The organism is Citrobacter sp. wls619 (genome assembly GCF_005281345.1).
Classification (GTDB): Bacteria; Pseudomonadota; Gammaproteobacteria; order Enterobacterales; family Enterobacteriaceae; genus Citrobacter.
Map to the genome: position 1 here is coordinate 69045 of NZ_SZXJ01000027.1, position 57202 is coordinate 126246.

Here is a 57202-nt window from a genome sequence, read left to right on the forward strand (position 1 = left end):
AGCATTTGATGGTGCTCAGGTGAAGCAGGATCTTCCGGCAGATCGCGCCGAAGTGAAAGTGGGTATCCAGGCGAATCTGAATAGCCAGTGGAGTATCACTGGACAAGTGGCGGGTCAAAAAGGACGTAATGACTATGGCGATCTCAGCGGTAGTTTGCTCGTACGCTACAGCTGGTAATTGATGTAAATTATCATCCAGCTGTTGTTGAAATACCCCAGTCTATGGCTGGGGTAATCTTTGTTGATGTGCGCTCTTGTTTACTTAGCTCGCTCTTGTCTTAAAAAAGTTAAGCCTTAATTTGCTCTGTGACGTTTTCTGAAGACTCGCTTTCTTCCAGTAAACCTTCATCCTGTGCCAGCATCGCCGTTGCAATCCCGTTACCCAATACGTTTATCGCCGAGCGCCCCATATCAAGGAAATGGTCGATACCCATCAGTAACAAAATTCCTGCAACCGGAATATTAAAGCTTGGGATGGTTGCCGCCAGTACCACCAGCGCAGAACGCGGCACACCGGCAATCCCTTTGGACGCCAGCATCAGGGTCAACATCAGCACGGTAATTTCCGCGAAGGAGAGGTGAATATTATAGGCCTGTGCGATAAACATAGAGGCGAACGAGCAGTAGACCATGGAACCCACCAGGTTAAATGAATAACCGATAGGCAGTACAAATGACACAATATTGGGCGAGCAACCAAATTTGGTTAATTGCTCCAGCGTTTTCGGATAAGCGGCTTCGGAGCTACTGGTGGTGAAGGCGACCAGAACCGGGTCTTTCAGCATGCTGACCAGGCGGAACACCTCTTTTTTCAGCATCACATAACCCACGGCCAGCAGGACCAGACAGGTCAGCAAAATGGCCACATAATAACCACCAATGAACGACGCGTAGTTGAGCAGGATCCCCAGACCCTGGGTAGAGATAACGGAAGAGATGGCGGCAAAAATAGCCAGCGGCGCAACATACATCACGTAGCCGGTCACTTTCAGCATAATGTGGGAGACTACATCCAGCGCGGCAACCAGCGGGGCGTTAAATTTTTCGCCGAGCGAAGCACCACCGATTCCAAAGAACATAGAGAACACGACGATTTGCAGGATCTCATTATTCGCCATCGCTTCGGCGATGCTGGTAGGAATGGTATGCGTCAGAAAACCTTTCAGGCTCATACCACCGACGGCAAGGCCGGTATCAGTGGCTTCCAGCGGGATCGCCAGGTTCAGGCCGCTGCCGGGTTGTTCGAGAGAGACCACAAACAGACCGACCAGAATAGACAGAATAGAAGAGCTGATAAACCAGATCATCGCTTTGCCGCCCACGCGCCCGATAGTTGAGGTTTCGCCCAGGCGCATAATACCCACGGTCAGGGTACTGAATACTAAAGGCGCAATCACCATCTTAATCAGGCGCAAAAAGATGTCGGTGAGCAGCGTAATATTATCGGCCCAGGCGGTAACGACGCCGGGGGAGGCATAAGAGTGGATCACCGCACCCGACAGGATACCCGCCAGCATGAAGATCACGATAAAGAGCGTGAGTTTGTTTGCATTTGCCACTAAAAAGCCCTCAGTAAGGATTTAACATTTATTGTTCGGTTACTCATTTTTTGTACTTATTAAGTGGTAACGAAGTATTCATCATATAAATTGGATTAAAGCGTAAGCGGATACAACTTTTTTTAATTTTTTATCCATTTTGTTGTGGTATTTGGTGGGCGATTATGTGATCGGTATCACGCGAAAGAGGGGCAGGGGATACAAATAGCGGCAAAATCAGGCGAGTTGAAAATGTTATTTTCATGATAATTATGATGTTTTTATGTAAATACGGTGTGGTTTCTGTGCCCCCTGGTTTTCCCTCCGCCCACCGGCCTTGCTTTCCTGCTGGATTTCCTTTTTGCAAACGTAAAGTTATCTCAGTGCATGCCGATAATGTTGATAACTCGTTTTCAGGAAGGTGCCTTATGTTTAACCGTATCCGCGTTGTCACAATGCTGATGATGGTGCTGGGGGTTTTCGCACTGCTACAGCTTGTTTCCGGTGGTCTGTTGTTCTCTTCATTGCAGCAGAATCAGCAAAGTTTTGTTATTTCTAACGATCTTCGACAGCAGCAAAGCGAACTCACCTCAACATGGGATCTAATGCTGCAAACACGCATCAATTTGAGTCGTTCCTCTGCGCGCATGATGATGGATGCGTCCAACCAGCAAAGCAGCGCGAAAAATGATCTGCTGAAGAATGCGAAAGCGTCGTTGGCGCAAGCCGAAGCGCATTACGCTAATTTCAAAAAAATCACGCCGTTGCCTGATATGACGGATGCCAGCGGTAACGTCGATGAAAAATATCAGCAGTACCATGCGGCCCTGGTGGAGCTCGTCCAGTTCCTTGAAAACGGCAACATGGATGCATATTTCGCACAGCCAACTCAGGGTATGCAAAATGCCCTCGGCGCAGCGTTAGGTAAATATGCCGATGTTAGCGAGAAACTCTACCGCCAGGCCTTTGATCAAAGCGCAAGCGATTACCATTTTGCTCAATGGCAACTTGGCATTCTGGCTGTCGTGCTGGTACTGATTCTGGTGGTGGTGTGGTATGGCATTCGTCATGCCTTGCTAAACCCTTTGTCTCGCGTCATTGCGCATATCCGTGAAATTGCCAGCGGTAACTTAACCGCAACTCTGGCGGTCAGCGGTCGTAATGAAATTGGCGAGCTGGCCAGCACGGTCGATCATATGCAGCGTTCGCTAACCGAAACGGTAACCCTGGTGCGCGAAGGTTCGGATGCGATTTATTCCGGTACCAGTGAAATTGCCAGCGGTAACACCGATCTTTCATCCCGTACTGAACAACAGGCTTCCGCACTGGAAGAAACAGCAGCCAGCATGGAACAGCTGACGGCTACCGTGAAGCAAAATGCGGACAATGCGCGTCAGGCTTCTCAACTGGCGAAAAGCGCCTCCGATACCGCGCAACATGGCGGCAAAGTGGTCGATAGCGTGGTGAATACCATGCACGAAATCGCCGATAGTTCGAAGAAAATTGCCGACATTATTAGCGTTATTGATGGCATTGCATTCCAGACAAACATTCTTGCGCTGAATGCGGCGGTAGAAGCTGCGCGTGCCGGTGAACAAGGCCGTGGTTTTGCCGTCGTTGCCGGTGAAGTGCGTAACCTGGCGAGCCGCAGTGCGCAGGCAGCAAAAGAGATTAAAGCGCTAATTGAAGATTCTGTATCGCGGGTTGATACCGGTTCTGTATTGGTAGAAAGCGCCGGGGAAACCATGCATGACATCGTTAATGCGGTCACGCGTGTGACCGACATCATGGGGGAAATCGCCTCGGCATCCGATGAACAAAGTCGAGGGATAGATCAGGTTGCGCTCGCTGTGTCTGAAATGGACCGGGTTACGCAACAGAACGCCTCGCTGGTGCAGGAGTCGGCCGCTGCCGCTGCCGCACTCGAGGAGCAGGCCAGTCGCCTGACCCAGTCGGTATCGACATTCCGCCTCGCGTCACGTCCTTCATCACCAAAGACGCGAGATACACGACTCCCTGCAACAGCGACTCCGGCGTCACAACCGCGCCAGCTAGCCACCGAACAAGATACGCATTGGGAAACATTTTGACTGACAGCTAAACCGCGGCCTGCGCCGCCTGATGGGAGCGTTGATGTTTAATCGTATTCGAATTTCGACCACGCTGTTTTTGATTTTAATCCTCTGCGGTGTTTTGCAGATTGGCAGTAATGGCTTGTCCTTCTGGGCATTTCGGGATGGTTTTCAGAACCTGAACCAGGTCGAACAGAGTAATCAGCAACGCGCTGCGCTGGCGCAAACCCGCGCTGTGTTATTACAGGCCAGTACTGCACTTAATAAAGCAGGCACGCTGACAGCTCTGAGCTATCCGCCAGAGGATATCAAAGCGCTGATGACGATTGCACAGGACAGCCTGACCCAGTCCGAATCGATATTTAAACGCTTTATGGCGACGACGCAGACGGCAGAAGAGGGGAAGGCGCTGCAAAGCGCAACCGAGAAAAGTTTCAGTCAATGGCATAGCGACCTGGTTCACCAGGCAACCTGGCTGGAAAATAATCAGCTGTCAGATTTTTTGACTGCCCCGGTGCAGGCTTCACAGGATGCCTTTGATGCAAACTTTACGGCGTGGCAGAACAACATCAACCAGGTATTGCAAAAAGCAGAGGACCACAGCCAGCGTAGCTACCATATGTCTGGGGTGATTTTCGCCACCATGCTGGTACTGGCGGCGTTATTAACGACCGCAGCGCTGTACTGGTCGCGCAAAATGATTGTGCAGCCGCTGGCTATCATCGGTAGCCATTTCGACAGCATTGCGGCGGGTAATCTGGCGCGACCGATAGCGGTATATGGCCGTAATGAGATTTCAGCCATTTTTGTCAGCCTGCAAGCGATGCAACAGGCACTGCGTGAGACGGTCAGTGAGGTACGCCAGGGGAGCTCGGCAATGCATACCGGGATCTCGGAAATCGCGATGGGTAATAACGACCTGTCCTCACGAACTGAACAGCAGGCGGCATCGCTGGCGCAAACGGCAGCCAGTATGGAACAGCTTACCGCCACCGTGGGGCAAAACGCGGATAACGCACGACAAGCCTCAGGCATTGCCAAAAGTGCAGCCGATACAGCGCATAAAGGAGGGGAACAGACGGCTAAGGTTGCCAGCACTATGCATGAGATTTCTGCCAGCTCGCAGAAGATAGGTGACATCACCAGTGTGATTGACAGCATCGCTTTCCAGACCAACATCCTGGCGTTAAACGCTGCGGTAGAAGCGGCCCGTGCCGGTGAGCAGGGGCGGGGTTTCGCCGTGGTCGCCGGAGAGGTCCGCAATCTGGCAAGCCGTAGCGCGCAGGCAGCGAAAGAAATTAAAGGGCTGATCGAAGAGTCCGTCACCCGCGTTCACCAGGGATCGCAACTGGTGGATATGGCGGCGCGCACGATGACAGAGATTGTTAGCTCGGTTACCCGGGTTAACGACATCATGGGGGAGATTGCCTCGGCCTCCGATGAACAACGCAGAGGCATTGAGCAGGTGGCGCAAGCCGTCAGCCAGATGGATTCTGTCACACAGCAGAACGCCGGGCTGGTGGAAGAAGCGGCAGCCGCCACTGAGCAGTTAGCTACCCAGGCAGATAATCTTTCCGCCTGTGTCGCGTTTTTTAAAATTGAAGAACAAACCGTAACACAACAAGAATTGGCGCAGCCGCAGGTTGTGCCCGTTGTATCCTGAATGTGATTGAGAAGGCGCTATGACATCATCTCTGCCCTCCGGGCAAACGTCATTATTGTTACAGATGACACAGCGCCTCGCGCTGTCTGACGCGCATTTTCGTCGGATATGTCAATTAATCTACCAGCGCGCGGGGATCGTGCTGGCCGACCACAAGCGGGACATGGTCTATAACCGCCTGGTTCGCCGGTTGCGTACCCTGGAACTGGATGATTTTGGTCGCTATCTCAGCATGCTGGAAGCCAACCAGAACAGTGCTGAATGGCAGGCTTTTATTAACTCCCTGACCACCAACCTGACCGCTTTTTTTCGCGAAGGGCATCACTTTCCGGTGCTGTCTGACCATGCCCGTCGACACAGCGGTGAATATCGCGTCTGGAGCGCGGCGGCGTCTACCGGAGAAGAACCTTACAGTATTGCGATTACGCTGGCCGATACCCTGGGTATGGCGCCGGGTCGCTGGCGTGTTTTTGCCAGCGACATTGATACTGAGGTGTTGGAAAAGGCAAGAAGCGGTATTTACCGTCTTGACGAGCTAAAAACGTTGTCGCCACAACAGCTGCAACGTTATTTCATGCGCGGTACCGGGCCTCATGAAGGGCTGGTACGCGTACGGCAGGAACTGGCAAGCCATGTTGAATTTTCCAGCGTGAATTTACTGGACAAAAAATACAACGTGCCAGGCCCGTTCGACGCCATATTCTGTCGTAACGTCATGATCTATTTTGACAAAACGACTCAGCAGGATATTTTGCACCGTTTTGTTCCACTCCTTAAACCTGACGGACTGCTGTTTGCCGGTCATTCAGAAAACTTTAGCAACCTCGTGCGCGAGTTTAGCCTGCGCGGGCAGACGGTGTATGCGCTAGGTAAGGATAAAGCATGAGTAAAATCAGGGTATTGTCGGTTGATGATTCTGCATTGATGCGTCAAATCATGACCGAGATTATTAACAGCCACAGCGATATGGAGATGGTTGCCACAGCGCCTGATCCTTTGGTTGCGCGGGATCTCATCAAAAAATTTAATCCCGACGTTCTGACGCTGGATGTTGAAATGCCGCGCATGGACGGTCTCGATTTTCTTGAAAAGCTGATGCGTCTGCGTCCGATGCCCGTGGTGATGGTCTCTTCACTGACTGGCAAAGGTTCTGAGGTCACGCTGCGGGCCCTGGAACTGGGGGCGATTGACTTTGTCACCAAGCCTCAGTTGGGGATCCGCGAAGGAATGCTGGCCTATAGCGAGATGATTGCGGAGAAAATCCGCACGGCATCGCGTGCAAAACTGGCTGCCCACAAACCCACGGCAGCGCCAGCGACCTTGAAGGCGGGGCCGCTACTCAGTTCGGAAAAACTGCTGGTCATCGGCGCATCAACCGGAGGAACAGAGGCAATTCGTCATGTACTCCAGCCATTGCCGCTTTCAAGTCCCGGTATTCTTATTACCCAGCATATGCCGCCAGGATTTACCCGTTCGTTCGCTGAACGTCTGAACAAACTGTGTCAGATAACCGTGAAAGAGGCAGAAGACGGAGAGCGTGTGCTTCCAGGGCATGCGTATATCGCTCCTGGCGACAAACATATGGAACTGGCGCGTAGCGGGGCGAACTACCAGATCAAAATTCATGATGGCCCGCCGGTTAACCGGCATCGGCCTTCAGTGGATGTGCTGTTCCATTCGGTGGCGAAACATGCGGGGCGCAATGCCGTCGGGGTGATCCTGACCGGTATGGGCAACGATGGGGCCGCCGGAATGTTAGCGATGAACCAGGCTGGCGCCTGGACCATTGCGCAAAACGAAGCAAGTTGTGTGGTGTTCGGCATGCCGCGCGAGGCCATCAATATGGGTGGCGTAAGCGAAGTGGTCGATCTTAGCCAGGTAAGCCAGCAAATGCTGGCGAAAATCAGTGCCGGACAGGCAATACGTATTTGAATCAGGAGTTTATTTTTATGGCGGATAAAGAGCTTAGGTTTTTGGTTGTGGATGACTTTTCCACCATGCGTCGCATTGTGCGTAACCTGCTGAAGGAACTGGGATTTAACAACGTTGAAGAAGCTGAAGATGGCGTGGACGCGTTGAACAAACTGCAGGCAGGGGGATTCGGATTTGTGATTTCCGACTGGAACATGCCTAACATGGACGGTCTCGAACTGCTGAAAACCATTCGTGCAGACGGCAGTATGTCTGCCCTGCCGGTGCTGATGGTGACGGCAGAAGCGAAGAAAGAAAACATTATCGCGGCAGCACAGGCGGGTGCCAGTGGTTATGTTGTAAAACCGTTCACCGCGGCGACGCTGGAAGAAAAACTCAATAAGATCTTTGAGAAACTGGGCATGTGAGGATGTGATGATGATGCAACCACAAATTAAACCTGTTGACGAACACTCGGCAGGGGACATCATTGCGCGCATCGGTAGTTTGACCCGAATGCTGCGCGACAGCCTGCGTGAACTGGGGCTGGATCAGGCCATTGCCGAAGCGGCGGAAGCCATTCCCGACGCGCGCGATCGCCTGGACTACGTTGTACAAATGACTGCGCAGGCGGCAGAGCGTGCGCTGAACAGCGTAGAAGCTTCACAGCCGCACCAGGATGCCATGGAAAAAGGGGCAAAAGACCTGACCAAACGCTGGGACGAATGGTTCGAAAATCCGATTGAACTGTCCGATGCCCGTGAACTGGTCACTGATACCCGCCAGTTCCTTGGTGATGTTCCCGGTCATACCAGCTTTACCAACGCCCAATTACTGGACATCATGATGGCGCAGGATTTCCAGGATCTCACCGGTCAGGTTATCAAGCGCATGATGGATGTTATCCAGGAGATTGAGCGTCAACTGCTGATGGTGCTGCTGGAAAACATTCCGGAGCAGGGCGCCCGACCAAAACGCGAGAACGAAAGTTTGCTGAATGGTCCGCAGGTTGACACCTCTAAAGCTGGCGTAGTGGCAAGCCAGGATCAGGTCGACGACCTGCTGGATAGCCTCGGTTTCTGATGTGTATGTGCCGGATGCGGAAGGAAACTTCTCATCCGGCTTACATGTTATTCATCGGCAATTGGTGTTAAAGCCATAAATCCCGTCTTTTTTACCGCTTACTCTCCCCATTGTTGCATGGCTGTTCTGGCATCATTCACGCCTATATCTCTATCCAGGTTCTGATGCGTGGCAGAAGAAAGCGACGACGACAAAACAGAAGCCCCCACACCCCACCGACTTGAAAAAGCACGGGAAGAAGGGCAGATACCCCGATCCAAGGAGCTAACCTCACTGCTTATTTTGCTGGTGGGCGTGTGCATTATCTGGATTGGTGGGGAGTCGCTCGCCCGTAGGTTAGCAGGCATGCTGTCAACCGGATTACGCTTTGACCACAGTATGGTCAATGACCCTAACCTGATCCTGAGTCAAATCATCCTGTTGATTAAAGACGCCATGATTGCGTTGTTGCCGCTGATTACCGGGGTTGTGCTGGTGGCATTGATCTCCCCGGTGATGCTTGGTGGCTTGATCTTCAGCGGTAAATCGCTGCAACCAAAATTCTCAAAGCTGAATCCGTTACCGGGTATTAAGCGTATGTTCTCGGCGCAAACCGGGGCGGAGCTGCTCAAAGCCATATTGAAATCCACGTTGGTGGGTAGCGTGGCGGGCTTCTATCTCTGGCATAACTGGCCGGAGATGATGCGCCTGATGGCCGAATCCCCGATTACGGCGATGGGTAATGCGCTGGATTTAGTCGGTATGTGCGCATTGCTGGTGGTGCTTGGCGTCATTCCGATGGTGGGGTTTGACGTCTTTTTCCAGATTTATAGCCACGTGAAAAAACTGCGGATGTCGCGTCAGGATATCCGTGACGAATTTAAACAAAGCGAAGGTGACCCGCACGTTAAGGGCAAAATTCGCCAGATGCAGCGTGCGGCCGCACAGCGGCGCATGATGGCAGATGTGCCGAAGGCGGATGTTATTGTGACCAACCCTACGCACTATTCGGTTGCCTTGCAGTACGACGAAAACAAAATGAGCGCGCCAAAAGTTGTGGCTAAAGGGGCCGGGCTGGTGGCATTGCGTATTCGAGAAATCGGCGCGGAGCACCGTGTCCCAACGTTAGAAGCTCCGCCGCTGGCGCGTGCGTTATATCGCCATTCTGAGATTGGTCAGCAAATACCTGGCCAATTGTATGCCGCCGTTGCCGAAGTGTTGGCATGGGTATGGCAGTTAAAACGCTGGCGTCTTGCTGGCGGCACGCCGCCACCACAACCTGGAAACCTTCCGGTGCCTGAAGCACTGGATTTTATGAACGAGAAGAATACTGATGGCTAATCTGGTCGCGATGCTGCGTCTGCCCGGCAACCTGAAATCCACGCAATGGCAAATTCTTGCCGGGCCGATCCTCATTCTGCTGATCCTGTCGATGATGGTGCTGCCGCTTCCGGCCTTCATCCTCGATTTACTGTTCACCTTTAACATTGCGCTGTCGATCATGGTGCTGTTGGTGGCGATGTTCACCCAGCGCACGCTTGAATTCGCCGCATTCCCAACAATTCTGCTGTTCACCACCTTGTTGCGCCTGGCACTGAACGTCGCGTCAACGCGTATCATATTGATGGAAGGACATACCGGCGCCGCGGCGGCAGGTAAAGTGGTGGAAGCCTTTGGTCACTTCCTGGTTGGCGGTAACTTTGCCATCGGTATCGTGGTCTTCGTCATTCTCGTCATCATCAACTTTATGGTTATCACTAAAGGTGCGGGACGTATCGCGGAAGTGGGGGCGCGCTTCGTGCTGGACGGGATGCCGGGTAAACAGATGGCGATTGACGCCGATCTGAATGCGGGATTGATTGGTGAAGATGAAGCCAAAAAACGCCGTTCTGAAGTGACACAGGAAGCCGATTTTTACGGCTCCATGGACGGTGCGAGTAAATTTGTTCGTGGGGATGCCATCGCCGGTATTCTGATCATGGTCATCAACGTGGTGGGCGGTTTGCTGGTTGGGGTATTGCAGCACGGTATGAGCATGGGCAGCGCGGCAGAAAGCTATACCCTGCTGACCATCGGTGACGGGCTGGTAGCACAGATCCCTGCGCTGGTAATCTCAACGGCGGCGGGGGTTATCGTAACCCGCGTGAGTACCGATCAGGACGTGGGTGAACAGATGGTCACCCAGTTGTTCAGCAACCCAAGCGTCATGCTGCTTAGTGCGGCGGTCCTCGGTTTACTGGGGCTGGTACCGGGAATGCCAAACCTGGTGTTTCTGATGTTTACTGCGGCATTGCTGGGGCTGGCCTGGTGGATGCGCGGACGCGAGCAAAAAGCACCAGAAGAAGCTCAGCCGGTGAAAATGCCGGAAAACAACTCGGTGGTGGAAGCTACGTGGAGTGATGTACAGCTGGAAGACACGCTGGGAATGGAGGTTGGGTATCGCCTGATTCCGATGGTGGATTTCCAACAGGACGGCGAATTGCTGGGGCGTATTCGCAGCATTCGTAAGAAATTTGCCCAGGATATGGGGTTCCTGCCGCCAGTGGTACACATTCGCGACAATATGGATTTGCAACCTGCCCGCTATCGTATTCTGATGAAAGGCGTCGAGATTGGGAGTGGTGATGCTTACCCAGGCCGCTGGCTGGCTATCAACCCGGGTACCGCGGCCGGATCGCTGCCAGGGGAGAAAACGGTTGATCCTGCTTTTGGTCTGGATGCTATCTGGATTGAAAGCGCGCTAAAAGAGCAGGCGCAAATTCAGGGCTTCACCGTTGTTGAAGCCAGTACAGTGGTTGCCACACATCTGAACCATCTGATTGGCCAGTTTGCCGCAGAGCTGTTTGGTCGCCAGGAGGCGCAACAGCTGTTGGATCGTGTTTCACAAGAGATGCCAAAACTGACAGAAGATCTGGTGCCGGGTGTGGTCACACTGACCACACTGCACAAAGTGCTGCAGAACCTGCTGGATGAAAAAGTCCCTATTCGTGATATGCGCACCATTCTTGAAACGTTGGCGGAACATGCCCCGTTACAGAATGATCCGCATGAACTTACTGCAGTGGTGCGTGTGGCGCTTGGACGGGCGATTACTCAGCAGTGGTTCCCGGGTAACGAGGAAGTTCAGGTTATCGGACTCGACACGCCGCTTGAGCGCCTGTTGTTACAGGCGTTACAGGGCGGTGGGGGCCTTGAGCCTGGTCTGGCAGACCGGTTGCTGGCGCAGACGCAGGAAGCACTGTCGCGTCAGGAAATGTTGGGTGCGCCGCCCGTATTGCTGGTGAATCATGCGCTGCGACCTCTCCTGGCGCGTTTTTTACGCCGCAGTATTCCGCAGTTGGTGGTGTTGTCGAATATGGAGCTTTCCGATAACCGCCATATCCGTATGACCGCGACCATTGGAGGTAAATAATGCGTAAATTTCTTTGGCTGTTGCTTTTTCCACTGGCGGTACAGGCCGCCGGGGAAGGGACATGGCAGGCAAGCGGTATGGGGATTACCTTAAATTATCGTGGGGAGTCGGCTTCATCTTCGCCTTTGGTTCCCAGCCAGCCGGTTTCCGGCCTGATGACGCTGGTCGCCTGGCGCTATGAATTAAATGGGCCTACGCCTGCGGGGTTACGTGTGCGCTTATGCTCTCAGTCCCGTTGTGTCGAACTGGATGGACAAAGCGGTACCACCAATGGCTTTAATAGTGTCCCTGCGATTGAACCCATGCACTTCGTCTGGGAAGTGCCTGGTGGAGGTCGCTTGATCCCTGCCTTGCAGGTTCAGAGTAATCAGGTGATTGTGAACTACCGTTAATTCCCTTCTTTACGTCGGCCAGCAGGCGAAACTGCTGGCCACCTCGCCGTTCTGATCGACCATTCCCGATTAAAAAGAAACGCTGTTTTATAAAATAAGTGACCTGTGTTTTCGGACTCTTTGTGCTATTGCCATTTCACAAAAACCCCTGGCAGAAACAAAAAGGTTTCCCCTGCGGTAAGCTTTTACTGTGACCCGGTAATGATGCCCCATGTTTACGCATCACTTTAGGGTAACAACACAGGGTTATCCGAATCGTAATAAACCTGCCGCGCCGAACTGGAACAGGGCGCAGCATTGAATTCGACACTGACAGAGGTTAAGGAAATGATTGTTTACCCGGTTAAACACAGTCCATTGTTGCGTCAACCAGAACATTTTATTGCCAGGGATGAATTAAAAACGCTCATTAAAAAGGTGACGCATAACCTGGTCAATATTCATGATGAAACGGGCGAGTTCTTGCTGCGACTGGATGACGGACGTGTTATTGATACCAAAGGCTGGGCCGGATGGGAGTGGACTCACGGCGTCGGCCTGTATGGGATGTATCAGTATTATCAGCAAACCGGTGATGAGACGATGCGCGACATTATTGATAGCTGGTTTGCCGAACGCTTTGCCGAGGGGGCGACAACCAAAAACGTCAACACGATGGCTCCGTTTTTAACGCTGGCATATCGCTATGAAGAAACGCGTAATCCGGCGTATCTGCCCTGGCTTGACGCCTGGGCAGAGTGGGCCATGCATCAGATGCCCCGTACCGAGTTTGGCGGTATGCAACACATCACGCTGGCAGAAGAAAATCATCAACAGATGTGGGATGACACGCTGATGATGACGGTGCTGCCTCTGGCGAAAATTGGCACGTTGCTCAATCGTCCTGAGTATATCGAAGAGGCCACATATCAGTTTCTGCTGCATGCACAAAATCTGATGGATAAGGAAACGGGGCTGTGGTTCCACGGCTGGAGCTATGTGGGGCGGCATAACTTCGCGAACGCCCGCTGGGCGCGAGGTAATAGTTGGCTTACGATGGTTATCCCGGACTTCCTTGAACTTATCGATTTGCCGGCAAACAGCGCCGTGCATCGTTATCTGGTGCAGGTTCTCAATGCGCAAATTGCAGCCCTGGCGGAATGTCAGGATGAGAGCGGATTGTGGCACACCTTACTGGACGATCCTCAGTCATATCTGGAAGCCTCCGCAACGGCTGGATTCGCTTACGGTATTCTCAAAGCGGTGCGTAAACGCTATGTCGGTCAGGAATATGCGGTGGTGGCGGAGAAAGCTATCAGAGGTATTGTGCAACACATTTCCCCGGAAGGGGAGTTGCTACAAACCTCGTTTGGCACCGGCATGGGGCACAATCTCGATTTCTACCACAACATCCCACTCACCTCTATGCCTTACGGGCAGGCCATGGCAATGCTGTGCCTCACCGAATACTTGCGTAAGTACTATTAATCGTGTCGTCCGCTGATGCTGTGCTGGCCGGGCCAGGGTTTTCTGCTGCATCGGGTTGCCCGCTGTTGTCCTGCGGCGCAAACAGATGATCCATGATTTGGCGCATGACCGGCGCGGCGGTAACCCCGTCGCTGCCGCCGTTTTCCAGAATTAATGCGATGGCGACTTTTGGGTTTTTATACGGCGCAAATGCGGTATAGAACACGTGGTCGCGTAGTCGTATGGGGATCATCTTCGCATTGTAAGTCTGGTTTTCTTTCAGGCTAAAGACCTGCGATGTTCCGCTTTTGGCCGCGATGCCATAAGGTGCCGTATGGAAAAATTTATACCCGGTACCGTTGGGTGCATTCGCCATGCCGAACATGGCCTGGCGTACCAGACTCCAGTACGGTGATGAGGCTGAGGCTATTTGCGCGGGTGCCTCCGGTGCCTGATAGGGGGTGATTGATTTGCCGCTTTCTTCATCCTGTAGCAGATGAGGGGCAATAACTTTCCCGTTGTTAATCAGTGCGACCATCGCTTTTACCATCTGAATTGGCGTGGCAATCCAGTAGCCCTGGCCGATGCCGACCGAAATGGTGTCTCCCTGGTACCAGGCTTTTTTATGCACCCGTTGTTTCCAGTCGCGGCTTGGCAGCAGACCGTTGTACTCTTCATCAAGATCGATACCGGTAGGTTTGCCGTAGCCAAACTGGCTAAGCATGCTGTTAATACGGTCGATCCCCATCATGTACGCCACCTGATAGAAGAACGTATCCGCTGATTCTTCAATCGCTTTGGTCACATCCAGCATGCCGTGTCCTGTTTTTTTCCAGTCGCGGTAATGCCGTTCGGTGCCGGGGAGTGTCCATGTCGGGGCACCAAAGAAGCTGGTTTGTGGGGTGATCACCCCGTTTAATAAGGCTGACATCGCCATGTACGGTTTTACCGTTGAGGCCGGAGGATATAACCCTTGGGTGACGCGGTTAATTAATGGCAGGTCTTTATCCTGCAACAGCGTGTTGTAATCCTGGTAGCTGATGCCTTTTACAAACGGGTTTGGATCGTAGCTGGGGTTTGAGACCATTGCCAGCACGGAACCATCATGGGGATCTTCCACCAGCACCGCGGCGCGTTGTCCCACCAGCAGGCTTTCAATGTATTCCTGTAAGTGTAAATCCAGCGTCAGATGGATATCTTTGCCGGCGACAGGGGGGACGTCTTTAATCAAACGTACAATACGCCCGTGATTATCAACTTCCACTTCCTGATAACCCGTTTTGCCGTGCAGGTCATTCTCGTAGTAGTGCTCAATGCCCTGTTTACCGATGTTGTGATCGGCGGCGTAGTTCTCTGCCAGCCCTTTTTTATCCAGTGCTTTCAGATCGCTATCGTTGATTTTTGATACGTAGCCAAGTACATGTGCCAGCTCCGCCCCATAAGGATACTGGCGATCTTCGTAGCTATTGATGGTCACGCCGCTGAAATGGAACTGATTCACAGAGAAACGGGCAATTTCTACATCGGTCAGCGCATTTTTAAGTACTACCGGGCGATAGCGACTGCTGGCCTTCAGTTCATGGCGAAACTGGTCAATATCATCTGGCGTGAGGTCAACAATCGGCGTGAGTTGCTTCAGCAGGGCGTCCATATCGCTGATTTTATACGGCGTAACAGAAATGTCGTACCAGGTGACATTTCGTACCAGCGGAATGCCGTTGCGATCGTAAATGATACCGCGCGTTGGGGCGACGGGCAGCATTTTGATGTCGTTTGCATCCGATCGGGTGGTGTAATACTGGTGTTGACGGATTTGTAAGTTGTAGAGGTTATAAATCAGGATGCCAAAACAGATGACGACCAGGCCAAAGGCCACCATTACACGCCGCTGGAATAGTTTTTCTTCCGCCTCAAAATCTCTGAATGTCATTGACCCGTACCCGATTAATTCGCCGCCTCATGATACGGAGGCGTAAACGGGATGACAGGCAAAAAATGTACCATCCCTCAACGGAAATGTGTCATTCCTTGTGAGTTGTTACAAATTGATGCTATCAGTAGGCCGGATAAGGCGCTTACGCCGCCATCCGGCAAGGTGCGTCTGACCGCTTGATGGAGCTTCACTTATCAGGCCTGTGAGGGCAGGTAAGGTCATAATAAAAAAGCCCGCGACATAGCGCGGGCTTTCACATCACTCGAGGCGGTTACTTACATGCGTTCTACGGTTTCGATACCCAGCGTATCCAGACCCAGTTTCAGCGTTTTCGCCGTCAGTTGCGCCAGCTTCAGACGGCTGTTACGAATCTCTTCGTTTTCAGCGCTGAGGATCGGACAGTGTTCGTAGAAGCCAGAGAACAGGCCGGCAACGTCGTACAAATAAGCGCACATCACGTGCGGCGTACCTTCACGTGCTACAACGGTCAGCGTTTCTTCGAACTGCAGCAGGCGGGCGGCCAGCTGAGCTTCGCGATCTTCGCGGATAATAACCTGCGCGCTGGCCAGCGCGTTTTCGTCGATATCCGCTTTACGGAACACGGACAGTACGCGGGTGTAAGCATACTGCATATACGGTGCCGTATTGCCTTCAAACGCCAGCATGTTGTCCCAGTCGAAGATATAGTCGGTGGTACGGTTTTTCGACAGATCCGCATATTTCACCGCACCGATACCAACGGCATTCGCCAGTTTTTCCAGCTCATCAGCAGGCATGTCCGGGTTCTTCTCCGCCACCAGACGACGCGCACGTTCCAGTGCTTCATCCAGCAGGTCGGCCAGTTTTACGGTACCGCCAGCGCGAGTTTTGAACGGCTTACCGTCTTTACCCAGCATCATGCCGAACATATGGTGTTCCAGCGGTACGGAGTCCGGCACATAACCGGCTTTACGCACGATGGTCCACGCCTGCATTAAATGCTGATGCTGACGGGAGTCGATGTAATAGAGGACGCGGTCGGCGTGCAGCGTTTCGTAACGATACTTCGCACAGGCGATATCGGTCGTGGTGTAGAGATAGCCGCCATCTTTCTTCTGAATGATGACGCCCATTGGTTCACCTTCCTTGTTTTTATACTCATCAAGGAATACAACGGTAGCGCCTTCGCTCTCAACAGCCAGACCTTTGGCTTTCAGATCAGCAACAATGCCCGGTAGCATCGGGTTGTACAGGCTTTCGCCCATCACGTCGTCACGGGTCAGCGTCACGTTCAGACGGTCATAGGTTAACTGGTTCTGCGACATCGTGATGTCGACGAGCTTGCGCCACATCTCGCGGAAATATTCGTCGCCGCCTTGCAGTTTCACCACATAGCTACGGGCGCGCTCGGCGAAGGCTTCATCTTCGTCGTAGTGTTTTTTCGCATCGCGGTAGAAACCTTCCAGGTCTGCCAGCGCCATTTCTCCGGCATTTTCCTGCTGCTGTTTTTCCAGCCATGCGATCAGCATACCGAACTGGGTGCCCCAGTCGCCGACGTGGTTGGCGCGGATCACCTTATGGCCGAGAAACTCCAGCGTACGTACCGCGGCGTCACCGATGATGGTGGAACGCAGGTGACCCACGTGCATCTCTTTCGCCACGTTAGGTGCGGAGTAGTCAACAACAACCGTTTGTTTAGCCGGTTGAGTAACGCCCAGGCGGTCGGAGGTCAGCGCCTGCTGAACGTGCTGCGCGAGGAATGCCGGATCGAGAAAAATGTTGATAAAGCCTGGGCCTGCAATTTCAACTTTGCTGGCAATCCCGCTGAGATCCAGATGAGTCAGCACCTGCTCTGCCAGTTGTCGCGGCGCCATACCCAGTTTTTTAGCAACTGCCATCATGCCGTTGGCCTGATAGTCGCCGAACTGTACTTTTGCTGACTGACGAACCTGCGGTTCGCAATCTGCAGGTGCGCCTGCAGCAATCATGGCCTGACTAACTTTTTCTGAGAGAAGAGCCTGAATATTCACCGGAATACCTTACATTTATGAAGCGGGACAAAATTCACCGCGCCAGTTTAAGAATTTAGGGCGGGAGTATACTGCAAATGCCCGTTGCCGTCAGCATTGCGAGTACGGCGCACAGCCTAAAATACAGACACTGTCATTACGTATATTTATTCATACTCCGTTCGAAAAAATCAGCAGTTGGATGGGGCTGCGCAACAGAGTAAATTAGCGGCTTTGAACATCGATATGAGCTTTCATTATGGCGAACTGGCAAACAGTTACAGAACTGCATGATATTTCCGCAGATTTACCACATTTCACTCAAGCGTTAACGGAACTTTCCACCCGTCTGGGTCTGGATATTTCATCGCTGTATGCCGATCATATCTCTTTGCGCTGCCATCAAAATACCACCGCAGAGCGCTGGCGTCGGGGATTTGAACAGTGTGGTACGCTGCTATCGGAAAATATCATTAATGGCAGACCGATTTGCCTGTTCAAACTGGATGAGCCGGTTTGTGTCGCGCACTGGCAGTTTTCGGTGGTTGAGTTGCCATGGCCGGGTGAAAAACGTTACCCGCATGAGGGGTGGGAGCATATCGAAATCGTTCTGCCCGGTGCGCCGGAAACACTGAACACGCGTGCGCTGGCGCTGTTTTCTGATGAAGGATTGAGTCAGCCGGGGATTTTCGTAAAAACCAGCTCGCCGAAAGGAGAGCGTGAGCGTTTACCGAATCCGACACTGGCGGTCAGTGATGGTAGCGTCACCCTCAAATTTCATCCGTGGTCAATTGAAGCGATTGTCGCAAGCGAGCAACAGGAGTGAGTGATGGCATTACTGGAAATTTGCTGTTACAGCATGGAGTGCGCACGCACCGCGCAGCGTCAGGGGGCTGATCGTATTGAACTGTGCTCGGCGCCCAAAGAAGGGGGATTAACGCCGTCGCTGGGGGTGTTGCGCTCAGTACGCCAGCATGTCTCTATTCCGGTTAATCCCATTATCCGCCCGCGTGGGGGCGATTTTTGTTACACGGACGGTGAATTTGCCGCGATGCTTGATGATATCGCGATGGTCAGAGATTTAGGTTTTTCAGGACTGGTAACCGGCATTCTCGATGTGGACGGGAATGTCGATATGCCACGTATGGAAAAAATAATGGTTGCTGCGGGTCCGCTAAATGTCACGTTTCATCGGGCCTTCGATATGTGCGCCAACCCATTAAATGCGCTGAATAAATTGTCCGATTTGGGCGTCGCCAGAGTGCTGACTTCCGGGCAAAAATCAGATGCAGCGCAAGGTTTAACAAAAATAATGGAACTTATTGAGCAGGTGAATGCTCCAATCATTATGGCCGGAGCGGGGGTTCGCGCCGCGAATTTATCCCTGTTCCTCAACGCTGGAGTGCAGGAAGTCCACAGTTCTGCCGGAGTATGGCTGGCTTCACCCATGCGGTATCGCAATTCGGGGTTGTCGATGTCTTCGGATACGCAGGCGGATGAATATTCCCGCTATGCGGTAGACGGGGCGGCGGTTGCTGAAATGAAGGCAATCATTGCGCACCACCAGGCCAGCTGATTTTTACCGTTGCATCATGTCGCCCAATATGATGCTTGCTCGTACCAGGCCCCTGCAATTTCAACAGGGGCCTTTTTTTATCCTTCTCCTGCATATTTCGGTCTGCTACTGCGTTGGCTTTCCTCGCGCACCCCGGTCACGTAGTTATCTACGCTCCCGAAGATTTGCTGCGTCGCCGCCTTGTCGCAAACCGAACTATTTTGGAGAAAATGTGCCACCAGTCAAAAATGACTAGGGCTTATGCGCAATCAATACCGCGCGTAATGGAGCAGGGTAGCCTTCCACCGTTTTGCTGTGGTCGTTCGGGTCGAGGAAGTCGGCCAGCGATTCGGTTACCATCCATTCGGTGCGACGCTGCTCTTCTGTGGTAGTGACACAGACGTCGGCGATACGAACATCCACAAATCCACATTTTTCCAGCCAGTTTTTCAGCGCCAGTGCGGATGGAATAAAATAGACATTACGCATTTGCGCGTAGCGATCACCTGGTACCAGAACGGTATTTTCATCACCTTCAACCACCAGCGTTTCCAGCACCAGCTCTCCGTCTTTTACCAGTTGATCTTTCAACTGCCAGAGATGTTCCAGCGGTGAGCGACGGTGATAAAGCACGCCCATAGAGAATACGGTATCAAACGCGTTCAGTGCCGGAAGCTGTTCGATACCCAGCGGCAGCAGGTGAGCACGCTGATCGTTACCCAGCAGTTTGCGCACGGCTTCAAACTGACACAGGAACAGCTGCGTAGGATCGATACCGACGGCCAGGTGCGCGCCCGCGCCAATCATGCGCCACATGTGATAGCCACTACCGCAGCCCACGTCGAGAATGGTACGCCCGGTCAGATCGGATAAATGCGGCAGAACGCGATCCCACTTCCAGTCGGAACGCCATTCGGTATCGATATTGACGCCGTACAGCGAATATGGACCTTTGCGCCACGGCATGAGATGACGCATCAGCGTATCAATCCGTTTGATCTGCCCTTCGCTGAGCGGCTCCTCGCTTTCGGCAGTCACACTATGCAGTAAATCCAGACGATGCGGCGTCAGTTCCGGCAGAAACTCCACGGCATTCGACCACTGCTTAAACAACCCATGTTGATCGCGCTGCCAGGCGGCGATTTGCGCTGGGAGCGTTTCCAGCCAATGGGAAAGATGGTTTTTGGCAATCAGCTGATAAAAGTTACCAAAGTCTGTCATGCCGCGACCTCAGATTTCAACGCGACCAGTGACCCAAAGTTGAAGCACTGGAACCACAGTTCGCTGTGCTCAAAACCCGCCTGATGCAGACGTGCTTTGTGCGTTTCAACAGAGTCAGTTAGCATCACGTTTTCCAGCATGCTGCGCTTCTGGCTGATTTCCAGTTCGCTGTAGCCATTGGCGCGTTTGAAGTCGTGGTGCATGTTGAACAGCAGTTCGCCAACGTTGGCATCTTCGAAGCTGAACTTCTCGGACAGCACCAGCGCACCGCCGGGGTTCAACCCCTGATAAATCTTATCCAACAATGCCTGGCGCTCAGGTGGTTCAAGGAATTGCAGGGTAAAATTCAGCACCACCATCGAAGCGTTTTCGATAGTGATGTTGCGAATATCGCCTTCGACCACGTCAACAGGCGTGGGGGCTTTATAGGCATCGATATGACGACGACAGCGTTCAACCATAGCCGGCGAGTTATCAACGGCGATAATTTTGCAATTCTCATGATGGATATTGCGACGCACTGAGAGCGTCGCTGCGCCCAAAGAGCAGCCCAGATCGTAGACCTGCGTGTTGGGTTGTACGAAACGTTCGGCCAGCATGCCAATCATGGAGATGATATTGGAATAGCCTGGAACGGAACGCTGGATCATATCCGGGAAGACTTCAGCTACCCGTTCATCAAAGGTCCAGTCACCCAGACTGGCGATAGGCGCAGAAAAAAGCGTGTCGCGGTGAGACATAACGTAAAAATCCGGGAAAAATAAAGTGGCGTATTGTGCGCTAATGCAGGGAGAAAACCAACTCCCAGGGCATATACCAAAGATTCGCCAGCACCATTAGCAACAGTGAACACCAGGTGGCGCTCATGCCGGAACGACGCCAGCGGAAAAGACGGTGATGGAATCCGTAATAATGCATCAGTCGCCCGGCTATCAACATCAGCCCGCAAATATGCACCATCCACGTTTCAGCGCCGTTCATTTCCATAAAAAGCAGCAGCACTAATGCAACGGGAATATATTCCACTGCATTACCGTGAATGCGGATAGCGCTTTGCAGCTCACTAAAACCGCCATCACCATAGGCAACGCGATATTGCATGCGCAGGCGAACGACGTCAAAGGAGAACTTTATTAACAATAACGCACCCAGGACGGCATAAAGCGCGCTTACCATACAAACTCCCTTTTAAAATGGCTGCTGGCATTGACTATGATAGGTGGCATTTTCAGAAAAGAGAAGATTGCTGTGGAATCGAGGGTGCTGATCCGATCTCTGGCAGGGCACTACGTAAATCCGCCCATAGCGTGTCTACCAGCTCTGGAGCCTGTGCAATATCCGGCGTGTGCAAAAACAGATAAGGCGTGGTGGTCTGTTGCCAGAGTGACAACTTTGCCAGCCAGGCAGCAAAGAACTGCCGATTCTGTGTCATGTTATCACTACCGATAAAACGGACCATCGGGTGGTTTGCCGTGACTACCGCATGGACCGGGACCTTCGGTTTCTTACGTTGAGCATCGCGTATCGCTTCCGTGTGTGGGATCGCGGCATGGACCGGACGACTGTCTAAAATGACCCGATTAACCCCGCGTTCATGCAGACCCCGATTGAGCTGAATCTCTGATTCACCTTTCGCAAAGAAATCCGGATGACGAACCTCGACACCGTAGGTAAACGTTTTAGGGAGTGCATCGAGGAATTGCCACAGGGCAGGGAGGTCACGCGGGCCGAACGTGGCAGGTAGCTGCAACCAGTATTGTCCGATACGGGCATCCAGCGGTGACATGCGCGTAAAAAATTCCTGTACCAGGTCATCGCAATTCCGCAGTGCGGCCTGATGCGAGATGGTGGCCGGGAATTTGAAACAGAAGCGAAAATCGTCGCGGGTTTGTGCAAACCAGCGGTCAACAATCTCGGCTTTCGGCAAGGCGTACAGCGTGGTATTACCCTCCACACAGTTAAAGTGGCGGGCATACTCTTCAAGGCTGGTGATCCCCAGACGCATCCATTTCGGGTGTGACCACTGGGGTAAGCCGATATAGATCATAACGCTTGCAGGATCTCGTCAACGCGACGTACACGGGCAATACGTGGGAAAATATGCGTCATGCTGCCCTGATGTTGGTCGGTGCTGGCGGCGCTGCAGGCGTCTTCGGCAACGATCAGGCTAAAACCCAGCTCCCAGGCGTTACGCGCGGTGGATTCGACGCCAATATTAGTGGAGATCCCGCAAAGGACGATGGTGTCGATACCGCGACGGCGCAGCTGTAGTTCCAGGTCAGTACCGTAGAATGCTCCCCACTGGCGCTTGGTGACCTCCAGGTCTGTCGCACATTTTCCCAGCGCTTGCGGGTATTCCCACCAGTTGTCGGGTAATGCTTTGGCTGGCGCGGGGGCATCAACCGGTTGTTTTAGCGCTTCGGCATAATCCGCAGACCAGCCGACGCGAACCATCACCACCGGTGAACCGTGAGTACGGAACTTTTCCGCCAATTGTGCCGTGCGGGCGACGACGTCGTTTGCCGAATGTGGCCCACCCGCGAAAGGCAGGATCCCTTCCTGTAGATCGATGACGACAAGCGCGGTTGTTTTTGCGTTCAGTTCCAGCATGGTGACTCCAGTAAAAAAGATTTCCGTTACACCTTAATCGCGAATCTGTGTGAAAGGGGCGACAATTTTTGTTATTTTTTGTGAGATTACGCAATACCCGCTCAGGAAACACGCGTACAGTCAGTACCGGACTGAGAGTCTACCCCAGTAGGCTCTTATCGTGCGGCAGAATTTCCAGTATAATAGCCGCCTTTTTTCATTCAGTTGTGACATTCAGCTAAAGCTGCGACTTCGTCATCTGCCGGGCAGGTGACAATCCGCCTGCGGCAAAGTTAAGGGATATCTCATGCGTACAGAATATTGCGGACAGCTACGTCTGTCCCACGAGGGGCAGCAGGTGACTCTGTGTGGTTGGGTCAACCGTCGTCGTGATCTTGGTAGCCTGATCTTTATCGATATGCGCGACCGCGAAGGTATCGTGCAGGTATTTTTCGATCCGGACCGTGCGGACGCGTTAAAGCTGGCCTCCGAACTGCGTAATGAGTTCTGCATTCAGGTAACGGGCACCGTGCGTGCGCGTGATGCGAAAAACGTCAACGCCGATATGGCGACGGGCGAAATTGAAGTGCTGGCATCCGATCTGGTCATTATCAACCGTTCAGATTCACTGCCGCTCGACTCTAACCATGTCAATACTGAAGAAGCTCGTCTGAAGTATCGCTACCTCGATCTGCGTCGTCCTGAAATGGCGCAGCGTCTGAAAACACGTGCCAAAATTACCAGCCTGGTGCGTCGTTTCATGGACGACCATGGCTTCCTCGACATCGAAACGCCGATGCTGACCAAAGCGACGCCAGAAGGTGCGCGTGACTACCTGGTACCGTCTCGCGTACATAAAGGTAAATTCTACGCGCTGCCTCAGTCTCCTCAGTTGTTCAAACAGCTGCTGATGATGTCTGGCTTCGACCGTTACTACCAGATCGTAAAATGCTTCCGTGACGAAGACTTACGTGCTGACCGCCAGCCTGAATTTACGCAGATCGATGTTGAGACCTCCTTCATGACCGCACCGCAGGTGCGTGAAGTGATGGAAGCGCTGGTGCGTAATCTGTGGCTGGAAGTAAAAGGTGTGGATCTGGGCGATTTCCCGATCATGACCTTTGCCGAAGCAGAGCGTCGTTACGGTTCCGATAAGCCGGATCTGCGTAACCCGATGGAGCTGGTAGACGTCGCTGATCTGCTGAAATCTGTTGAATTCGCCGTATTCTCTGGTCCGGCGAACGATCCGAAAGGGCGTGTAGCGGCTCTGCGCGTCCCTGGCGGCGCTGCACTTAGCCGTAAGCAGATCGACGATTACGGTAACTTCATTAAGATCTACGGCGCGAAAGGTTTGGCTTACATCAAAGTCACCGAGCGTGCGAAAGGCCTGGAAGGTATCACCAGCCCGGTGGCTAAGTTCCTGAACGCAGAAATCATTGAAGCCATTCTGGAACGTACCGGTGCGCAAGACGGCGATATGATCTTCTTCGGTGCCGACAACAAGAAAGTGGTTGCCGACGCGATGGGCGCGCTGCGTCTGAAGCTGGGTAAAGACCTGAACCTGACCGACGAGTCCAAATGGGCGCCGTTGTGGGTTATCGACTTCCCAATGTTTGAAGACGATGGTGAAGGCGGTCTGACCGCGATGCACCACCCGTTCACCGCGCCGAAAGACATGACGGCGGCTGAGCTGAAAGCTGCGCCGGAAGATGCGGTTGCCAATGCGTACGATATGGTTATCAACGGCTACGAAGTAGGCGGCGGTTCTGTACGTATCCATAACGGTGATATGCAGCAGACCGTATTCGGTATTCTGGGTATCAACGAACAAGAGCAGCGCGAGAAATTCGGCTTCCTGCTGGATGCGCTAAAATACGGTACACCGCCGCACGCGGGCCTGGCGTTTGGTCTGGATCGTCTGACCATGCTGCTGACCGGTACGGATAACATCCGTGACGTTATTGCTTTCCCGAAAACGACAGCTGCCGCATGTCTGATGACCGAAGCGCCGAGCTTTGCCAACGAAGCTGCGCTGGCGGAACTGAGCATTCAGGTTGTTAAGAAGGCCGAGAATAACTGATATGGCATATAAGCAGCCTGTCTCGGTGTTAGTCGTGATTTATGCAAAGGACACCGGGAGAGTGCTGATGTTACAGCGACGCGACGATCCTGATTTTTGGCAGTCGGTCACCGGCAGCCTTGAAGAAGGTGAAACCGCGTCGCAAGCCGCCCTGCGCGAAGTAAAGGAAGAGGTCGCCATTGATGTTGCGCGTGAGCAACTGACCTTAATTGACTGCCAGCGCACGGTGGAGTTTGAGATTTTTAGTCATTTACGTCATCGCTATGCGCCAGGAATTATACGTAATACGGAGTCCTGGTTTTGCCTGGCACTGCCCACTGAACGAGAGATCGTGTTCACCGAACATTTGACCTACCGTTGGGTTAATGCGCACGAGGCTGCACAGTTAACCAAGTCGTGGAGTAACCGGCAGGCGATTGAAGAGTTTGTAATTAACGTCGCCTGAGAAGGCGCGCTTTTTGGAGAGATTATTTATGGCAGGTCATAGTAAATGGGCCAACACCAGACATCGTAAAGCAGCGCAGGATGCTAAGCGCGGTAAGATCTTCACCAAAATCATTCGTGAGCTGGTAACGGCGGCTAAATTGGGTGGTGGCGATCCAGATGCTAACCCGCGTCTGCGTGCAGCGGTTGATAAAGCGCTGGCAAACAACATGACACGTGACACTCTGAACCGTGCGATTGCGCGCGGTGTGGGTGGTGATGAAGATTCCAACATGGAAACCATCATCTATGAAGGTTACGGTCCTGGCGGTACAGCCGTGATGATTGAATGTCTGTCTGATAACCGTAACCGTACCGTTGCGGAAGTGCGCCACGCATTCACTAAAACGGGCGGCAACCTCGGTACCGACGGTTCCGTCGCATACCTGTTCAGCAAGAAAGGTGTTATCTCCTTTGAGCAAGGCGACGAAGACGCCATCATGGAAGCGGCACTGGAAGCCGGTGCTGAAGACGTTGTAACCTTCGACGACGGTGCGATTGACGTTTACACCGCGTGGGAAGAGATGGGGAAAGTTCGTGATGCGCTGGAAGCGGCAGGTCTGAAAGCGGACGCGGCTGAAGTTTCTATGATCCCATCCACCAAAGCGGATATGGATGCAGAAACAGCGCCGAAACTGATGCGTCTGATCGATATGCTGGAAGATTGCGATGACGTGCAGGAAGTTTACCACAACGGCGAAATCTCCGATGAGGTTGCAGCTACGTTAGAATGATGTGGTTAAGCCATAAAATAACAGGAGATGCGTGATGTCTATCATTCTCGGCATTGATCCGGGGTCGCGCATTACCGGTTATGGCGTAATCCGTCAGGTCGGCAGACAGTTGACCTACCTCGGCAGTGGTTGTATTCGCACCAAAGTTGACGATCTCCCGTCACGCCTGAAATTGATATACGCGGGGGTGACGGAAATCATCACCCAGTTCCAGCCGGATTATTTTGCCATCGAGCAGGTCTTTATGGCGAAAAATGCCGATTCGGCGCTGAAGCTGGGACAGGCGCGCGGCGTAGCGATTGTTGCTGCGACCAATCAGGATCTTCCGGTGTTTGAGTATGCTGCCCGACAGGTTAAACAGACCGTCGTCGGTATCGGCAGCGCGGAAAAAAGCCAGGTACAGCACATGGTGCGTACGCTGCTCAAACTCCCGGCTAACCCGCAGGCGGATGCTGCGGATGCGCTGGCGATTGCCATTACTCACTGCCATGTCAGCCAGAACGCCATGCAAATGAGTGAGTCGAGGTTGAATTTAGCACGCGGTAGGTTACGTTAGTGACAAATGAGGCTGGATATCTATCCAGCCTTTTTTTATGATAACGCATTACCTTTTAGCCCTTAACGCAGGAGCGTCATGTGATAGGCAGACTCAGAGGCATCATTCTTGAAAAACAACCCCCACTGGTCCTTCTGGAAACGGGCGGGGTAGGCTATGAAGTACATATGCCGATGACCTGTTTCTACGAGCTGCCGGAAGCCGGGCAGGAAGCGATCATCTTCACGCATTTTGTGGTGCGCGAAGACGCACAACTGCTGTATGGCTTTAACAATAAGCAAGAACGCACGCTGTTTAAAGAGCTAATTAAAACCAACGGCGTGGGGCCAAAGCTGGCGCTGGCGATCCTCTCCGGCATGTCTGCGCAGCAGTTCGTGAATGCTGTTGAGCGCGAAGAACTTGGCGCGTTAGTGAAATTACCGGGTATTGGTAAGAAAACCGCAGAGCGTTTGATTGTCGAAATGAAAGACCGCTTTAAAGGTCTGCATGGCGATCTCTTTACGCCGGCTGCCGATCTGGTGCTGACATCACCTGCCGGTCCGGTAAGCGATGATGCTGAGCAGGAAGCGGTTGCTGCGCTGGTAGCGTTAGGCTATAAACCACAAGAAGCCAGCCGCATGGTAAGCAAAATTGCTCGCCCTGATGCCAGCAGTGAAACCCTGATTCGCGAAGCGCTTCGCGCGGCATTGTGAGGTAAAGGATGATTGAAGCAGATCGCCTGATTTCGGCTGCCAGCACCACCCCTGAAGACCTGGTGGATCGTGCGATTCGCCCCAGGTTGCTGGAAGAGTATATCGGCCAGCCTCAGGTACGTTCGCAGATGGAAATTTTTATCCAGGCGGCGAAGCTGCGCGGTGATGCCCTCGATCACCTGCTGATTTTTGGACCTCCGGGTCTGGGTAAAACCACGCTTGCCAATATTGTTGCCAATGAAATGGGCGTCAACCTGCGCACGACGTCCGGCCCGGTACTGGAAAAAGCAGGCGATCTGGCGGCCATGCTCACCAATCTCGAACCCCATGATGTGCTGTTTATTGATGAAATCCATCGCTTGTCACCGGTAGTGGAAGAGGTGTTGTATCCGGCAATGGAAGACTATCAGCTGGATATCATGATTGGCGAAGGCCCGGCAGCACGTTCAATTAAAATCGATCTGCCGCCGTTTACCCTGATTGGTGCCACAACGCGTGCGGGTTCGTTAACGTCTCCACTGCGTGATCGCTTTGGCATTGTGCAGCGCCTGGAGTTCTATCAGGTCGCTGATCTTCAGCACATTGTTGGACGCAGTGCCCGCTTTATGGGGCTGGAGATGAGTGACGAAGGGGCGCTGGAGGTTGCACGCCGGGCACGCGGTACGCCGCGTATTGCTAACCGTTTACTGCGTCGTGTGCGTGATTTCGCCGAAGTGAAGCATGACGGCACCATTTCGGCGGATATCGCGGCCCAGGCGCTGGATATGCTCAATGTCGATGCTGAAGGCTTCGATTACATGGACCGCAAGCTGCTGCTGGCGGTGATCGATAAATTCTTTGGTGGTCCGGTCGGGTTGGATAACCTGGCGGCGGCAATCGGCGAAGAACGTGAAACTATTGAGGACGTGCTGGAACCGTATTTGATTCAGCAAGGTTTTCTACAACGTACCCCGCGCGGACGTATGGCAACGGTGCGGGCATGGAACCACTTTGGCATTACGCCGCCACAGATGCCTTAGTGCCTGATGTCGCTACGCTCATCAGGCCTGGGCGATTTTGTAGGCCCGGTAAGCGCAGCGCCACCGGGCAACGCATGCTTAGCTCGCTTGCTTCTTCATCATACTGAAGATAAACAGCAGTGCAGCGCAAAGCACCACGGATGGCCCCGCCGGTGTGTCATAGAACGCTGAAAAGGTCAGCCCGCCTGTAACCGCTATCATTCCTACACCCACGGCAACACCGGCCATCTGCTCTGGCGTACGCGCAAAACGGCGTGCGGTAGCCGCAGGAATAATCAGCAGTGAGGTGATAATCAGTGCCCCGACGAATTTCATCGCCACACCAATAGTGAGTGCTGTGACCAGCATCAGCAATAGCTTGACACGTTGCAGCTTCACGCCATCAACAAAGGCCAGATCCGGACTGATAGTCATCGACAGCAGGTTACGCCACTGCCAGAACAGAATAGCCAGTACAACCACGACACCAATAGCAATAGCCACCAGATCTTCTGGGGTGACAGCGAGCAGATCGCCAAACAGATAGGCCATCAGATCCACACGAATATTCGACATCAGGCTGACAACCACCAGGCCTAATGACAGCGCGCTGTGCGCCATAATACCAAGCAGGGTATCAATCGCGAGATGCGGGCGTTTCTCCAGCCATACCAGGCCTGCGGCCAGCAACAGGGTGACGACGATAACAGCATAGAAGGGGTTTACATCCAGCAGCAGACCAAACGCAACGCCCAGCAATGATGCGTGCGCCAGCGTATCGCCAAAATAAGACATCCGACGCCAGACCACAAACGAGCCAAGCGGGCCAGCAGCGCAGGCCAGCATGATCCCGGCTAACCAGCCGGGTAATAATAATTCAATCATGAGTGACCATTTCCCCGGCGTAAAACAATGCGACCCTGTAAATCGTGGCGATGATTATGGTTGTGACGGTAAATTCCGAGTTGTTCAGCGCCGCGTTGCCCGAACATAGAAATGAATTCAGGGTGCATTGAAACCACCTCCGGCGTGCCGGAGCAGCAAATGTGGTGGTTCAGACACAGGACTTCGTCGGTTTTTGCCATGACCAGATGCAGGTCATGGGAGACCATCAGCACGGCGCAATCCAGCTCGCGTCGCAATTGATCGATAAGATCGTACAGTGCAACCTGACCATTCACATCCACCCCCTGAGTCGGTTCATCGAGCACCAGGAGCTGTGGTTTATTTAGCAACGCACGGGCCAGCAAGACACGCTGCGTTTCCCCGCCGGATAGTTTTTGCATCGGAGCATCCATCAGATGCCCGGCCTGAACACGCTTCAGCGCAGGGAGAATGTCGGCTTTCTTTGTGCCAGGACGTAAGCGCAAAAAGCGGCTCACCGTCAGCGGAAGTGTTGTATCGAGGTAGAGTTTTTGCGGTACATAGCCAATCCGCAACTGCCCGTTGCGCTTGATAACCCCTTCATCAGCCGCTACCAGCCCCAATACAACGCGCACCAGCGTAGACTTTCCGGCCCCATTCGGGCCAAGAAGCGTTAAAATTTTGCCGGGTCGAAGTTCAAGCGATACGTCAGAAAGGACGCGGCGTTGACCATAAGAGACCGAGACATTTTCCAGTGAAACCAAAGTCGTCATATCAATTTTAGTCTTGCAGAAGTTATAGAATGTTATAATATCACATTTCTCACATTCATTACGATGATTGGTCGCATTATGTTACATAAAAATACGCTTCTTTTCGCAGCATTATCCGCTGCTCTTTGGGGTAGTGCAACTCAGGCAGCAAATGCTGCTGTGGTGGCGTCACTTAAGCCGTTGGGCTTTATTGCTTCAGCGATTGCCGACGGGGTTACAGACACCCAGGTTCTGCTGCCTGACGGGGCTTCCGAACACGATTATTCGCTGCGCCCTTCAGATATAAAACGCTTACAGAACGCGGACTTAGTCGTTTGGATCGGTCCGGAAATGGAGGCGTTTATGGAAAAGTCAGTCAAGAATATTCCTAACGCAAAACAGGTAACGATTGCGCAGCTCAATGACGTGAAACCGTTACTCATGAAAGGCGCTGACGATGATGATGATGATCATGGGCATAACGACGCTCACGGCGAAAAAAGTGACGAGCATCACCATCATGGCGATTACAACATGCATCTTTGGCTTTCCCCAGAGATAGCGCGGGCCTCAGCGGTTGCAATCCATGATAAATTAGTGGAACTTATGCCGCAAAGTCGAGCCAAACTTGACGCCAACCTGAAGGATTTTGAGGCACAATTAGCCGCAACCGATAAGCAGGTAGGTAACGAGCTCGCACCGCTCAAGGGGAAAGGGTATTTCGTTTTTCATGACGCCTATGGCTACTACGAAAAACACTACGGGCTAACACCGCTTGGTCACTTTACCGTGAACCCTGAGATTCAACCTGGTGCGCAGCGTTTACATGAAATAAGAACACAGTTGGTTGAGCAAAAAGCAACCTGCGTTTTTGCTGAGCCACAGTTCAGGCCAGCGGTCGTTGAAGCCGTAGCGAGAGGGACATCCGTTCGAATGGGAACGTTGGATCCCCTCGGAACGAATATCAAACTGGGTAAAACAAGCTATTCAGCGTTTCTGAACCAATTAGCCAACCAGTATGCGAGCTGCCTGAAAGGAGATTAATGAGGAAGTGAATACGTGCAACAGATAGCCCGCTCTGTCGCTCTGGCATTTAATAATTTGCCGCGACCCCATCGTGTTATGTTGGGGTCGCTTACTGTTCTGACATTGGCCGTCGCAGTCTGGCGGCCTTATGTTTACCATCCCGACTCTGCACCCATCGTTAAAACCATTGAGCTGGAAAAAAGCGAGATCCGTTCACTGTTGCCAGAGGCCAGCGAACCTATCGATCAAGCCGCTCAGGAAGATGAAGCTATCCCTCAGGACGAACTCGATGACAAGACCTCTGGCGAGGCCGGGGTTCACGAGTATGTTGTCTCTACCGGCGATACGCTGAGCAGTATCCTGAACCAGTACGGCATTGATATGGGCGATATCAGCCAGCTTGCCGCATCTGATAAAGATCTACGTAATCTGAAAATTGGCCAGCAACTTTCCTGGACGCTGTCTTCGGAAGGTGATTTGCAGCGCCTGACCTGGGAAGTTTCCCGCCGTGAAACCCGTACTTATGATCGTACGGCAACGGGTTTCAAAATGAGCAGCGAAATGCAGCAGGGCGACTGGGTTAACAGCCGAATCAACGGTACGGTGGGCGGTAGTTTCGTCGCCAGTGCAAGAGATGCTGGCCTGACCAGCTCTGAAATCAGCGCGGTGATTAAAGCGATGCAATGGCAGATGGACTTTCGCAAGCTGAAGAAAGGCGATGAGTTCTCCGTTTTGATGTCTCGCGAGATGCTGGACGGTAAACGCGAACAAAGCCAACTGCTGGGCGTTCGTTTGCGCTCTGAAGGCAAAGATTATTACGCGATCCGTGCTGAAGACGGTAAATTCTATGACCGTAACGGGACCGGGCTTGCTAAAGGGTTTATGCGTTTCCCTACGGCGAAGCAGTTCCGTATTTCGTCAAACTTCAATCCACGTCGCCTGAATCCGGTAACCGGACGCGTTGCACCGCACAAAGGTGTCGACTTTGCGATGCCTCAAGGTACGCCGGTGCTGTCAGTCGGTGATGGTGAAGTGGTGGTCGCGAAACGGAGTGGCGCGGCCGGATACTATGTTGCTGTTCGTCACGGTCGCACTTACACCACCCGTTACATGCACCTGCGTAAGCTGCTGGTTAAACCGGGACAAAAAGTGAAACGTGGCGATCGTATTGCGCTGTCAGGTAACACCGGGCGTTCTACCGGCCCGCACCTGCACTACGAAGTATGGGTCAACCAGCAGGCTGTGAACCCGTTGACGGCAAAACTGCCGCGCACGGAAGGGCTGAGCGGTTCGGATCGTACCGAGTACCTGGCACAGGTGAAAGAGGTTCTGCCTCAGTTACGCTTCGATTAATAAATACACTGACAGAGCCGGTACGCTATGCGTGCCGGCTTTTTTATTTTGTACGGGACACGGTGCGCCGCTACACTATCAGCAGATTTACTTTTTCGCGGCCCCCGATACTGGAAGAGCATGGAAACGAAAAAAAAGAGTATTGAGTATATCCCTGAGTTTCAAAAATCATTCCGTCACCCGCGCTACTGGGGCGCCTGGCTTGGCGTGGCAGCGATTGCAGGGATTGCATTAACGCCAGCATCATTTCGCGATCCCATTCTGGCGAAACTGGGACGGCTTGCCGGACGGCTGGGGAAAAGTTCGCGTCGTAGAGCGCTTATCAATTTATCCCTCTGTTTTCCTGAGCGCAGCGAAGCCGAGCGTGAGGCCATCGTTGATGAGATGTTCGCGACTGCGCCTCAGGCGATGGTTATGATGGCAGAATTAGCCATGCGCGGTCCGGAGAAAATCCAGCACCGCGTTGACTGGCAGGGCCTGGAAATTATCGATGAGATGCGACGTAATGAGGAAAAGGTGATTTTTCTCGTCCCTCACGGCTGGGGTGTTGATATCCCGGCAATGCTGATGGCATCTCAAGGCCAGAAAATGGCAGCCATGTTCCATAACCAGGGCAATCCGGTATTTGACTATGTCTGGAATACGGTACGTCGACGTTTCGGCGGTCGTTTACATGCACGTAACGACGGTATTAAACCTTTTATTCAGTCGGTACGGCAGGGATACTGGGGATATTACTTACCGGATCAGGACCACGGCCCGGAGCACAGCGAGTTTGTCGATTTCTTCGCGACCTATAAGGCAACGTTACCGGCAATTGGCCGCCTGATGAAGGTTTGTCATGCGCGCGTAGTACCGCTATTCCCTGTGTACGATGGCAAAACGCATCGTCTGACGATTCAGGTACGGCCACCCATGGATGACATTCTGACGGCCGATGACCATACCATTGCCAGACGGATGAATGAAGAAGTGGAGATTTTTGTCACCCCACATCCCGAACAATACACCTGGATTTTGAAACTGCTAAAGACCCGCAAACCCGGCGAAATTGAACCGTATAAACGCAAAGATCTTTATCCTAAGAAATAGAAAAAGCCTCTCGTTCGAGAGGCTTTTTTGTATCAGGTGACCCGTCCTGAATAGCGAGTAATATCAGGCAGTCAGCAGCGTCGTTATTCTACAGTCAGAATACGTGTGGTGTTGGTGGAACCGATGGTGCTCATGACATCACCCTGAGTCACAATCACCAGATCGCCTGACACCAGGTAACCTTTGTCGCGCAGCAGATTGACCGCTTCGTTGGCAGCCACGACACCGTCAGTTTCACTGTCAAAGTGAACCGGCGTAACGCCACGATACAGTGAGGTCAGGTTCAGCGTACGCTCATGACGAGACATCGCGAAAATCGGCAGGCCAGAACTGATGCGGGATGTCATCAGCGCAGTACGACCGGACTCGGTCATGGCGATGATAGCGGTAACGCCTTTCAGATGGTTCGCGGCATACATCGCTGACATGGCGATAGCTTCTTCGACATTATCAAACTGTACGTCCAGACGGTGTTTAGAAACGTTGATGCTCGGGATTTTCTCTGCACCCAGACAGACGCGAGCCATCGCTGCGACGGTTTCCGCCGGGTACTGGCCTGCGGCAGTTTCGGCAGACAGCATGACGGCATCAGTCCCATCCAGCACGGCGTTTGCCACGTCCATGACTTCCGCACGGGTCGGCATTGGGTTAGTGATCATCGACTCCATCATCTGCGTTGCGGTAATTACCGCACGGTTCAGCTGACGTGCGCGACGGATCAACGCTTTCTGAATACCGACCAGCTCCGGGTCACCGATTTCCACGCCCAGGTCACCACGCGCAACCATTACCACGTCAGAGGCAAGGATGATGTCATCCATCGCATTCTGGTCGCAGACGGCTTCAGCACGCTCTACCTTGGCAACAATTTTCGCATCGCAACCAGCGTCGCGCGCCAGGCGGCGGGCATAATTCAGATCTTCGCCGCAGCGAGGGAAGGAGACTGCCAGATAGTCAACGCTGATTTGCGCTGCAGTAATGATGTCTGCTTTGTCTTTTTCCGTCAGCGCTTCAGCAGAAAGGCCGCCGCCAAGTTTGTTGATGCCTTTGTTGTTGGAGAGCGGGCCACCGACAGTGACTTCGGTGAAGACTTTCATACCCTGAACTTCCAGCACTTTGAGCTGTACGCGACCATCATCCAGCAACAGGATATCGCCCGGCACGACGTCAGCAGGCAGGCCTTTGTAATCGATGCCGACTTTTTCTTTGTCGCCTTCACCTTTACCGAGATTGGCGTCTAACAGGAATTTGTCGCCAACATTGAGAAATACTTTGCCTTCTTTAAAGGTCGATACGCGGATTTTAGGTCCCTGCAGGTCACCCAAAATAGCTACATGACGTCCCAGTTTGGCGGCAATCTCACGGACTTTATCCGCCCGCATTTTGTGATCTTCTGGAGAGCCGTGCGAAAAGTTCATACGTACAACGTTCGCCCCAGCGGCGATAATTTTTTCAAGGTTGTTATCGCGGTCAGTTGCCGGGCCTAACGTGGTAACGATTTTGGTTCTGCGAAGCCTTCTGGACATGTAATACTCCGTTGACTGAAACAACTAGGTGTTGCGTGAACATTGATCCGGCCGTTCTCGAACATAAACGGTAAAATGAACGACCCGGATGATAAAAGGGTAGAACATTGTTATTGCTTTTAGCGGTCATCACTCTTGATGAGTAATTCTTTATCAAAACGCGATTCCTTGAGCGCTTCCTTGACACGCTTCAAGTTATCTCTAAATTTTGCCCCACGGCGCAAAGTAAATCCCGTAGCCAGCACATCTATCACGGTAAGTTGAGCAAGTCGAGAGACCATGGGCATATAAATGTCAGTATCTTCCGGTACATCGAGGGTAATTGCCAGCGTTGCTTCACGTGCCAGCGGAGTACCAGGAGATGTCAGGGCAATCACCATGGCATCGTTTTCTCTTGCCAGTTGTGCTAGTTCCACCAGACTTTTGGTTCTTCCGGTGTGTGAAATGAGCACAATGACATCGTCATCACTACAATTCATACAGCTCATGCGTTGCAGAACGATGTCGTCGGAATAGATAACCGGAACGTTAAAGCGGAAAAATTTATTCATGGCGTCATGCGCCACCGCGGCGGAGGAACCGAGCCCAAAAAAGGCTATTTTCTTCGCCTGAGTGAGTAAATCAACCGCACGATTTACCGCCACGTTATCCAGAGACTGACGAACATGGTCAAGGCTCGCCATTGCAGACTCGAAGATTTTCCCCGTGTAGGATTCAACGCTGTCATCCTCATCCACATTGCGATTAACATATGGGGTACCATTTGCCAGGCTTTGCGCCAGATGCAGTTTAAAATCAGGAAAGCCACGCGTATCCATGCTGCGGCAGAAACGGTTAACGGTCGGTTCGCTGACATTGGCTTCCAGCGCCAGCGCAGCAATGCTCGAATGGATTGCCTGGTCTGGTGAGGTAAGAATAACGTCAGCAACCTTACGTTCTGACTTGCTCAAATGTTCCAGTTTTAACTGGATTTTTTCCAGCATATTCATGATGTAGGTAGACTCATGGGTCATGGGCAAAAGCGATTTCAGCAATATGGGGAAATCGGGGCATAATTTTGTTATACACGTCATACGTCGAGCCGCAGGGGCCACGTTAATTCACCTGAATCGCTTACTTGAGTAAGCCCATCGGGATGAAATGAGAGACATCCTTCGGTTGGAAAAATTCGTTCCTGGCGAATTTGCCACTCGCTTGCCGTTTTCCTGCAACGCGAATTATTTTGTGTGTAGATACTACCCCTGAGAGTGAAGTAACGGGGCAAAATGGAGAGAATAGTTGTTGTTTTTTTTCATTACATGATCGAAGTCCGGTTTTCATACTTCTTCACGGGCACGAAAAAAAGCGACTTTTTTATCCATTTTGAGCCTGACTGACGCCTGTTTAACCGCTGTTTTCGGTAACAGCACGGCTGGATAAGCGTTTACGGTTCACGGAATCACGTAAAAGCAGTACAGTGCATTGTAATAAAATTACAACCAGTGTCTGGCAAAAGCACCAGGCACTCAATTGAGGAGAATGACATGGCGGTAACGCAAACAGCCCAGGCATGTGACCTGGTCATTTTCGGCGCGAAGGGCGACCTGGCGCGACGGAAATTGCTGCCTTCCCTGTATCAACTGGAAAAGGCCGGTCAGATTAACCCGGATACCCGCATTATTGGGGTAGGGCGTGCTGATTGGGACAAAGCTGCCTATACCAAGGTTGTACGCGAAGCGCTCGAAACTTTCATGAAAGAAAAAATTGATGAAAGTTTATGGGAAACCCTCAGCGGCCGTCTGGATTTTTGTAACCTGGACGTCAATGACACCGCCGCATTCAGCCGTCTGGGCGAGATGCTGGATCAAAAATCACGTACCACGATTAACTATTTCGCTATGCCGCCAAGCACCTTTGGCGCGATCTGCAAAGGTTTGGGTGAAGCAAAACTTAACGCGAAGCCTGCGCGTGTCGTGATGGAAAAACCGCTGGGTACTTCGCTCGCGACATCCCGTGAAATCAACGACCAGGTGGGTGAGTATTTCGAAGAATGCCAGGTTTACCGCATCGACCACTATCTTGGTAAAGAGACGGTTCTGAACCTGCTGGCGCTGCGTTTCGCTAACTCCCTGTTTGTAAATAACTGGGATAATCGCACTATCGACCACGTAGAAATTACGGTGGCAGAAGAAGTGGGTATTGAAGGTCGCTGGGGCTACTTTGACCAGGCAGGTCAAATGCGCGATATGATCCAGAACCACCTGCTGCAGATCCTCTGCATGATCGCAATGTCTCCTCCGGCTGATCTGAGCGCCGACAGCATTCGCGATGAGAAAGTAAAGGTTCTGAAATCGCTGCGTCGCATCGATCGCTCGAACGTGCGTGAAAAAACGGTGCGCGGTCAGTACACCACCGGTTTTGCCCAGGGTAAAAAGGTACCGGGTTACCTGGAAGAAGAGGGCGCGAATAAGAGCAGCAACACGGAAACGTTTGTGGCGATCCGCGTCGATATCGATAACTGGCGCTGGACGGGCGTACCGTTCTACCTGCGTACCGGTAAACGTTTACCAACTAAGTGCTCTGAAGTGGTGGTTTACTTCAAAACACCTGAGCTGAATCTGTTTAAAGAATCCTGGCAGGATCTGCCGCAGAACAAGCTGACTATTCGTTTGCAGCCTGATGAAGGGGTTGATATCCAGGTACTGAACAAAGTGCCGGGTCTGGACCATAAACATAATCTGCAAATCACTAAGCTGGATCTGAGCTACTCAGAAACCTTCAACCAAACGCACCTGGCCGACGCCTATGAGCGCCTGCTGTTGGAAACCATGCGCGGTATTCAGGCTCTGTTTGTGCGTCGCGATGAGGTCGAAGAAGCATGGAAGTGGGTGGATTCAATTACCGAAGCCTGGGCGATGGATAACGAGTCGCCGAAGCCTTATCAGGCAGGAACCTGGGGACCGGTTGCGTCTGTTGCTATGATCACCCGTGACGGTCGTTCCTGGAACGAATTCGAGTAAAAGATCATCTAGCCATTAGGTGTTATTTTACCGGTAACATGATCTAACACAGATTGTAGAATAATTTTTGCACTTTTAAACCTCGCGTGGATTCACCCGCGAGGTTTTTTTTATTACACTGCCTGAAACGATTTTGCCCCTGAGCTACGGCTAACAAGCGATTCAGCAATATTTAGTGATGCTGAGTAACACTGTTTACCCAACCGCTCTGACAGATAAATTTTAGGAGCCTCTATGAATCCGAATTTGTTACGCGTAACACAACGTATCGTCGAACGTTCCCGGGACACGCGTTCCGCCTACCTCGCTCGAATCGAACAGGCTAAAACGACTACCGTCCATCGTTCACAACTGGCGTGCGGTAATCTGGCGCATGGTTTTGCCGCCTGTCAGCCGGAGGATAAAGCCTCGCTAAAAAGCATGTTGCGTAACAATATCGCGATCATTACCTCCTATAACGACATGCTTTCCGCACACCAGCCGTATGAACACTATCCGGCCATTATTCGTAAAGCGCTACATGAAGCCAATGCGGTGGGCCAGGTTGCTGGTGGCGTACCTGCGATGTGCGATGGAGTGACCCAGGGTCAGGACGGCATGGAGCTTTCTCTGCTAAGTCGTGAAGTCATTGCGATGTCGGCGGCCGTGGGGCTCTCGCACAATATGTTTGATGGTGCACTGTTCCTCGGCGTATGTGACAAGATTGTCCCGGGCCTGGTTATGGCGGCGCTTTCCTTCGGTCATCTGCCTTCAATCTTCATCCCTTCTGGCCCGATGGCGAGTGGTCTGGCGAACAAAGAGAAAGTACGTATTCGTCAACTGTATGCCGAAGGCAAAGTGGATCGTATGGCACTGCTCGAATCTGAGGCTGCGTCTTATCACGCACCGGGTACCTGTACGTTCTACGGCACCGCTAACACCAACCAGATGGTCGTGGAGTTTATGGGCATGCAGTTGCCAGGCTCCTCTTTTGTGCACCCGGATGCACCACTGCGTGAAGCATTGACCGCAGCGGCGGCCCGTCAGGTAACACGTCTGACCGGGAACGGTAACGAGTGGATGCCGATCGGTAAAATGATCGATGAAAAAGTTGTGGTAAACGGTATTGTCGCGCTGCTGGCGACCGGCGGTTCAACCAACCATACGATGCACCTGGTCGCCATGGCGCGTGCAGCCGGTATTCTGATTAACTGGGATGACTTCTCCGATCTGTCCGATATCGTGCCGCTGATGGCGCGTTTGTACCCGAATGGTCCGGCAGATATAAACCATTTCCAGGCAGCGGGTGGTGTGCCGGTGTTAATGCGAGAACTGCTGAACGCGGGTCTGTTACATGAAGATGTGAACACTGTTGCCGGGTTCGGTTTATCACGTTATACCCTGGAGCCGTGGCTGAATAACGGTGAACTGGACTGGCGCGAAGGTGCGGAAAAATCGCTGGACAGCAATGTGATTGCCGCCTTTGACCAGCCATTCTCCCATCACGGCGGCACTAAAGTACTGAGTGGCAATCTGGGGCGTGCGGTGATGAAAACCTCAGCTGTTCCAGTTGAAAATCAAGTGATTGAAGCGCCTGCCGTGGTCTTCGAAAGTCAACATGATGTGTTACCGGCATTTGATGCGGGTCTGCTTGACCGGGATTGTGTGGTTGTTGTGCGCCATCAGGGACCAAAAGCGAACGGAATGCCAGAATTACATAAACTCATGCCGCCACTTGGTGTATTATTGGACCGTTGTTTCAAAATTGCGTTAGTTACTGATGGACGACTTTCAGGTGCTTCAGGTAAAGTGCCTTCAGCAATCCATGTAACCCCAGAAGCCTACGATGGCGGGCTGCTGGCAAAAGTGCGCGATGGCGACATCATTCGTGTGAATGGACAGACAGGTGAATTGACGCTGCTGGTTGATGAAGAAGAACTTGCCTCTCGTCAGCCTCACATTCCTGACCTTAGCGCTTCGCGCGTGGGTACCGGGCGTGAAATGTTCAGCGCGTTGCGTGAAAAGCTGTCCGGTGCGGAGCAGGGCGCAACCTGTATCACTTTTTAAGACTTAATTTGTAATCAGGCGAGAGAAAACTCTGATGAAAAACTGGAAGACAAGTGCAGAAGCAATCCTGACCACTGGCCCGGTTGTACCGGTTATCGTGGTTAACAAACTGGAACACGCGGTGCCGATGGCAAAAGCGTTAGTTGCAGGAGGCGTGCGCGTTCTGGAAGTGACGTTACGTACCGCATGTGCGATGGATGCTATTCGTGCGATCGCGAAAGAAGTACCGGATGCTATCGTCGGTGCGGGTACTGTGCTGAATCCACAGCAACTGGCTGAAGTTACTGCGGCTGGTGCTCAGTTTGCGATTAGCCCGGGTCTGACCGAGCCGCTGTTGAAAGCAGCAACCGAAGGGACGATTCCGCTGATCCCTGGCATCAGCACCGTTTCTGAACTGATGCTGGGTATGGACTACGGTTTGAAAGAGTTCAAATTCTTCCCGGCTGAAGCGAACGGCGGTACGAAAGCACTGCAGGCAATCGCGGGTCCGTTCTCTCAGGTTCGTTTCTGCCCGACTGGCGGTATCTCCCCGGCGAACTACCGTGATTACCTGGCCCTGAAAAGCGTGCTGTGCATTGGCGGTTCCTGGCTGGTTCCGGCGGATGCGCTGGAAGCGGGTGATTACGATCGTATCACCAAACTGGCTCGCGAAGCGGTTGAAGGCGCGAAGCAGTAAGTTATCAACGTGTAAACCGAAGGCCCGATAAGAGGCGTTAGCGCCGATATCGGGCTTTGCCGGATGGGGTTTACTGCCTCATCCGGTCTACGGGCCCGGTTTTAACCTGCCACTTTTACCTGTACAGCCGCTTTTTTCGCGCGATCAACCGCCTCTTCAACACTTTCTGCAGTTGCCAGCACGACACCTAAACGACGCGTACCGTCGATCTCGGGTTTACCAAACAGACGTATCTGCAAACCCGCGCCAACGGCAGCATCCACATTATCAAAGGTAACGTTTTGACTGCTTAGCTGCGGCAGGATCACTGCTGACGCTGACGGCCCATACTGGCGGATTGCGCCAACGGGAAGACCAAGGAATGCACGCACGTGCAGGGCAAACTCAGACAGATCCTGAGAAATCAGCGTCACCATACCCGTGTCGTGCGGGCGAGGGGAGACTTCGCTGAAAATGACGTCGTCACCGCAGACAAACAGCTCCACACCAAATAATCCGTGGCCGCCCAATGCCAGTACCACTTTCCGGGCAATCTCCTGCGCCCGGGCTAACGCCAGTTCGCTCATCTGCTGTGGCTGCCAGGATTCGCGATAGTCGCCGTCTTCCTGGCGATGACCTACCGGTGCGCAAAAATGTACGCCGTCAATGGCGCTGACGGTAAGCAGTGTGATTTCAAAATCGAAATTCACCACGCCTTCGACGATAACACGCCCGGCGCCCGCTCGCCCGCCCTGTTGGGCATAGTTCCAGGCTTCGGTTAGCTGTTCGGCGGAGCGAATAAAGCTCTGGCCTTTACCGGAAGAACTCATTACCGGTTTTACGATGCAGGGATAACCGATTTCGTCTACGGCCTCGCGAAAACGCCGTTCACTGTCAGCAAAGCGGTAAGAAGAGGTCGGCAAAGACAATTCTTCGGCGGCCAGTCGACGGATCCCCTCGCGGTTCATGGTCAGTTGCGTCGCCCGAGCACACGGCACGACGCGTTGGCCTTCCTGTTCCAGTTTTACCAGCATATCTGTAGCAATCGCCTCTATTTCGGGCACGATATAATCTGGTTTTTCACGCTCCACGATCTGGCGTAATGCATCGCCATCCAACATGTTGATGACGTATGAACGATGGGCAACATGCATAGCTGGCGCGTCGGGGTAACGATCCACGGCAATGACTTCCACGCCCAGGCGTTGGCATTCAATCGCCACCTCTTTACCCAGTTCACCTGAACCTAATAACATCACACGCGTTGCTGCAGGACGCAGTGCTGTGCCTAATAACGTCATAAATTAATCCCCTGTTTTAACTGGGTGCAGTATATACGAAAACGTTTGCGTCTGTCTTTATTACCAGGTTGATTTCAGGGATGAAAAAGAATATGCTGTATATAAATACAGGTAATTTAAGAGGCTGCAAAAATGGCGGTTGAAGTTAAATACGTAGTCATTCGGGAAGGTGAGGAAAAAATGTCGTTTACCAGCAAAAAGGAAGCCGATGCGTATGACAAAATGCTCGATACAGCCGATCTGCTCGACACATGGCTGGAACAATCACCGGTAGCGCTGGAAGATGAGCAGCGTGAAGCGCTTTCTCTGTGGCTGGCTGAACAAAAAGAGGTGCTGAGCGCCATCCTGAAAAACGGCAAGCTGCCTTCTCCACAGGTGGTCGACAACAACGCATCTGCTGAGGATGATACCCAGGCGGCCTGAAGCGACTTGCGCTCCTGATATTTTGTACCATGCTTTTCCCTGAATCATTGTGCAATCTCTGACAGCCTTCACACCGCGGGTCTGCGGCCTGAAGGACGAAAGGGAGATAAGGAGAAAAGAATGTATAAAAAAAGAGCGTTGTTGAGCCTGCTGTTGTTATCTGCCAGCGTATCAGTATTTGCGGCGAATACGGAAAGTAAGTCAGTTCAGTTTCCAAACTGTGAAGGTCTGGACGCTGATGGTATCGCGGCCAGCGTCAAACGTGATTACCTGCAGAATCGCATTGTGCGCTGGGCCGACGATCAAAAGAAACTCGGTCAGCTTGACCCGGTAGCATGGGCCAATCCACAGGATATTGTCGGTAAAGATGGGCAGTGGACAGTCCCCCTGACCGTGCGCGGCAAAAGCAGCGACATTCACTATCAGGTAAAGATTGATTGCAAAGCCGGCACTGCAGAGTATCAGGTGCGCCAGTAGCTGAATTTGCACATCTTTTGATGACCTGAACACTTCCTGACATCCCCTCGGGTACGCTTTGATGATTATTCGTCTGTACTTGAGGGACAAAATGGCTAACTGGCTGAATCAACTACAATCTCTTCTTGGGCAAAAAGCATCATCTGCGTCATCTTCCGGTGAACAAGGGCTCAGCAAACTGCTGGTGCCTGGCGCGCTAGGCGGTCTGGCAGGATTACTGGTTGCCAACAAATCCTCACGTAAATTACTCAGTAAATACGGCACCAGCGCGCTTTTGGTTGGCGGTGGGGCGGTTGCCGGTACGGTGTTATGGAACAAGTACAAAGATAAGGTCCGTGCGGCGCATCAGGATGAACCACAATTTGGCGCGCAGAGCTCGCCGCTGGATCAGCGAACCGAGCGTCTGATCATGGCGCTGGTCTTTGCGGCGAAAAGCGATGGGCATATTGATGCTAAAGAGCGTGCTGCCATTGAACACCAACTTCGTGAAGCGGGAGTCGAAGAGCAGGGGCGTGTTCTGATTGAACGTGCGATTGAACAACCACTCGATCCTCAGCGTCTGGCTCAGGGGATCCGTAATGAAGAAGAAGCACTGGAAATCTACTTCCTGAGCTGTGCGGCAATTGATATCGACCACTTTATGGAGCGCAGTTATCTGAATGCATTGGGTGATGCGTTGAAGATCCCGCAGGATGTTCGCGAAGGGATTGAGCAGGATCTTAAGCAACAAAAACAGGCCCTGCCAGACTAAATAGTTACGGTGCCGGAGCATGTTTCGCTTGCATCATTGCTGACTTTTGCCACCCTTATAGAATGTTTAAGCAAAAGAACAATGACATGCTACCTAAAGCTCCTCGTATTCCCCACGCCATGACGCAGCATGGCGATACTCGTGTTGATAATTATTACTGGTTGCGAGATGACACCCGCTCGCAGCCAGAGGTGCTAAATTACCTGCAACAAGAAAATGCGTATGGCCGCCAGGTGATGGCTTCGCAGCAAGCTTTGCAGGATCGTGTTCTGAAAGAGATTATCGACCGTATTCCCCCTCAGGATGTGTCCGCGCCGTATGTGAAAAATGGGTACCGCTATCGCCATCTCTATGAACCGGGGTGTGAATATGCCATTTATCAGCGCCAGTCTGCTCTCAGTGAAGAGTGGGATGAATGGGATACCTTGCTGGATGGAAACCAGCGCGCAGCCCATAGCGAATTCTATACGTTAGGTGGTCTGGCAATATCACCGGACAATACCATTATGGCGCTGGCGGAGGATTACCTTTCCCGTCGGCAATATGGTGTGCGCTTTCGCAACTTACAAACGGGCAACTGGTACCCGGAGGTACTTGAAAACGTCGAGCCGGAATTAGTCTGGGCCAACGACTCGCAGACTTTCTATTATGTGCGCAAGCATGAAACCACATTGCTGCCGTATCAGGTCTGGCGGCATACTGTCGGTTCACCATCCACTGATGATGAGCTGGTGTATGAAGAGGCTGATGATATGTTTTATGTCAGTCTGCATAAAACCACCTCACAGCACTATGTTGTTATTCATATTGCGAGTGCAACCACCAGTGAGGTTTTGCTCATTGATGCAGAACTGGCTGATGCCGAGCCACTGGTCTTTTTGGCGCGTCGGAAAGACCATGAATACAGTCTCGATCACTATCAACACGCCTTTTATCTGCGTTCAAACCGTCAGGGTAAAAACTTCGGCCTGTACCGTACCCGTGTACGAGACGAACACGCCTGGGAGACGTTAATCCCAGCGCGTGACAGTGTCATGCTGGAGGGTTTTACGCTGTTCACCGACTGGCTGGTGGTGGAAGAACGACAACAGGGGTTAACCAGCCTGCGACAAATCAATCGCAAAACGCGTGAAGTAATCGGGATTGCCTTTGACGATCCCGCCTATGTGACGTGGCTGGCTTATAATCCTGAGCCGGAGACATCGCGCCTGCGCTATGGCTATTCCTCCATGACTACGCCGGACACGCTGTTCGAACTGGATATGGATACTGGCGAGCGCCGCGTACTTAAGCAGACTACCGTCCCCGGTTTCGACGCCGCAAATTACCGCAGTGAACACGTGTGGATAACCGCACGCGACGGGACAGAGGTGCCTGTCTCGCTGGTCTACCACAAGCAGCATTTCCGTAAAGGGAAAAATCCATTATTGGTGTATGGCTATGGTTCATATGGCGCAAGCATGGACGCTGATTTCAGCAGCAGCCGCTTAAGCTTATTGGATCGCGGCTTTGTGTACGCGATCGCCCACGTGCGTGGCGGTGGTGAGTTGGGGCAGCAATGGTATGAAGAGGGTAAATTTCTGCGTAAGAAAAATACCTTCAATGACTATCTCGACGTCTGCGATGCACTGCTCAAACTCGGTTATGGCTCACCTTCATTGTGTTATGGGATGGGAGGAAGCGCCGGAGGGATGCTGATGGGTGTTGCCATCAACGAGCGTCCGACACTTTTTCACGGCGTTATTGCCCAGGTGCCGTTTGTCGATGTGGTGACCACCATGCTGGATGAGTCGATTCCACTGACAACCGGTGAGTTTGAAGAGTGGGGCAATCCGCAGGACAAAGAGTATTACACCTACATGAAAAGCTACAGCCCATACGATAACGTCACCGCACAGGATTATCCGCATTTGTTGGTTACCACAGGGTTACACGATTCCCAGGTGCAATACTGGGAACCGGCGAAGTGGGTGGCGAAACTGCGTGAAATGAAAACAGACGATCATCTGCTGCTATTGTGTACGGATATGGACTCCGGACACGGCGGTAAATCCGGGCGCTATAAATCCTATGAAGGCGTGGCCCTCGAGTTCGCTTTTTTAATTGGTCTTGCGCAGGGAACACTGCCCGGTCAGGCGTTATCCAGATAGTGTTTCAGCGTCAGGCGCAATTCCGGGCTCATATTGTCAAGGTTATTAAATAGCCAGCGCAAATAGCCCGGATCGCGTTCAGCGACTTCAGATACCGGTTTCCCGCGGTATTTACCGAAGGTAAAGGTCGTTAGCAGCGCAGGACGGCCGGTGACATCGGCCATTTGCTCCGGGGTCCAGCCGGACGTCTGCATGATGTCTATCAGCAGTGCCGCCGTGATGTAGCAATCATAAAGCGCGCGGTGGTGGTGCAGACCAGACGGCGTCTGGACGCTCAGCTTGCGGGACTTATAGAGCGCCATATTGCTGTATTTGATCCCCGGCCACAGGCGGCGGGAAAGCTTCATGGTGCAAATCCATTCTCCTGGCATTTCGGGCAGCACACGCCGATCAAAACTGGCATTATGCGCCACGTACCACTCGCTGCCGTAATAATGCGGGATGACATCTTCAATCCACGGTTTATCCGCTACCATCGCTTCAGTGATGTGATGGATAGCTATGGCTTGTGGACTGATGGGACGGTCAGGACGCACCAGATGGCTCATGGGATTGACGATCGTTCCGTCAACGACATCGACAGATGCAATCTCAACAATGCCTCCCTGCAGACCACAGGTTTCTGTATCTATTATGCGCAACATGCCGGGCTCCAGACCAAAAACGACTAGCGTAATGGAATGATATCACCTTGCCAACCCCGTGGCGTGCGTTGTCCGGTTAACAGTAACGAACCGCTGTCGGCGCGTACAATTAACCGACCACGTTCATCCCACAATGCGCTGCTACCACGTGCATTGGCCATCAGCACCGCAATGGCGAATTTATGCGAAAAACTTTGCAGGCGCGAAGCGGAAGAGAGCAGTTCTGGTTCGCTGACGGACTGACAGGTTGTGAATAGTGAAAATGTTGGGTCGATATCAATACCTTCCGGCTGGCTGTCGACCACGCTGATGGCATTTCGTTGCCTGGCGATACAGGCGCCATGGCTTTGATGAAACATTAGCGGCGAGGTCATCCAGGGAGAGAAAAGCGCAATTCCCTTCACAAAGCGATCGTGGTGCTCTACCGACAACCCGGCAATGATGGTCATACGATACGTGGCTGCGGCGTGGGCGAGGGGTTGTAATAGCTCTTCATCGGGCGGGGCGGGGAGAGCGTCGTCTTCGTCCACACAACCCAACAGGGACAATGATGGGAAAACCAACAGTTCGCATTGGCATTTAGCCGCTGCCTGGATGAACTGCAAATGATGGGCGACGTGTTCGCTTAATGATCCCTGAAGTGGTTCGTACTGCGCTGCAGCAATTTTCCAGTGTGACATAATGATTTCCTTTTCATAGTGTCTACAACCATCCTTAAATAGTAGATTAAGAATGTGCTTATACTGTAGCAGGCATCATGTAAGGAATTGTAACTTAATATAAGGTTTATTTAACTTTAGGCTCGTAAGGTAAACGTGAGAGGGAAACGGAAGCTAAACGGTGCGCGATCAGGCGTTCACGGAACCAGTCGCGTAAATGTGCAGGCTGCTCACGCTCGACAACTTCAGCAACGACAGGCATGTTGTAGCGCTCTTTAAATGCGACGCCTGCCGCAGCCAGATCGACGTTAACCTTATCCATTTCTGCTTGCTCAAGTTTGGCCAGATTAATATTCATACGTTTTTCCTCATCTCTCCATTGGCGCGCAAAAGTTACTAAGAGTGCGCATTAATGGCAAGCCTGAAATGATGATTCTCGACTCGATCATTGTAGAAGGTTATTCTCTACAGATTAGACATAACAAAAAGGAATAGTTGATATGGCTTCATCTGCATCTTCACTTCGCTATGCTCTCATCGCTCTTGCCGGCATGCTGGCGACACCCGCTGCCCTGGCGCATGCGCATCTGACACAACAAAATCCCGCTGCTAATGCGCAAGTCACAGCATCACCCCAGGCATTGACGCTCAATTTTTCTGAAGGTGTCGAACCTGCATTCAGCGGGGCAACGCTGACAGGCCCACAAAAAGAACAGATCAAAACGGGTAAGGCAACGCGTAATGAGCAGGATAAAACGCAGCTGATTATTCCGCTCGTTCAGTCACTGGAAACAGGAAAATACACGGTCGATTGGCACGTTGTGTCAGTGGATGGGCACAAGACGAAAGGGCAATATAGCTTTAGCGTGAAATAACCGATGCTGGCGTTTACCTGGGTTGCACTGCGTTTTATCCATTTTACCACGCTGATGCTGGTGTTTGGCTGCGCGCTCTATGGCGCATGGCTGGCTCCTGTTTCGCTCCGTCGTTTGATGATGCGTCGTTTCTTGCATCTGCAACGCCACGCCGCGGCGTGGAGCTTTATCAGCGCGACGCTGATGCTGGCGGTTCAGGGGGGATTAATGGGCGCGGGTTGGCAGGATGTCCTCTCCATCACCGTTTGGGGAGCCGTCCTGCAAACACAATTCGGGGGCGTCTGGCTGTGGCAAATTATCCTTGCGCTGGTCACGCTGGCGGTGACCATTATCGTACCGCGTAGTATGCCGCGACGACTGCTAATGCTGACGATTGCGCAGTTTATTCTGCTGGCGGGCGTTGGGCATGCGACACTGCACGATGGCGTAACTGGCACACTTCATCAGATTAACCATGCGCTGCATCTGATATGCGCTGCTGCCTGGTTTGGTGGCTTGCTGCCGGTGCTCTACTGTATGAAAATGGCGCAAGGACGCTGGCGCGATCAAGCCATCAGTACCATGATGCGCTTCTCCCGCTATGGGCATCTTTTTGTGATTGGCGTGTTGCTTACCGGCATCATGAATGCGCTGTTTATTGTCGGTTTCGCTGTTCCCTGGCATGCGGCTTATGGGAGACTGCTGTTGTTAAAATGTGCCCTGGTCATGCTAATGGTGGCGATTGCGCTGGTGAATCGGTATGTTCTCGTTCCACGTATGCAGCCGGATAACCGCTGCATGACCCTCTATTTTATTTGGATGACGAAGCTGGAATGGGGTATAGGCGCTGTTGTGCTGGCAATTGTCAGCCTGTTTGCAACCCTCGAACCGTTCTGATGGACTGGCAAAACGTATGAAAAAAATCATTATCTCTTTATTGCTACTGGCAAGTTCGGGAGCGGCACTGGCTGCGCCGCAGGTTATTACCGTCAGTCGTTTTGAGGTTGGCAAAGATAAATGGGCGTTTAATCGTGAAGAGGTGATGCTGACCTGCCGTCCGGGCAACGCGCTGTATGTCATCAACCCCAGTACGCTGGTGCAATACCCGCTGAATGATGTAGCCAGACAGCAGGTTGAGAGCGGTAAAACCACGGCAAAACCGATCGACATTATCCAGATTGACGATCCGACTAAACCTGGCCAAAAAATGAGCCTTGCTCCGTTTATCGAGCGTGCAGAAAAACTCTGTTAATTGTCAGATGTAGTGCTCTGATTTCCAATAAAAAACCGCAAGGATCTCACAGGAGAACTTGCGGTTTTTACATTGTAGCGTGTGACAATCCCCCTTTTTTTCAGACCACTTTAGTCGCGGACTGGAAAACCTGGCGCTGTCATCTATTCTTAAATGGCAGGGTAACTTAGCCTGCATTAATGCCAACTTTTAGCGCACGGCTCTCTCCCAAGAGCCATTTCCCTGGACCGAATACAGGAATCGTATTCGGTCTCTTTTTATATCTTTGTTTTCTTATGGTGTTTTTCGATGCGGCCACGAAACACCACGAAAATTGCTCGAAATTTCCATATCCTGTCCAAACCATAACATATTCTGCACCGTGTGCGTCCAGCTATTTTTGGTTATTGTTAAATTTTTATACCCCAGCAATCTCTGAGCAAAATCCTCTGCGTGTTCTCTCTTCTAACGCGAAGTCGTGAGACCATGCTTTCCTGCTGACGGTCACCTGCAGCATGAAATAACAGTCCACTGTACCGTATTTATACGTTAAGTTTTCTCGCGGGATTGTCGATATTACTCTTTATTGGCTCTTCAAAAGGAATAAAAGATGAAATATTTCTATGCTTATCATGGACCCAAAAATACAAAAGATTTTGACTACAGTAATGGGTATGGGGTTGGGCAGGAATGGAAAACCCGTCAAGTGACCCCTGGTGACCGCCTTTTTGTGATTCAAAAACTCTCTGGAAAGCGAGACTTCCAGTTGTGTGGCGTGTTCGAAATTATTGATACTTTTGTGGACCCAAACAACGTTTATCCATATCGAGTTCAACTGAAAGACCTATCCACTCTTGATACTTTCCTTCCGTTGGATGAATTGCTCGTTGGTGAACAACTCCCTCCCAGCAAGCGAAAAGAGGAGTGGACTAATTTTAAACGACATTTTTGTCATCAGGGAGCTTCATTTGAAGCACCTTTGTGCGAAGAAATTGTGTCGGTTCTCAGTTTATTGATTGCAATACCTGATTATCAAATAGGAACGCCTGCTCGCAGGGAAGACGGTCTACGCATGGTTAAAATTCGCCGGGAGCAGGCAAAATTTCGTAAAGCGGTGATGTTGAATTGGGGCAATAAATGCGCAATTACCGGCAGTACTTTGGCAGTTGAAGCTTGCCACATAATTAGCCATGCCAATAAAGGCCTACCGAGTGTAGAAAATGGCATCGCGCTTGCTGCTGATTTTCATAAGTTATTTGATAGTGACCATCTGAGCTTTCGGGATAATAGCGTTATTCTTTCAGAATCTGCCCGTCTCGAACCACGATATAAAGATTTTCATGGTACTGAATTGAGGAAGCCACTGAAACCCGTTGATATATCAGTGAAATAACGGATGAACCAGGCAGAATAATAGTAACACTATTAAAAAGTGAAGAAGCCCTATCGCAAAGGCGACTTGTGGGCAGCATCAACAGCATAGTTATTCTGGGCGGCATGACATCGACGGCAGAGAGTTTGTCGTGATGTCAAATCGCACCCTGCGCAAATCATCGCGTGTCGTATGCGGTTTTCTCCTCGTCTCATACCACTATTGCTAAAGTTATAGGCAGGGAATATCCGAGTGCAGAAGGTCATATGGGGCAGCCTGACAACGTCTACCAGAGGGTAGAAGGAACAAACTGGCGTCACATCTGGGTCGTGGGGGATCTTCACGGCTGTTTTTCTATGCTGATGGATAAACTGCGCCAGTGTCGGTTTGATCCGTGGCGCGATCTGCTGGTTTCTGTCGGCGATGTTACCGATCGTGGGCCTGATAGTCTGCGCTGTTTACAGTTGCTTCGCCGAAACTGGATCGTGGCGGTCAGGGGGAACCACGAGCAGATGGCGCTGGATGCGCTGGTGACGGGGGATCTGCAGTTGTGGTTTATGAATGGGGGCTCGTGGTTTGCGCAGGCAGCACAACCTGCGGCAAGATTCGCTCTTGAAGCCTGTCAGCAATTACCGTGGATTCTGGAACTGCATTGTCAGAACGGCGTACACGTGATTGCTCACGCCGATTACCCGGATGATGATTATCTGTGGCGAAAAGAAGTCGATTTGCAACGGGTGTTGTGGGACCGTGCGCGATTAATGAACAAAGGCAGTGGAATTCATGGCGCAGATCACTTTTGGTTTGGCCATACGCCTCTGCGCCATCGGCTTGATCGCGATAATCTGCACTATATTGATACCGGCGCGGTATTTGGCGGTGAGCTAACGTTGGTGCAGTTACAATAATTAGAAATCACTATATTCCTGAGCAGGACGCCAGAAGCTGTCGATATAGTCTTCAGCCGGCAAGCATCCGCCGTTGCGAATGCGCTGATCGTCCATCGAAATTAGGCACTGCTGTTCCGTATTGTAGACATCAACCACGATATCTTCACAACCGCCATCCAGGTAGCAAACAAATAGAATCAGCGTGAACATTCCATCCTCAAATTATATTGCCGTATCAATAGTGTAGAAGAAATTGCAGTGAAGGGGCGGGGAGAAATACGTTAACGCGTCACCGTGTGCTCACTCGTGAAGGGCAGGGATGTTTCAGCGGGTAGTTCAAAAGATTGCAACCAGTGGGTAAATTTTCTTACGGCCTCATCTTGCCTGTCGTTCCACAGCAGAGAATAGGTTCCGGTATCGATAGTCAAATCGCCAAATGGCGCAACCAGCCTTCCTGTTTTCAGATGTTTTTCACAGAATAAATAGGGCATTACGACCAAACCCAAGCCATCTTCAGCCGCCTGCATTGCCGCGAACGTATGATCCAGCGTGATAATCTGGCTATTTTCATGATGATCATTCGGGAAATGGTTATACCAACGTTTCCAGAGATCGTTACGCGCACGAATTTGAATTTTTATATGATCGTTCAGCTGAGCTGGCGAGACCAGAGGTCGGCTGTGCAGATACTGCTGGCTACAAACCAGCAGGCTTGATTCGTGAAGAAATGGAACAGGTTTAAGCCCGGAAAAATGCGCCGGATCCCGGCGAATAGCGATATCAAAGGGAGAAGCAAAGCTAACGGGACCGATGCTGGTGGTGACATCGACGGTGAGTTCAGGGTGGATTTCATTCAGCTCAGCCAGTCTTGGCATTAGCCAGTGCATGGCGAATGTGGGTAAGCACTGGATGGTTAATCTTCCCGAAAAGGTGTTAGCGCGGACCTCTTTTTCTGCCTGTGCAAGTTCACCGAGTAACCGCGTTGCGACGCGGGAAAAGGTCTCACCGGCACTCGTCAGCCTGACAGATTTGTGTGCACGATAAAACAGTTGTACGCCCAGTTGTTCTTCCAGTGTGCGGATGTGTCGGCTGACTGCTCCTGTGGTGATAAACAGTTCATCAGCAGCCGCACTGAAGCTGCTTCTGCGTGCAGCAGCTTCGAATGCCGGCAAATGGGGGAGTGAGAGTAATCGTGTCATTGGTTGAGTCTAACTCAACCAATGGACGCAATAAAGATCGTTTGTCAGCGTCTTCCCCTTGCTCATAACATGGCCAGCAACGCTCTGGTTCATTATTGATATCCACTTTTTCTGCAGGCAATTTTAGTGAAAGCATTCAATTTGTTTTGCCTTGGCCGGGCGGGGACATGTCTGGGGACAATGGCTTTTGCTGGTGCACTTCCGGTAATACGCGATGAGTGGCATATCGACGCCGCCGCTGCGGGAACAGTACAGACGGTATTTAGTATTGCAAACGCCTGCGCCTTATTTGCTGCCTCCTGGCTGTGTGACTATCTGGGGGCGCGCAAGGTGTATCTCATTTTCTCGTGGTTCGGTGTGCTCGCTTTATTGTTTTTTGCCTGTTTTGCCCGCTCTTACTCTTCCGCTCTGGTCTTGATGGCCTTTGTCGGATTGACCCAGGGTGGGGCCTACACGCCAGCGATGATGTTGGCGATGGGTATGAACAGTGTGTCCAAACGTGGACTTGCCGTTGGGATGATCCTGGCCGCAGGTTCGTTTGGCTACCTGCTGTCAGTATTTATCTCCGCTTGGGGAGCATTGCGCTGGGGAGCGTCCTTTGCATTCTATTTATGTGCTGCAGGCGCATTGATTGGCGCGGTATCCGGTTCAGTGGCGTTATCCGGCTATCAGGAAGACATGCTCAGGACGCAGACGCCGGGGGTATCGGCAAAGCGCCACGCTCTGTCGGTCGGCGCAATACTGCTGATGGTGGGTTATATTGCGCATTGCTGGGAGCTACTGGGGAGCTGGGCATGGACCCCCAGCCTGGTGGCGAATGCGCTGCAAGCCTGGCAGATGGAACCGATGGCCACCGGGTTGATCGTCGCCTGTGCTGTGCATTTATCGGGGATGTTCTCGACGCTGATTGTAGGGGCAATCTCCGATTATTTTAATCGCGCATCGGTGTTGATTTTTATGGGCGCTGCCGGCGCGTTGAGTTCACTCCTGATGGGATTATCGGTTTCCTGGGGGGCGGGGTGGACGTTGCTATTTGCGTTTATGGGAAGTTTCTTCATTCTTGGCGATTCAGGCGTTTTATCTGCCGCGATTGCCGATAATGTGCCGCAGGCAAAGCTGGGGAGTGTGATGGGATTGCGGTCGCTGCTTGGATTTGGCGTGGGGTCTCTTGCGCCGTTATCATTTGGTGTAGTGATGGATTCAACGCAAAGCTGGGAACTCGCTTATAGTGTGCTGGCTGCGGGGGGAACCATCGCTTTCTTCTGTGCCTGCGTACTTAGAGTCAATTGTTTTAACGCCAATAAATAACCCGTCTGGCGACGGGTTCTTTTTGAATCAGGCAAAACGCATGACCCAGGCATCTGACTTACGATCGTAGTGCTCGCGGAATAGAACGGAATGTTCTCCATTGAGAAGGGCCGGGACGCTGGTATCGGCATCCCAGGCGTCCAGTTGCATGCATAAATCCGGATCGGATTTACAAGGAATGGTTAACGTTCGGTCCCCCGGCGATTCGCCATGTAACTCGGCGTCGTCGATTTCAAAAGCGCCAATGCGCACACTGGTTTTCATCATCGTGCTCTCCGTTGATTTGCAGGTTGTGGTACGACCAGTTAAGCCGCCCATTTTTCAGCGTAGTCAACGTGAGCAAAAGCGCCAGTAAAAACGTGCGTTATCCTGTAAAGAGTTTTCCATCCCGGACAAGATCGCGTGGATAACTGTTCTTCAACCGTGAACCAATACGTTTTGCCAGTCCAATCGGCTGACGCTGGAACGTGACCAGTACATCGTCGGTTGTTGGTGAGGTTTGTGGGTAGACATCTCTGCCGCGATACCACTCTTCCGCTTCTTCGAGCGTCAGTTCAAACGCATTGCGATGTTCTGGGTTAGCAAGGGCGATAACCGCCTCATGCTGCCAGCGATAACCCTTATTGTGGGTTTCAGCGAGCTTAATCCCGAGGCGGGAAAAACGAACTTTACCAATTAGCGGTTCAATATCGGTCGGGAATAACCAAATTTCTTTATCACGCTGCCAAAGGCGCAGATTGTCTTGCCAGTGCAATCCACTGGCGGTAGCGGCCTGGGTGATTTGTTCGGCTTCACGGCTTTTCAGCGGGCTGAAGGGGAAATTTCCCACCTTATATTTCGGCGCGGGCAGGGCAGGGATAGGGGCAGTTTTTCGCAAACGCGCGACAAAGAATCCTTCACAGTCATAAATTTGCGGGAAGACGTGCAGGAATCCCTCCGGTGTCAGGGCGCGTCCGGCCTCCGGAAATAAATCACCCAGTGGCAGAAACTCGACGGCGTCCGGGTAAGTCTCTATCAGCCACTGCATGATGGATTCATTTTCATCACGGTTAAGTGTGCAGGTGGAATAAACTAATGTGCCGCCGGGACGTAGGGCGTGGAAGGCACTATCAAGCAGCTCGCGCTGGGTAACAGCAATGTCCAGATTGCTTTCGATGGACCAGTTTTTTAATGCATCGGGATCTTTACGCACGACGCCTTCGCCTGAACACGGAGCGTCCAGGAGAATGGCATCGAACGTTTCTGGCAACGCGGCACCAAACACGCGGCCATCAAAATGAGTGAGTGCAACGTTCGCAATCCCGCAACGACTGATATTGGCATGCAGAACTTTGACGCGGCTGGCAGAAAATTCATTCGCCAGAATTGCACCCTGATTATTCATTTTGGCAGCAATTTGCGTAGTTTTGGAGCCTGGCGCGGCGGCAACATCCATCACCCTCTCCGGCATATTGCCATCGGCAAATAACGCAGCAACAGGCAACATTGAACTGGCTTCCTGAATATAAAACAGTCCGCTTAAATGTTCAGCAGTACTGCCGAGCGGTACAGATTCTTCATCGTTGCGCTCAATCCAAAAGCCTTCAGCACACCAGGGAACCGGAGTGAGTGACCAGCCATAAGGCGCGGTTAAGTCGAGAAAATCAGCAACGGAGATTTTCAGCGTATTGATGCGGATACTGCGGCGTAATGGGCGCTGGCAGGCTGCGAGAAAATCGTCAAAAGAGAGCGTGGAAGGCATTGCTTCACGCATTTGTGTCAGAAAGGCGTCAGGAAAATAAGCCACTTGGTACCACCGGCAAAAAAACAAGTGCGCAGTGTAGCATAAGTGCTCCGGCGCGAGTACGCCGGAGCAAGTGGAGAGGTTAACGTGGCAGGGCGGTTCCCCATTGACGCCATTCTTTCGGTTCACTCTCCAGCAGCAGGAAGTGTTTACCCGCCTGCGCTTTCGGTGCCAGTGGCGTACCTGGTGGGGTGGCAAACGCGATACCGCCGCGAATGAACTGATTGAAGGTACCTGTCTTCACGACACCGCCGGTCAGGCCGAAATCAAGATTGTAGCCAGATGCCAGCCAGAACACGGAGTTGTTGCGTACCAGATGCTGATAGCGTTGGCTAATGCGCATGGCAACCATCACACGATCGGAAAGCGAGCCCAGCGTCAGCCCGGTGACGGTCCCCACTTCAATACCTCTGAACAAAACCGGGGTTCCGATATTCAGCGAACCTGCTTCTGGTGCTTCAACCACAATACTCAGACCATCGAGGTAACGAGAGTCGGTAATGGTGGCTTCCTGCAGCTCAAAATCACGGCGCGGATTACCGCGTCCTGGTTCAACGTTGATATACGGCTGCAGGATTGTATCCAGATGCTCCACGCCCGCTGCCGAAATTTGCGGGGTGATCACGGAGAAACGGGTACCGCTTCGCGCGAAGGTCTGCACGTATTCCGGGTACAGAACTGCTTTTGCCTGAACTTCGTTACGGGCGGTGAGCAGTTCAAGGGTCTGGATCTGACCAATATCAATCCCCAGGTAGCGAATTGGCATCCCTGCGGAGAGTTTTCCGGCGTCAAATGCGTGCAGCGTAATCTGTCCACCTACCGCACGTGCAGCGGTCTCTGAGGCGTACAAAATACGCTTGTCGCCTTTACGTTGGCTGGCGCTGGCACCGCTTAAATTATCGAAGCTAATCGCCCCTTTTAGCGCCCGCGACAGGGGAGAGGCCTGTACGGTCAGACCGCTGCCGTTAAGCTGAACTTTTGCTCCGCCTTCGGCCCAGAACACGCTGTTGCTGGTCAACAGGTTGCGATATTCCGGTTTGATATGCAGATCGATATCAAACGCATCGGCGCGAGGACGAACGCTAATCACTTCACCGACCTCGAATTTGCGGTAAAGCACCACCGAACCAGCCTGCACATCAGGTAGCGTTTCGGCGCTCAGGCTGACCGTAGTGGTTGGCAGATCGCTCAGACTGTTTTCAATCGCTTTCTCCAGGTTAGCGTAAAGCGGGTAGCTTTTTTTCATTTCGCCCTTAGTACCGGGCAAAATACGAATGCCGCCGCTGAGCCACTCACTGGCACTGGCGCCAAGGAACTCCACGCCATCAAGTCCGACTTTGACATCCACGCGGCTGTTAACCACGAACTTACTGTCACCTTGCACCAGGTCACGATGCTGTGGTTCAACAGCAACGGTAAATGAGACGCCTTTGCTGGAAAGCGTACGCTCAATCACCTGACCGACCTGTACGCCGTGAAGAATTAGCGGCTGGCCAGCATCAATACCGTAACTCTCCGGCGC

General features: G+C 52.2%; 56 protein-coding genes (1 of these 56 running past the window's edge). 35 read left to right on the forward strand and 21 right to left on the reverse strand.

The annotated features are described in order from the left end of the window. A partial coding sequence (locus tag FDX19_RS03065) for an autotransporter outer membrane beta-barrel domain-containing protein (protein ID WP_137381863.1) occupies positions 1-178 on the forward strand: 178 nt, incomplete at its 5' end. Positions 179-287: 109 nt separating this feature from the next. Here the strand turns inward: FDX19_RS03065 and FDX19_RS03070 are convergent. Continuing rightward, positions 288-1559, reverse strand: coding sequence for a dicarboxylate/amino acid:cation symporter (locus FDX19_RS03070; RefSeq protein ID WP_137381552.1), 1272 nt, complete (start codon positions 1557-1559; stop codon positions 288-290). Between the two features lie 407 nt (positions 1560-1966). Here FDX19_RS03070 and tar point away from each other — a divergent pair, with 407 nt between their 5' ends. From tar to FDX19_RS03120, 10 genes are all read left to right on the forward strand, one after another. After that, positions 1967-3628, forward strand: a complete 1662-nt coding sequence (gene tar / locus FDX19_RS03075; RefSeq protein WP_137381553.1) for a methyl-accepting chemotaxis protein II — start codon at positions 1967-1969, stop codon at positions 3626-3628. A gap of 43 nt (positions 3629-3671) precedes the next feature. Beyond that, positions 3672-5273, forward strand: a complete 1602-nt coding sequence (gene tap / locus FDX19_RS03080; protein ID WP_137381554.1) for a methyl-accepting chemotaxis protein IV — start codon at positions 3672-3674, stop codon at positions 5271-5273. Positions 5274-5292: 19 nt separating this feature from the next. Continuing rightward, entirely contained in the window at positions 5293-6159 is an 867-nt protein-coding gene (gene cheR, locus FDX19_RS03085) for a protein-glutamate O-methyltransferase CheR (protein WP_137381555.1), read from the forward strand. Beyond that, positions 6156-7205, forward strand: coding sequence for a chemotaxis response regulator protein-glutamate methylesterase (locus FDX19_RS03090; protein WP_005127683.1), 1050 nt, complete (start codon positions 6156-6158; stop codon positions 7203-7205). Before cheR ends, FDX19_RS03090 begins: the two co-directional genes overlap by 4 nt. 17 nt (positions 7206-7222) lie before the next feature. Beyond that, entirely contained in the window at positions 7223-7612 is a 390-nt protein-coding gene (cheY, locus tag FDX19_RS03095; RefSeq protein ID WP_005127682.1) for a chemotaxis response regulator CheY, read from the forward strand. 10 nt (positions 7613-7622) lie between these two features. Next, positions 7623-8267, forward strand: coding sequence for a protein phosphatase CheZ (gene cheZ, locus FDX19_RS03100; protein ID WP_040232409.1), 645 nt, complete (start codon positions 7623-7625; stop codon positions 8265-8267). Positions 8268-8435: 168 nt separating this feature from the next. Then, positions 8436-9587 (forward strand): flagellar biosynthesis protein FlhB, encoded by a 1152-nt coding sequence (gene flhB, locus FDX19_RS03105; RefSeq protein WP_137381556.1) that lies wholly within the window; start codon positions 8436-8438, stop codon positions 9585-9587. Continuing rightward, positions 9580-11658 carry a flagellar biosynthesis protein FlhA gene (flhA, locus tag FDX19_RS03110; protein WP_048211356.1) on the forward strand — a complete coding sequence of 693 codons (2079 nt, stop codon included), beginning with the start codon at positions 9580-9582 and terminating at the stop codon, positions 11656-11658. Before flhB ends, flhA begins: the two co-directional genes overlap by 8 nt. Then, positions 11658-12050, forward strand: a complete 393-nt coding sequence (flhe, locus tag FDX19_RS03115; RefSeq protein WP_137381557.1) for a flagellar protein FlhE — start codon at positions 11658-11660, stop codon at positions 12048-12050. Before flhA ends, flhe begins: the two co-directional genes overlap by 1 nt. 327 nt (positions 12051-12377) lie before the next feature. After that, positions 12378-13517, forward strand: coding sequence for a glycoside hydrolase family 105 protein (locus FDX19_RS03120; protein WP_137381558.1), 1140 nt, complete (start codon positions 12378-12380; stop codon positions 13515-13517). On the opposite strand, the gene mrdA is transcribed toward FDX19_RS03120, so the two are convergent. Both mrdA and argS read right to left on the reverse strand, forming a co-directional pair. Further along, positions 13489-15426, reverse strand: coding sequence for a penicillin-binding protein 2 (mrdA, locus tag FDX19_RS03125; RefSeq protein ID WP_137381559.1), 1938 nt, complete (start codon positions 15424-15426; stop codon positions 13489-13491). The two genes, FDX19_RS03120 and mrdA, sit on opposite strands and share 29 nt — an antisense overlap. A 278-nt stretch (positions 15427-15704) precedes the next feature. After that, a complete protein-coding gene (argS, locus tag FDX19_RS03130; RefSeq protein ID WP_137381560.1) occupies positions 15705-17438 on the reverse strand; it encodes an arginine--tRNA ligase in 1734 nt (577 codons plus the stop codon). A gap of 238 nt (positions 17439-17676) precedes the next feature. Between argS and FDX19_RS03135 the strand changes: the two genes are divergently transcribed. Further along, on the forward strand, positions 17677-18243 hold the full coding sequence (locus tag FDX19_RS03135) for a VOC family protein (protein WP_137381561.1): 567 nt from the start codon (positions 17677-17679) through the stop codon (positions 18241-18243). A gap of 3 nt (positions 18244-18246) precedes the next feature. Continuing rightward, on the forward strand, positions 18247-18993 hold the full coding sequence (gene cutC, locus FDX19_RS03140) for a copper homeostasis protein CutC (protein WP_137381562.1): 747 nt from the start codon (positions 18247-18249) through the stop codon (positions 18991-18993). Between the two features lie 231 nt (positions 18994-19224). On the opposite strand, the gene cmoB is transcribed toward cutC, so the two are convergent. From cmoB to FDX19_RS03165, 5 genes are read right to left on the reverse strand one after another with little or no spacing between them, the layout of a single operon-like run. Beyond that, entirely contained in the window at positions 19225-20193 is a 969-nt protein-coding gene (gene cmoB / locus FDX19_RS03145; RefSeq protein WP_137381563.1) for a tRNA 5-methoxyuridine(34)/uridine 5-oxyacetic acid(34) synthase CmoB, read from the reverse strand. After that, a complete protein-coding gene (cmoA, locus tag FDX19_RS03150; RefSeq protein WP_137381564.1) occupies positions 20190-20933 on the reverse strand; it encodes a carboxy-S-adenosyl-L-methionine synthase CmoA in 744 nt (247 codons plus the stop codon). Before cmoA ends, cmoB begins: the two co-directional genes overlap by 4 nt. Positions 20934-20973: 40 nt before the next feature. Next, the gene (locus tag FDX19_RS03155) at positions 20974-21369 is read right to left on the reverse strand and encodes an MAPEG family protein (RefSeq protein WP_003833847.1); all 396 of its coding nucleotides are present in this window, start codon (positions 21367-21369) and stop codon (positions 20974-20976) included. 52 nt (positions 21370-21421) lie between these two features. Continuing rightward, positions 21422-22240, reverse strand: coding sequence for a DUF72 domain-containing protein (locus FDX19_RS03160; RefSeq protein WP_137381565.1), 819 nt, complete (start codon positions 22238-22240; stop codon positions 21422-21424). After that, positions 22237-22803, reverse strand: coding sequence for a hydrolase (locus FDX19_RS03165; RefSeq protein WP_137381566.1), 567 nt, complete (start codon positions 22801-22803; stop codon positions 22237-22239). Before FDX19_RS03165 ends, FDX19_RS03160 begins: the two co-directional genes overlap by 4 nt. A gap of 286 nt (positions 22804-23089) precedes the next feature. Here FDX19_RS03165 and aspS point away from each other — a divergent pair, with 286 nt between their 5' ends. The 6 genes from aspS (at position 23090) to ruvB (ending at position 28346) form a co-directional block, all read left to right on the forward strand. Next, positions 23090-24862 carry an aspartate--tRNA ligase gene (gene aspS / locus FDX19_RS03170; protein WP_137381567.1) on the forward strand — a complete coding sequence of 591 codons (1773 nt, stop codon included), beginning with the start codon at positions 23090-23092 and terminating at the stop codon, positions 24860-24862. 1 nt (position 24863) lies between these two features. Then, complete coding sequence (gene nudB / locus FDX19_RS03175; protein ID WP_137381568.1) at positions 24864-25307, forward strand: dihydroneopterin triphosphate diphosphatase; 444 nt, start codon at positions 24864-24866, stop codon at positions 25305-25307. A 28-nt stretch (positions 25308-25335) separates the two neighbouring features. Further along, positions 25336-26079 carry a YebC/PmpR family DNA-binding transcriptional regulator gene (locus FDX19_RS03180; RefSeq protein WP_003833836.1) on the forward strand — a complete coding sequence of 248 codons (744 nt, stop codon included), beginning with the start codon at positions 25336-25338 and terminating at the stop codon, positions 26077-26079. Positions 26080-26113: 34 nt separating this feature from the next. After that, positions 26114-26635 carry a crossover junction endodeoxyribonuclease RuvC gene (gene ruvC / locus FDX19_RS03185; protein WP_003034867.1) on the forward strand — a complete coding sequence of 174 codons (522 nt, stop codon included), beginning with the start codon at positions 26114-26116 and terminating at the stop codon, positions 26633-26635. A gap of 80 nt (positions 26636-26715) precedes the next feature. Next, the gene (gene ruvA / locus FDX19_RS03190) at positions 26716-27327 is read left to right on the forward strand and encodes a Holliday junction branch migration protein RuvA (RefSeq protein ID WP_137381569.1); all 612 of its coding nucleotides are present in this window, start codon (positions 26716-26718) and stop codon (positions 27325-27327) included. A gap of 8 nt (positions 27328-27335) precedes the next feature. Further along, entirely contained in the window at positions 27336-28346 is a 1011-nt protein-coding gene (ruvB, locus tag FDX19_RS03195) for a Holliday junction branch migration DNA helicase RuvB (RefSeq protein ID WP_137381570.1), read from the forward strand. A 78-nt stretch (positions 28347-28424) separates the two neighbouring features. Here the strand turns inward: ruvB and znuB are convergent, their stop codons facing one another. Continuing rightward, the gene (gene znuB / locus FDX19_RS03200) at positions 28425-29210 is read right to left on the reverse strand and encodes a zinc ABC transporter permease subunit ZnuB (protein WP_137381571.1); all 786 of its coding nucleotides are present in this window, start codon (positions 29208-29210) and stop codon (positions 28425-28427) included. Beyond that, the gene (gene znuC, locus FDX19_RS03205; protein ID WP_137381572.1) at positions 29207-29962 is read right to left on the reverse strand and encodes a zinc ABC transporter ATP-binding protein ZnuC; all 756 of its coding nucleotides are present in this window, start codon (positions 29960-29962) and stop codon (positions 29207-29209) included. Before znuC ends, znuB begins: the two co-directional genes overlap by 4 nt. A gap of 78 nt (positions 29963-30040) precedes the next feature. Here znuC and znuA point away from each other — a divergent pair, with 78 nt between their 5' ends. From znuA to lpxM, 3 genes are all read left to right on the forward strand, one after another. Beyond that, positions 30041-30985 (forward strand): zinc ABC transporter substrate-binding protein ZnuA, encoded by a 945-nt coding sequence (gene znuA / locus FDX19_RS03210; protein WP_137381573.1) that lies wholly within the window; start codon positions 30041-30043, stop codon positions 30983-30985. Between the two features lie 15 nt (positions 30986-31000). Beyond that, on the forward strand, positions 31001-32320 hold the full coding sequence (mepM, locus tag FDX19_RS03215; protein ID WP_071887356.1) for a murein DD-endopeptidase MepM: 1320 nt from the start codon (positions 31001-31003) through the stop codon (positions 32318-32320). Positions 32321-32440: 120 nt separating this feature from the next. Beyond that, on the forward strand, positions 32441-33412 hold the full coding sequence (gene lpxM, locus FDX19_RS03220; protein ID WP_137381574.1) for a lauroyl-Kdo(2)-lipid IV(A) myristoyltransferase: 972 nt from the start codon (positions 32441-32443) through the stop codon (positions 33410-33412). A gap of 83 nt (positions 33413-33495) precedes the next feature. Here lpxM and pyk read toward each other — a convergent pair whose 3' ends face one another. Together pyk and FDX19_RS03230 are read right to left on the reverse strand one after the other, a co-directional pair. Next, a complete protein-coding gene (gene pyk / locus FDX19_RS03225; RefSeq protein ID WP_137381575.1) occupies positions 33496-34938 on the reverse strand; it encodes a pyruvate kinase in 1443 nt (480 codons plus the stop codon). A 119-nt stretch (positions 34939-35057) separates the two neighbouring features. Further along, entirely contained in the window at positions 35058-35927 is an 870-nt protein-coding gene (locus tag FDX19_RS03230) for a MurR/RpiR family transcriptional regulator (protein WP_137381864.1), read from the reverse strand. Between the two features lie 534 nt (positions 35928-36461). Here FDX19_RS03230 and zwf point away from each other — a divergent pair. The 3 genes from zwf (at position 36462) to kdgA (ending at position 40659) form a co-directional block, all read left to right on the forward strand. Beyond that, a complete protein-coding gene (zwf, locus tag FDX19_RS03235; protein WP_137381576.1) occupies positions 36462-37937 on the forward strand; it encodes a glucose-6-phosphate dehydrogenase in 1476 nt (491 codons plus the stop codon). A 234-nt stretch (positions 37938-38171) separates the two neighbouring features. Next, positions 38172-39983, forward strand: coding sequence for a phosphogluconate dehydratase (edd, locus tag FDX19_RS03240; protein WP_086523748.1), 1812 nt, complete (start codon positions 38172-38174; stop codon positions 39981-39983). Positions 39984-40017: 34 nt separating this feature from the next. Continuing rightward, a complete protein-coding gene (gene kdgA, locus FDX19_RS03245) occupies positions 40018-40659 on the forward strand; it encodes a bifunctional 4-hydroxy-2-oxoglutarate aldolase/2-dehydro-3-deoxy-phosphogluconate aldolase (RefSeq protein WP_005120716.1) in 642 nt (213 codons plus the stop codon). Between the two features lie 101 nt (positions 40660-40760). On the opposite strand, the gene purT is transcribed toward kdgA, so the two are convergent. Then, positions 40761-41939: a formate-dependent phosphoribosylglycinamide formyltransferase gene (gene purT / locus FDX19_RS03250; protein WP_137381577.1), complete on the reverse strand. Its 1179-nt coding sequence runs from the start codon at positions 41937-41939 to the stop codon at positions 40761-40763. 132 nt (positions 41940-42071) lie between these two features. Between purT and yebG the strand changes: the two genes are divergently transcribed. The 4 genes from yebG (at position 42072) to ptrB (ending at position 45740) form a co-directional block, all read left to right on the forward strand. Next, entirely contained in the window at positions 42072-42362 is a 291-nt protein-coding gene (gene yebG / locus FDX19_RS03255) for a DNA damage-inducible protein YebG (protein ID WP_137381578.1), read from the forward strand. Positions 42363-42482: 120 nt separating this feature from the next. After that, on the forward strand, positions 42483-42839 hold the full coding sequence (gene yebF / locus FDX19_RS03260) for a protein YebF (protein ID WP_137381579.1): 357 nt from the start codon (positions 42483-42485) through the stop codon (positions 42837-42839). A 91-nt stretch (positions 42840-42930) separates the two neighbouring features. Continuing rightward, on the forward strand, positions 42931-43590 hold the full coding sequence (locus tag FDX19_RS03265) for a tellurite resistance TerB family protein (RefSeq protein WP_137381580.1): 660 nt from the start codon (positions 42931-42933) through the stop codon (positions 43588-43590). An 86-nt stretch (positions 43591-43676) separates the two neighbouring features. Then, on the forward strand, positions 43677-45740 hold the full coding sequence (gene ptrB / locus FDX19_RS03270; protein ID WP_170974338.1) for an oligopeptidase B: 2064 nt from the start codon (positions 43677-43679) through the stop codon (positions 45738-45740). Here ptrB and exoX read toward each other — a convergent pair. The 3 genes from exoX to FDX19_RS03285 form a co-directional block, all read right to left on the reverse strand. After that, positions 45722-46384 carry an exodeoxyribonuclease X gene (gene exoX / locus FDX19_RS03275; protein WP_137381582.1) on the reverse strand — a complete coding sequence of 221 codons (663 nt, stop codon included), beginning with the start codon at positions 46382-46384 and terminating at the stop codon, positions 45722-45724. The genes ptrB and exoX overlap by 19 nt on opposite strands. Before the next feature lie 23 nt (positions 46385-46407). Next, a complete protein-coding gene (locus tag FDX19_RS03280) occupies positions 46408-47064 on the reverse strand; it encodes a carbon-nitrogen hydrolase family protein (protein WP_137381583.1) in 657 nt (218 codons plus the stop codon). Positions 47065-47170: 106 nt separating this feature from the next. Beyond that, entirely contained in the window at positions 47171-47401 is a 231-nt protein-coding gene (locus tag FDX19_RS03285; protein WP_005120732.1) for a DNA polymerase III subunit theta, read from the reverse strand. A 142-nt stretch (positions 47402-47543) separates the two neighbouring features. Between FDX19_RS03285 and yobA the strand changes: the two genes are divergently transcribed. The 5 genes from yobA (at position 47544) to pphA (ending at position 51408) form a co-directional block, all read left to right on the forward strand. Beyond that, positions 47544-47918, forward strand: a complete 375-nt coding sequence (yobA, locus tag FDX19_RS03290) for a CopC domain-containing protein YobA (RefSeq protein WP_137381584.1) — start codon at positions 47544-47546, stop codon at positions 47916-47918. A gap of 3 nt (positions 47919-47921) precedes the next feature. Continuing rightward, positions 47922-48794: a copper homeostasis membrane protein CopD gene (gene copD / locus FDX19_RS03295; protein ID WP_137381585.1), complete on the forward strand. Its 873-nt coding sequence runs from the start codon at positions 47922-47924 to the stop codon at positions 48792-48794. Between the two features lie 16 nt (positions 48795-48810). Beyond that, positions 48811-49149 carry a YebY family protein gene (locus tag FDX19_RS03300; protein ID WP_137381586.1) on the forward strand — a complete coding sequence of 113 codons (339 nt, stop codon included), beginning with the start codon at positions 48811-48813 and terminating at the stop codon, positions 49147-49149. Positions 49150-49738: 589 nt separating this feature from the next. Beyond that, positions 49739-50521, forward strand: coding sequence for an HNH endonuclease (locus tag FDX19_RS03310; protein ID WP_137381588.1), 783 nt, complete (start codon positions 49739-49741; stop codon positions 50519-50521). 245 nt (positions 50522-50766) lie between these two features. After that, positions 50767-51408 carry a protein-serine/threonine phosphatase gene (gene pphA, locus FDX19_RS03315; protein WP_137381589.1) on the forward strand — a complete coding sequence of 214 codons (642 nt, stop codon included), beginning with the start codon at positions 50767-50769 and terminating at the stop codon, positions 51406-51408. Here pphA and FDX19_RS03320 read toward each other — a convergent pair whose 3' ends face one another. Continuing rightward, positions 51409-51600 carry a YebW family protein gene (locus FDX19_RS03320; protein WP_005120744.1) on the reverse strand — a complete coding sequence of 64 codons (192 nt, stop codon included), beginning with the start codon at positions 51598-51600 and terminating at the stop codon, positions 51409-51411. Positions 51601-51671: 71 nt separating this feature from the next. Beyond that, entirely contained in the window at positions 51672-52589 is a 918-nt protein-coding gene (locus FDX19_RS03325) for a LysR substrate-binding domain-containing protein (RefSeq protein ID WP_137381590.1), read from the reverse strand. Between the two features lie 126 nt (positions 52590-52715). On the opposite strand from FDX19_RS03325, the gene FDX19_RS03330 reads away from it, so the two are divergent. After that, the gene (locus FDX19_RS03330; RefSeq protein ID WP_137381591.1) at positions 52716-53897 is read left to right on the forward strand and encodes a nitrate/nitrite transporter; all 1182 of its coding nucleotides are present in this window, start codon (positions 52716-52718) and stop codon (positions 53895-53897) included. Between the two features lie 27 nt (positions 53898-53924). Here the strand turns inward: FDX19_RS03330 and FDX19_RS03335 are convergent, their stop codons facing one another. The 3 genes from FDX19_RS03335 to FDX19_RS03345 form a co-directional block, all read right to left on the reverse strand. Then, entirely contained in the window at positions 53925-54161 is a 237-nt protein-coding gene (locus FDX19_RS03335; RefSeq protein WP_101742234.1) for a YebV family protein, read from the reverse strand. A gap of 100 nt (positions 54162-54261) precedes the next feature. Further along, positions 54262-55683, reverse strand: a complete 1422-nt coding sequence (gene rsmF, locus FDX19_RS03340; protein WP_137381592.1) for a 16S rRNA (cytosine(1407)-C(5))-methyltransferase RsmF — start codon at positions 55681-55683, stop codon at positions 54262-54264. Positions 55684-55762: 79 nt separating this feature from the next. Then, positions 55763-57202 carry the 3' portion of a PqiB family protein gene (locus FDX19_RS03345; RefSeq protein WP_137381593.1) on the reverse strand. 1194 nt of this gene lie beyond the right edge of the window, so the window shows 1440 of its 2634 coding nt (coding positions 1195-2634); its start codon lies beyond the right edge, outside the window — the gene reads right to left on this strand; the stop codon is at positions 55763-55765.

What these genes read in the sequence shown, in the direction of transcription:
- tar (WP_137381553.1), top strand. Translation starts at nt 1,967, where the DNA reads ATGTTTAACCGTATCCGCGTTGTCACAATGCTGATGATGGTGCTGGGG.
- tap (WP_137381554.1), top strand. Translation starts at nt 3,672, where the DNA reads ATGTTTAATCGTATTCGAATTTCGACCACGCTGTTTTTGATTTTAATC.
- cheR (WP_137381555.1), top strand. Translation starts at nt 5,293, where the DNA reads ATGACATCATCTCTGCCCTCCGGGCAAACGTCATTATTGTTACAGATG.
- FDX19_RS03090 (WP_005127683.1), top strand. Translation starts at nt 6,156, where the DNA reads ATGAGTAAAATCAGGGTATTGTCGGTTGATGATTCTGCATTGATGCGT.
- cheY (WP_005127682.1), top strand. Translation starts at nt 7,223, where the DNA reads ATGGCGGATAAAGAGCTTAGGTTTTTGGTTGTGGATGACTTTTCCACC.
- cheZ (WP_040232409.1), top strand. Translation starts at nt 7,623, where the DNA reads ATGATGCAACCACAAATTAAACCTGTTGACGAACACTCGGCAGGGGAC.
- flhA (WP_048211356.1), top strand. Translation starts at nt 9,580, where the DNA reads ATGGCTAATCTGGTCGCGATGCTGCGTCTGCCCGGCAACCTGAAATCC.
- flhe (WP_137381557.1), top strand. Translation starts at nt 11,658, where the DNA reads ATGCGTAAATTTCTTTGGCTGTTGCTTTTTCCACTGGCGGTACAGGCC.
- FDX19_RS03120 (WP_137381558.1), top strand. Translation starts at nt 12,378, where the DNA reads ATGATTGTTTACCCGGTTAAACACAGTCCATTGTTGCGTCAACCAGAA.
- mrdA (WP_137381559.1), bottom strand. Translation starts at nt 15,426, where the DNA reads ATGACATTCAGAGATTTTGAGGCGGAAGAAAAACTATTCCAGCGGCGT.
- FDX19_RS03135 (WP_137381561.1), top strand. Translation starts at nt 17,677, where the DNA reads ATGGCGAACTGGCAAACAGTTACAGAACTGCATGATATTTCCGCAGAT.
- cutC (WP_137381562.1), top strand. Translation starts at nt 18,247, where the DNA reads ATGGCATTACTGGAAATTTGCTGTTACAGCATGGAGTGCGCACGCACC.
- cmoB (WP_137381563.1), bottom strand. Translation starts at nt 20,193, where the DNA reads ATGACAGACTTTGGTAACTTTTATCAGCTGATTGCCAAAAACCATCTT.
- cmoA (WP_137381564.1), bottom strand. Translation starts at nt 20,933, where the DNA reads ATGTCTCACCGCGACACGCTTTTTTCTGCGCCTATCGCCAGTCTGGGT.
- FDX19_RS03155 (WP_003833847.1), bottom strand. Translation starts at nt 21,369, where the DNA reads ATGGTAAGCGCGCTTTATGCCGTCCTGGGTGCGTTATTGTTAATAAAG.
- FDX19_RS03160 (WP_137381565.1), bottom strand. Translation starts at nt 22,240, where the DNA reads ATGATCTATATCGGCTTACCCCAGTGGTCACACCCGAAATGGATGCGT.
- FDX19_RS03165 (WP_137381566.1), bottom strand. Translation starts at nt 22,803, where the DNA reads ATGCTGGAACTGAACGCAAAAACAACCGCGCTTGTCGTCATCGATCTA.
- aspS (WP_137381567.1), top strand. Translation starts at nt 23,090, where the DNA reads ATGCGTACAGAATATTGCGGACAGCTACGTCTGTCCCACGAGGGGCAG.
- nudB (WP_137381568.1), top strand. Translation starts at nt 24,864, where the DNA reads ATGGCATATAAGCAGCCTGTCTCGGTGTTAGTCGTGATTTATGCAAAG.
- FDX19_RS03180 (WP_003833836.1), top strand. Translation starts at nt 25,336, where the DNA reads ATGGCAGGTCATAGTAAATGGGCCAACACCAGACATCGTAAAGCAGCG.
- ruvC (WP_003034867.1), top strand. Translation starts at nt 26,114, where the DNA reads ATGTCTATCATTCTCGGCATTGATCCGGGGTCGCGCATTACCGGTTAT.
- ruvB (WP_137381570.1), top strand. Translation starts at nt 27,336, where the DNA reads ATGATTGAAGCAGATCGCCTGATTTCGGCTGCCAGCACCACCCCTGAA.
- znuB (WP_137381571.1), bottom strand. Translation starts at nt 29,210, where the DNA reads ATGATTGAATTATTATTACCCGGCTGGTTAGCCGGGATCATGCTGGCC.
- znuC (WP_137381572.1), bottom strand. Translation starts at nt 29,962, where the DNA reads ATGACGACTTTGGTTTCACTGGAAAATGTCTCGGTCTCTTATGGTCAA.
- znuA (WP_137381573.1), top strand. Translation starts at nt 30,041, where the DNA reads ATGTTACATAAAAATACGCTTCTTTTCGCAGCATTATCCGCTGCTCTT.
- lpxM (WP_137381574.1), top strand. Translation starts at nt 32,441, where the DNA reads ATGGAAACGAAAAAAAAGAGTATTGAGTATATCCCTGAGTTTCAAAAA.
- pyk (WP_137381575.1), bottom strand. Translation starts at nt 34,938, where the DNA reads ATGTCCAGAAGGCTTCGCAGAACCAAAATCGTTACCACGTTAGGCCCG.
- FDX19_RS03230 (WP_137381864.1), bottom strand. Translation starts at nt 35,927, where the DNA reads ATGAATATGCTGGAAAAAATCCAGTTAAAACTGGAACATTTGAGCAAG.
- zwf (WP_137381576.1), top strand. Translation starts at nt 36,462, where the DNA reads ATGGCGGTAACGCAAACAGCCCAGGCATGTGACCTGGTCATTTTCGGC.
- edd (WP_086523748.1), top strand. Translation starts at nt 38,172, where the DNA reads ATGAATCCGAATTTGTTACGCGTAACACAACGTATCGTCGAACGTTCC.
- kdgA (WP_005120716.1), top strand. Translation starts at nt 40,018, where the DNA reads ATGAAAAACTGGAAGACAAGTGCAGAAGCAATCCTGACCACTGGCCCG.
- purT (WP_137381577.1), bottom strand. Translation starts at nt 41,939, where the DNA reads ATGACGTTATTAGGCACAGCACTGCGTCCTGCAGCAACGCGTGTGATG.
- yebG (WP_137381578.1), top strand. Translation starts at nt 42,072, where the DNA reads ATGGCGGTTGAAGTTAAATACGTAGTCATTCGGGAAGGTGAGGAAAAA.
- yebF (WP_137381579.1), top strand. Translation starts at nt 42,483, where the DNA reads ATGTATAAAAAAAGAGCGTTGTTGAGCCTGCTGTTGTTATCTGCCAGC.
- FDX19_RS03265 (WP_137381580.1), top strand. Translation starts at nt 42,931, where the DNA reads ATGGCTAACTGGCTGAATCAACTACAATCTCTTCTTGGGCAAAAAGCA.
- ptrB (WP_170974338.1), top strand. Translation starts at nt 43,677, where the DNA reads ATGCTACCTAAAGCTCCTCGTATTCCCCACGCCATGACGCAGCATGGC.
- exoX (WP_137381582.1), bottom strand. Translation starts at nt 46,384, where the DNA reads ATGTTGCGCATAATAGATACAGAAACCTGTGGTCTGCAGGGAGGCATT.
- FDX19_RS03280 (WP_137381583.1), bottom strand. Translation starts at nt 47,064, where the DNA reads ATGTCACACTGGAAAATTGCTGCAGCGCAGTACGAACCACTTCAGGGA.
- FDX19_RS03285 (WP_005120732.1), bottom strand. Translation starts at nt 47,401, where the DNA reads ATGAATATTAATCTGGCCAAACTTGAGCAAGCAGAAATGGATAAGGTT.
- yobA (WP_137381584.1), top strand. Translation starts at nt 47,544, where the DNA reads ATGGCTTCATCTGCATCTTCACTTCGCTATGCTCTCATCGCTCTTGCC.
- copD (WP_137381585.1), top strand. Translation starts at nt 47,922, where the DNA reads ATGCTGGCGTTTACCTGGGTTGCACTGCGTTTTATCCATTTTACCACG.
- FDX19_RS03300 (WP_137381586.1), top strand. Translation starts at nt 48,811, where the DNA reads ATGAAAAAAATCATTATCTCTTTATTGCTACTGGCAAGTTCGGGAGCG.
- FDX19_RS03310 (WP_137381588.1), top strand. Translation starts at nt 49,739, where the DNA reads ATGAAATATTTCTATGCTTATCATGGACCCAAAAATACAAAAGATTTT.
- pphA (WP_137381589.1), top strand. Translation starts at nt 50,767, where the DNA reads ATGGGGCAGCCTGACAACGTCTACCAGAGGGTAGAAGGAACAAACTGG.
- FDX19_RS03320 (WP_005120744.1), bottom strand. Translation starts at nt 51,600, where the DNA reads ATGTTCACGCTGATTCTATTTGTTTGCTACCTGGATGGCGGTTGTGAA.
- FDX19_RS03325 (WP_137381590.1), bottom strand. Translation starts at nt 52,589, where the DNA reads ATGACACGATTACTCTCACTCCCCCATTTGCCGGCATTCGAAGCTGCT.
- FDX19_RS03335 (WP_101742234.1), bottom strand. Translation starts at nt 54,161, where the DNA reads ATGAAAACCAGTGTGCGCATTGGCGCTTTTGAAATCGACGACGCCGAG.